This window comes from Flavobacterium sp. (genome assembly GCF_031381455.1).
Classification (GTDB): Bacteria; Bacteroidota; Bacteroidia; order Flavobacteriales; family Flavobacteriaceae; genus Flavobacterium.
Genome location: NZ_JANMXZ010000047.1, coordinates 1 through 44,334, shown reverse-complemented (window position 1 = coordinate 44,334; position 44,334 = coordinate 1). Strand labels below are relative to the sequence as shown.

Here is a 44,334-nt window from a genome sequence, read left to right as displayed (position 1 = left end):
CCCTGCGCTATCTTTCTTCTTTCCAGCCGAAACACTATCGGAACAAACCAAAACAGCAACATTTAAACTCGGATTTTGCTTGGTTGCATATTCTGATTTACCTCCTTTTTTATGGAGTAATTTTACGATTGAAATTTCGACATTTTTATCTATTGGTTTCAACATATCATACATCGTCAAAGCGACAATGGAGGCGCCATGCATAGCCTCAACCTCAACGCCTGTTTTGTAAATCGTCTTTACCGTAACTTCAATTTTGATACTTTCTTTCAAACATTCAAACTGAATTCCGGTATACTCAATCGGTATTGGATGACAATCCGGAATGGCACTTGACGTATTTTTAACAGCAAATAATCCCGCAGTTCTCGACACTTCCAGCACATCGCCTTTTGGGACTTTTTTATCCAATATAGCTTGAATTGTTTCAGCCGAACCAACAGTTACAATGGCTTGTGCCGTTGCCGTTCTCAGCGTTGTGATTTTATGTGTGATGTCGACCATTTTATGTGTTTTTTTTCCAGGTGTAGGTTTCGTCTTCAAACAATTCTTTGCCAAATACCGGAACTTTTTGTTTTATTTCTTCTACCAAAAATTCTATCGCTTCAAAAACCATTTTTCTTCGTGGGGCAGAAACAAATACAAACAAACAAATTTCGCCAGTCTTTACGATTCCTAAACTATGATAAATATGTAAACAGGTTAAGTCGTATTTGGCGAAAGCCGCTTCTCGAACCTCATGAAAACTCTGTTCAGCCATTTCTTCATAAGCCGAATACTCAATAGCCAAAACTGTTTTGCCATCAATTTCATCCGCACGAACTTGTCCAAGAAAAATATTATGCGCACCAATAGTCGTTTTACTTTGGTGCTTCGCGATAGAATTTCCAATGAATTCAGCGTGAATTGCACCTTGAATAAATGTTGTTTTTTTTGGTTTATCTGTTGTCATTAAGTATTCTCTCTAAAGATTCTATTCCGTTTTGCAAATGAAAAACATTGGTAAATCCATTTTTCACTAGATAATCAACAGCCAGTTCGCTTCTATTTCCGTGTTGGCAAACCAGAACTATTTTTTGACTTGAATCAATATCTTTCAGGAAATCATCCAACTGTGACAAAGGTACGCTTTTGATAGTTTCCAAATCCAATTTTGGTTCTTCATATTCTTCCCGAATGTCAATTATTAGAGAATCATCATTGGTAAAAAAATCGGCTTCTGAAATACTGCTGCTTTTGATCTTTACTTTATTTATAAAATTTATATCTTTTTGAATTTTAATAGTTTGAAAACTATTATCTAAACTATTATACAATAACAACTCACCACTTAAAACTTCTTCAATTCCCAGAATAATTTTTATTACTTCATTCGCCTGCATCGTTCCTAAGACATTTGGCAAAACTCCCAAAACTCCGGAATCATTACAATTTGGAATAGCTTCTAATCGATCATCTTCCGGAAACAAACAACGATAGGTTGGCCCGTTTTTATAATTGAAAACCGAAAGTTGCCCTTCGAACTTATGGATTGAAGCATACACCATAGGAATTCCTTTTGCCACTGCTACATCGTTGATTAAATAGCGCGTTGGAATATTATCAGAGCAATCGACAATGATTTGGTAATCGGAAACAATTTCAAGGCAATTTTCTTTGGAAAAATATTCTGAATGTTGAATTATGCTTACTTCTGGGTTTTGTTTTAAAACAACTTCAGCAGCAACTTCGACTTTGTTTCTACTGCAATCGTTCAAGGTATATAAATACTGACGATGCAAATTGGTTTCTTCCACTACATCACCATCAACAAGACCGATCGTTCCAACTCCGGCACCAACAAGATTTTGCAAAACAGGACAACCCAGACCTCCAATGCCAATAATTAAAACCTTGGCTTCGGCTAGTTTTTGTTGACCCGAAATTCCAATTTCAGGCAGCGCTATTTGTCGTTCGTATCGTTTCATTGTGTTTACTTTTTAACCTCCTGCAAATGGCGGTAAAAATGCTATTATATCTTGGTTTTTTAACAAAATATCATTTTGTAGGAATTTTTTATTTACAGCTATTGAATAATTAATAACCAGTATTTTAGGATATTTCATTTCAATTTTTAATTGTAACGATTTTAGTGTACTTGACTTATCATCAATAAAAAATGACTCTTCCTTTTTATGGGTAATATCGGCTATAATTCCGAAATATTTGACCGCAATTTCCATTAGGTTGTGTACAATTTAAAGATAGCAATGAGTAAAACCAAAGCCAAAACATTTCGCAACATTTGCGTATTCATTTTTTTGCTTCCGAAATAACCACCCAGAATTCCGCCAACCAAAACTACGGCTATCAAAGATACCGAAGAAATTGGCAAGGTTCCGCCTTTGGACACAAATCCGAAAAGTCCGGAAACAGAATTCACAAAAATAAACAAAGCCGAAACGGCTGCACTTTTTTTGATATCAGCCCAACCCAAAAGTAAAATCACCGGACTCAAAATGATGCCGCCGCCAATGCCTATCAATCCTGATAAAAATCCGATTACAGCACCAATAAATAAAGCTAATGGAATATTTATCGGTTTCAGCTCTCCTTTTTGCTTTCCGAATAAACCAACTAATCTGGCTACGGCAAATAGCAAAACAGTGGCTAAGATGATTTTATATATATGCGTTTCAATCGTGAGGCTTCCGCCTAAAAATGAGAATGGAACCGAGGTTATCGCAAACGGATAAAACAACTTCCATTCAAACTTTTTCTCGCGATAATAAAAATAAAACGAAATCGCTGAGACCAATATATTCAGCACCAAAGCGGTTGGTTTCATAAACGTTATCGGAAACGCAAATAAACTCATCAAAGCTAAGTAACCGCTGGCGCCGCCATGTCCGACGCTTGCGTACAAAAAAGCAACAATGAGCAACAAAACGAGTAATAATGGAGATTGAATGAGTTCGCTTTCCAACATATTTTTAAAAATTAACGAACCGTAAATATAAAGACAATTATGATTTTAGATAAGATAAACCGAAACTTTATCTCCTTTTAACAATTGATAGTTTCCATCAGGTACATAAACCAAAGCATTGGCAAGCGCAAAGGAATTCAACATTCCCGAATCCTGATGCGACAAAATAGTAACCGAATCATCAACAATTGATGCTTTCAAAAACTGAGAACGTGGATTATCGACAGCATAATCGTGAGCTAAATTCTTCTTCAAATCAGAACCATATTTGTGACTGATTCCAGAAAGTCTTTGCAATGTGGGCAAAACATACACATAAAAACACGTCAAACTCGCCGCAGGATTTCCTGGTAAAGCAAAAATTATTTTTTCGTTTTGCTTTCCAACCAATAAAGGCTTCCCAGGTTTTTGATTGACTTTATAAAACAGCGTTTCTACTTTTAAACTTTCCAAAGCTTTGCCAACAAAATCATAATCTCCAACGGAAATTCCGCCCGAAACCAATACAATATCGTTTTCATTTATGGATTTTTCAAGTGCATTTTTAGTGTTTTCAAAATCATCGTTGACTTTATAAAGCGAAACTTCATTATAATTTGCGTCGAATAAAGCCGTTTGCAACATGATTGCGTTGCTTTCGTATACTTTTCCGCTTGACAAATTTTCTCCAGCTGATACAAGCTCATTTCCTGTCACGACAATTCCGATGCTTGGTTTTTGAAATACTTTGACTTTAGTAAATCCCAATCCAGTTAAAAACCCAATTGCTGCTGGACTTAGGAATGTGCCTTCTTCCAAAGCAATAGCGCCTTTCATAATCTGTGCTCCTAATTGACGAACATTCGTTTCTGGCTTTATGATTTCCTCTAAAAGTAAATTTGAACCATCAACAGTTACTTTTTCAATTTGGATTACGGCTTGCGCCGAATCAGGAACCGCAGCTCCAGTAAATATTTTTACTGCCTGACCGGGCTTTAGTTCATTTGTATAGAAATCGCCCGCTTTAACTTCGCCAACAATTTCATACTGTAACGAATCGTGTAAACAAACCGCAAAACCATCCATAGTAGCTTGACAGAATGGTGGCATGTTGATTGGAGAAAAAACAGTTTCTGCCAACACATGACTACGTGCTTCTAATAACGGAAGTTCCATTACTCTTTTGGAATATTTCAAATTTTCAAGTATCGAAAAAGCTTCGGAAGTAGAAATCATCTGTTTTGATTTTTAACTCGAATTAATTGTGCAGCAACGCTGATGGCAATTTCCTGATTAGTTTCGCTTTTGATATCGATTCCAATTGGCGCATAGACTTTGGCAATTGTATCTTTATCGAAACCATCGACAATCATGTTTTGGAATAAAGTTGCAATCTTTTCCTTGCTTCCCAACATTCCGATATATTTGAAATTTTTATTGATTAATCGTCTGATTATAATATCGTCAGTTCGGTAACCAAAAGACATAATTACGACATATACATCATTTCCTTCTGGAATATAATTTCCAATTTCTTCAAAATCGATAATTTGTTTTGTGGTAACAAAATAGTTTGCTTCCATCGTATTGAGATTTTCCCGATGATCTAGAATATGAATTTCAAAATCCATACGCGAAAGCACTTCACTTAACGCTAAACCAACGTGTCCTCCACCAATGATATAGACTTTTTGTGGTAACGAATTGGTTTCGGTAAACGACCATTCAGGGTTTTCAGAAAGAATATTAATACCGTGATTGTTATAGGTAATCTGGAAATTCTCTTCTGTCAAAATTTGGTTAATCAAAGGAAGGAAATCAGCCTTAATATCATAAAAAGCAATTGTCTGCTGACCAGAGCATATCATTCCCGATTGGTCTTTGAGTGCTGATTTATCGTGAATCTGATGTTTTATAAAAGGTTCGAAAGATGGTTTGTTTATAAGCGATTGCGCGTATTCTACCAATTTGTGCTCCATGATTCCGCCACCTATCGTACCAAACATTCCGTTTTTGGCAACAGCCATTTTAAAGCCTTTACGTCCCGGACTGCTTCCTTCATTGGCAATAACAATCATAAGCACCAATCGTTTTTCGGATTGGAGGGTTTGGCAAACTCTTCTGTAGAAATCTAAAATCATTGTTTCGGATTATGAAACGGACTACTATGTTTGAAAAAAACGAAGTTAGGAAATATTATTTAACATAATTTGGAGAAACGCATGCTTTCCAATACTCGATTATAATTTTTAAAGTTTTTCTTAAATCATCATAGTTATTGGGCTTGACAAAAAAACCCTGAACCGATTTTGAATAAGCATCAATTATATGTTGCTGTTCATTACTTGTAGAAAAAAATAAATAGGGTGTGCATTTTAGATTTAAATCTTCATTGTTGTGGATTTTTTCCCTAAGTTCCATTCCGTTTAGTTTGGGCATGTTGATGTCAGAAAAAACGATAAAAGGTTCAACACGATTATTTATTAAGTGATCCAATGCTATTTCACCATCTCCAAAAAAGAGTATTTCATTTTTATAACCTAATTCCTCAAATACTTCCGACATTAACTCCTGATCATCTTTATCATCTTCAATAACTATTATTGGTCCATTCTTATTCATAAAAGTGCTTTTTATTGGATGGCTAAATTACACAATTAATATCGCATTTCGAATGCTTTCTTATAGTTCATTTTGAACTTTCAATTACACCTTATATGCAATAACAGTCATTATTATTTCTGATTCAAAAATTAACTTTTTATCTTTAACTTTGTACGTTTGCCTTTCTGGTAAATTCAAAAAACAACCATAGTGCACGAAAGAAAAATATATAGCAATAGAGTTTGGGTAGAAAATAAACTACAGCTAGCAACCATCGGTTTTAGCAACGGAAGTATTACCTCCATTGATTTCAAGAAGTTAAATGACGCCCAAGATTTTGGTAATGCAGTCATTATGCCTGGCGTTATTGATGTCCACGTTCATATCAACGAACCCGGAAGAACCGAATGGGAAGGTTTTGAAACAGCAACTCAAGCTGCGGCGGCTGGAGGTTCAACAACTATTATTGACATGCCGCTGAATGCAAGTCCGGTGACGACAACTTTGGATGCTTTTAATCAGAAACTCGAAGCCTCGAAAGGCAAAATGAATGTCAATGTTGGTTTTTATGGTGGACTGATTCCAGGAAATGCTGGTCATTTAGAAGAACTGATTCAAGCCGGTGTTGTAGGTGTAAAATGCTTTCTGACACATTCAGGTATTGATGAATTTCCGAATGTTACCGAAAAAGATTTAGACGAAGCGATGCCGATTATTGCTAAACACAATATGCCGTTATTGGCACACTGCGAATTATACGATACCGAAGTTGATTGTGATTTTGATAACAATCCAACAAGCTATGAGCATTATTTGGCAAGCCGTCCAAAGCAATGGGAAAACGATGCCATCGATTTGATGATTAGAATGTGTAGAAAACACAATTGCCCGGTTCATATCGTTCACGTTGCATCCGCGGAAGCGTTATCCAAAATTGAAGCTGCCAAAAAAGAAGGTTTACCCATTACAGCAGAAACCTGCGCCCAATATATTTTCTTTAATGCTGAGGATATTCCGGACGCCAACTGCATTTACAAATGCGCACCGCCAATTCGGGAACGTTCCAATAATGAACAACTGAAACATGCTTTTGTTTCTGGTGTTTTAGATTTTATAACGACTGACCACTCGCCTGCTCCGCCAAATATCAAGGAAATGGAAAGCGGCAATTTAAAGAAAGCCTGGGGCGGAATTGCAGGCATTCAATTTCTGCTGACAGCTTCATGGACAGCACTGAAAAGCACGATGACATTGGAACAATTTATCCCTTTAGTGACTTCAAAACCAGCGCATTTTATTAAAGCTTCTACCAAAGGTGAACTCAAAATTGGCAATGATGCCGACATCGTAATTTGGAATCCTGACGCAATCGATTTAGTAAAACCTAAAGACATTTTTTTCAGATATAAAATAAGTCCATATATTGCGCAAAACTTAAACGGTCAAGTGCTCGAAACGATAGTAAATGGGGCAACTGTTTATCACAATAAATCAATACAAAACAAAAATAAAGGACAATGGCTTTTGCAAAAGTAACCGAGATTATAAAAGAATCACCAGCATTTACTTCACTTACCGATTTAGCCGCAGAACGATTAGGCGGAAAGGTTTTATATAGTACCGATGATTTCTTTGCCGAAAAAGAAAACTTAATTCTGCCAACACGAGGCATTTTCATACACGATAAATATACCGACAGAGGCAAATGGATGGACGGTTGGGAAAGCCGAAGAAAGAGAACTCCCGGACACGATTGGGCAATCATCCAATTGGCAACTTCGGGAAAAATTACGGGTTTCGATATTGACACCAATTTCTTTTTGGGAAATCATCCACCACATGCTTCGATTGAAGCTATTAATTTGCCAAATGCTGAAGGTATTTCGGATTGGGAGAATTTAGCATGGAAAGAAATTCTACCTAAATCACATTTAGATGCGGGTTCACAAAACTTTTACAAATGTGAAAGTGATGAGACACACACACATTTACGTTTACATATTTATCCTGATGGTGGCGTTGCGCGATTACGAGTTTACGGAGAAGTTTTCAAGAATTGGAATGCGGTTTCAACAAATGATACTATTGATTTAGCGGCCGCCATTAACGGCGGACAAGCGATTGCTTGCAATGATATGTTCTTTAGCGCGATGAGTAATTTGATTATGCCAAACCGTGGTGCCAATATGGGCGACGGTTGGGAAACCAAACGTAACCGAACGCCAAACAATCGCGATTGGGTTATTCTGAAACTAGCCCACAAAGGAACCGTTGACCGAATTGTAGTTGATACGTGTCATTTCAAAGGAAATTATCCTGATAGCTGTTCGATTGAATACTGCGTAAGCGATAATGACGAAGCAGTCATCAATCGTGGTGATTGGCAAACTTTGTTACCTCAGCAAAAATTAAGCGCCGACAACGAACACGAATTTGTAAAAGAAATAAATAGTTATAACGGAATTACTCACGTCAGATTGAACATCTTCCCTGACGGTGGAATCGGTCGTTTACGATTGTTTGGTAAAATCAATAAGTAGTGTCAGTAGGAACCTTTATAATAATCGTTTTGTATGTAATTGAATTCAGCGTATTGATTACGTTGGCCTATATGTCATATAAAATGCCCAACTTCCTAAAAGGAAAATCTCAAAAAAATCCTGAAAGCGACGAAGACATTAGAAACACGAGCATGAATTACATCTATGCCGTAATGTTGTTGTTGATAGTCGGGATTTTGGTCAACACCTATATTTTAGTTGAAGGAACGCCATTAGAAAGTCATATGATGGAATGGCTGAATATTGTCATTCGCTTAATGCATATTACCTTCGGAATTGCATGGATTGGAGCTTCCTTCTATTTTGTTTTCCTTGAAAATGCCTTGAATAGAACTGAAAATGTACGTGATGAATTGGCCGGAAACCTTTGGGCTGTTCACGGTGGCGGATTTTATTATTTAGAGAAATATAAAGTCGCGCCAAAGACAATTCCGAAACACTTGCACTGGTTCAAATACGAAGCTTATTTTACCTGGCTTTCGGGGTTTTGTTTGCTGTTTGTGGTGTATTATTTCAATGCTTCTGCGTTTTTGATTGATAAGAATGTATTGGATATTACGGCTACTGAAGGAATCCTGATTGGAGTTGGTTCGTTTGTAGTTGGCTGGTTGATTTACGACAAGATGTGCAAATCTTCCTTAATCAAAAACCAATTGGCGTTTGCTTTGGTTGGTTTTGCATTTCTGATTTTATTTGCCTGGTTCTATTGTCATGTATTCAGTGCTCGTGCCGCTTATATCCATTTTGGAGCGATGATTGGCGGTATTATGGTTGCGAACGTTTTCTTCGTGATTATTCCGGGACAAAAAGAAATGGTGCTTTGTGCTAAATTGGGAATTCCTTTAGATCCGAGTTTGGGTAAAAAAGCTCTAGCACGTTCACTGCACAATAATTATTTTACGCTTCCTGTGTTGTTCGTGATGGTTAGTAATCACTTTCCGTCTACCTTTGGATACGAATATCCGTGGTTGATTTTGGCAATAATTTCACCTGGTGCGGCCGGAGTAAAACATTATCTTAATCTAAAAGAAAAAAGAGAACTCAATGTTTGGATTTTACCAGTTTCCGTGATTATTCTTTTAGCAGCCTGCTTTATTTCAGCACCAAGCACGAATCCTTATGAATGTAAAAAAGAAGTCAGTATTACTGAAGTTCAGGAGATTATCCAAAAGCGTTGTGCACAATGCCATTCTTCTGCTCCAACAGACGATGTCTATACTACCGCTCCAAATGGCGTAAAATATGATACACCTCAGGATATTTACAATAAAAGAGATTTGATTATGCAGCGTGTGGTGATTACCAAAACGATGCCTCAAAACAATAAAACCAACATCACCGAAGAAGAGCGAAACATGATTCGCTGTTGGATTGAACAAGGTGCGAGTTTGAAATAAAAAAAAACCGCAGATTCGCAGATTTACCATTTAATAAATTTAAATAATCTGCGAATCTGCGGTAAAACACTTTTAAACTAAATTTACATTTCAAAGAAATATATATGAACTTATTAGCATTTAACACCTTACCCGAAGAAACTGCAAAAAGAGAATTATTCGCTTGTTGTGGTTCGGAAAAATGGGCAGATTCTATGATGAAGCACTTCCCTTTTGTTTCCGAAAAGCAATTGGTGGATTTATCATCCAAAATTTGGTATGACGAATGTACTGAAGCAGATTGGAGAGAATCATTTACACATCATCCGAAAATTGGCAATGTAAAAAGCCTTACCGAAAAGTTCGCCGGTAAAGAACAAGCAGGAGTTGCAGTGGCGACGCAGGAAGTAATTCAACATTTGTCGAAAGCCAATACCGATTATGAAAACAAAAACGGATTCATTTTCATCGTTTGCGCTACAGGAAAATCAGCAACCGAAATGTTAGCTTTATTGAATGACCGTTTGCAAAACACAGCCGAAGAAGAACTGCATATTGCCAAGGGCGAACAGCAGAAAATCTCCATCATCCGTTTCAAAAAAATGCTACCTGATAGCGATTTCAGTTTCCTGAAAGTTAGCCAAATCACAACCCACGTTTTAGATACCTCGACAGGAATTCCCGGAAAAGACATTTCCATCAGATTACAAGCTTTTAGAAATAGCGTTTGGCAAACCATTGCGCAAGGTATTACCAACAGTGACGGTAGAATTCCGGATTTACTTCCGCAAGAGCGAAACCTAAAACCGGATACGTATAAAATGGTTTTCGATACCGGAAACTATTACTCAAATACCAAAACCTTTTACCCAAAAGTAGAAATCATTTTCAGCACTTTTGACGAAACGCATTATCACGTTCCTTTGTTGGTGAATCCATTTGGATATAGTACGTATAGAGGAAGTTAGCCCTTCGACAGGCTCAGGGTGACAAACTAAAAGAAGCAAGAGAAAAGAATATAGAGAATAGACAAAAACGTATAAAAATGACAATTCCTAATAACAAAAAAGAACAATTGTTCAACAGTTTAAGCAAAGCCAATTCGACTTTCAACGAAATATATCCTGGTGACCGAAGCGAGCGTCAGCCAGTGCATACCTTGTATGGTGGAGCTAACCTTTTTAAATCGGATGCGCCAATAGCACTTGGTCGTCGTGCTATAGAAATATTAGAAACCTATGCACCAAACCATGAAGTTTTTGGAAAAGCATTTGGCTTAACTGGTGGAACTGATTTCAGCAAGCGGATTTACGATAAGGTCGTGGCCAAATTAAAATCGGAGGCTATTGAAGATTTCCGTATTGACTTTGAAGATGGTTATGGCAACCGAAGCAATGAGGAAGAAGATGCAACAGCTATTTCTGCTGCCTTGGAAGTTGCTAAAGGAATGCAAGAAAAAACACTTTCTCCTTTTATAGGTATTCGAATCAAACCGTTTACCGAAGAAATGAAAGAAAGAGGATTGCGTACGTTAGATATTTTTGTGACTACTTTAGTAAAAGCTACTCACGGAAAATTACCGGATAATTTTGTAGTGATGTTACCAAAAGTGACTATTCCGGAGCAACCGGAAACTTTGGCTAATTTCTTTACCATTTTGGAAGAAGAATTAGGTTTGGCAAAAGGAACCTTGAAAATGGAAATGATGGTAGAAACCACGCAAGCCATTATGGATATTGACGGAACGAATCCGTTATACCGATTTATAAAAGCCGCTCAAGGTCGTTGCATTGCAATGCATTTTGGAACGTATGATTATACCGCAAGCTGCAGCATTACAGCAAAATATCAGGAAATGGATCATCCGGTTTGCGATTTTGCGCATCATGTGACGAAAGTAGCTTTGGCTCATACTGGAATCTGGTTGAGCGATGGTGCTACGAATACGATGCCTATTGGTCCGCACCGAGGCGATTTGAGTCCAGCTCAGGAAAAAGAAAACATGGAAGTCGTCCACAGAGCCTGGAAAAAAGGTTACGACCATATCCGACATTCGTTGTGGAATGGCTATTACCAAGGTTGGGATTTGAATCCTGCGCAGTTCCCGATGCGTTATGCGGCGGTATATGCATTCTTTTTGGAAAGTTATGACGATGCTGTAGAGCGTTTGAAAACTTTTGTAGAGAAAGCAGCGCGTGCCACCCTAATCGGAGACGTATTTGATGATGCGGCAACAGGACAAGGATTATTAAATTATTTCCTTCGTGCACTAAACAGCGGTGCGATTACTGAGGAAGAAGTTTTGGCAACAGGTCTGACTTTGGATGAAATTCGTGGGCGTTCGTTTAAGAAGATTTTGGAGAATAGAGCTGGGAAGTAGCCTGCCTGTCGGCAGACAGGCGTTCAGTCGCAGTCGCAGTTGACTTATAGATAAAAAGAAACCGCATCAGTAATGGAGCGGTTTCTTTTTAATAATATTTCTAACTGACTATAACTCCCGATACAAATCCAGCAACACTTTTTCCGGAGTATAAGGTGCATTTACTGCCAACTCTGCATTTGGGTTAAAGGCTTTTACAGCATTTCGAATAGCGAAATAAGCTCCAATTCCATACATTAATGGTGGTTCGCCTACTGCTTTTGATTTATTGATGGCGAGTTCGTGGCCTTCGGTTTCTAAATGTTGAATGTTAATTTGCTTTGGCACCGAATAAATATCGGGAACTTTATAAGTCGATAACGCATTTGAAACCAATCTTCCCTGATTATTATAAATAATTTCTTCCAATGTCATCCAACCGATTCCTTGCACCAATCCGCCTTCAATCTGACCGTTGTCGATGGCCTTATTCATGCTTTTTCCAAAATCGTGAACGATGTTGATGCTGTCAAACTCATAAGTTCCTTTTAGGCAATCAACCGTAACTTCATGAATGGAAGTTCCGTAAACGTGATACGCAAACGGATGTCCTTTCTCTTTGGTTTTGTCATAATGAATGGTTGGCGTAGCATAATGCGAATTCTCGGTAAGTGCTACTCTCATTACATGTGCTTTCATTACCAAATCTTTCCAGCTGATTTCTGTTGCCTTGTCATTAGCAAACAAAAATTCATCGTTAATCTGTAACTTGTCAGTATTCAATTCTGATTCCGCAACTTTCAGTAATCTTGATAATAAAGCTTTACAAGCCATTTGCAAAGCTTTTCCGTTAAGGTCAGCTCCAGCACTAGCAGCTGTTGGTGATGTATTAGCAACCCGTAACGTATTGGTAGATTCAATTCTAACGCGATTCGGACGTATTCCAAAAGTTTCCACCACAATCTGAAGCATTTTGGTATTCAAACCTTGTCCCATTTCAACGCCGCCGGTACTTACCACAACGCTACCATCGTGATAAATGTGCACCAAAGCGCGCGCGTGATTCATCATCGTATTGGTAAACGAAATTCCGAAACAAATGGGTTGTATCGCCAAACCTTTTTTGAAACGCGTATTGGTTTTATTAAAGGCTTCTACCCTATTTTTTTGTGCTTCATAATCGTAGCTTTTCATACAGGTTTCCCATGTATTGGTTGCTTCAACTTGTTGCAGAATTTGTCCATACGATAATTCGTCGCCGTCTTTTACCAAATTCGCTTTCTGAATCAATGCCGGACTTACGCCTAATGATTCTGCAGCTTTTACAATCGCGGCTTCAATTACAAATTTTCCTTGAGGTCCACCAAATCCTCGGAAAGCGGTGTTTGGCGGCAAATTGGTTTTACAACTGTACGCTTTCGCAATCACATTCGGAACAAAATAAGCATTGGTCGAATGGAATAAAGTTCTCTCCATAACTGCTGGCGACAAATCGGCTGCAGCTCCGGCGTTTTGATAATGCGTTACTTCGTAGGCGATAATTTTATAATTTTTATCTAAACCAATTTTGAAATCGGCTGAGTATGGATGTCGCTTTCCTGTCATGCGCATATCGTCCATTCGATGCATCGCCATTTTTACTGGTTTGTGCAGAATCTGGCAAGCCAGTGCTACCATAACGGCCCAAGGCGTTGCTTGGTCTTCTTTTCCTCCAAAACCGCCACCAAGTCGAACCGTATCGATTTCGATTTTGTGCATTGGAATTCCCAAAACCTGAGCCACCATTCGTTGCACGGCAGTTGGACCTTGAGTAGATGATGATATGACAATACTTCCGTCTTCTTTTGGTCGGGCGTAAGCACCTTGTGTTTCTATGTATAAATGTTCCTGTCCATTGACGTCGCTTCTGCCTTCGAAAATGTGTTCGCATTGCGCCCAGGCTGAAGCTGTATCACCCAATTTGAATTGTCTCGGAGGCATGATTAATTTGCCTTTCGCCTGCGCTTCTCTTGGATCAACAATTATTGGAAGTTCTTCGAATTCGACTTTAATCAATTTCGCTGCCATTCGGCAATGATGTTCTGATGTTCCGACAATCAAAGCAATTACTTGTCCACGAAAGTGAACTTCATCTTCTGCGAATAAAGGTTCATCTGGAATAATACCACCAATTTGATTTTCACCCGGAACATCTTTCGCAGTTAAAATCGAAACTATTCCGTGACAGTTCAAGGCATTTTTATAATCAATGCTCGTTATTTTAGCATGAGCCACAGTAGAATCAAACGGAAGCGCATACAATGTTCCATGTACTTCCTGAATATCATCAAGGTAAATGGATTTTCCTTTTACGTGATTATGTGCGTCTATATTAATCATATCAAGTCATCCATTTTAATGGTTTCGGGAAAAAGTGTAATGAAATGACTGAAGAACAATTGACGTCCCAACAATCTTTTGTAGGCTTCATTTCCTCGCGCATCGCTTATTGGCGATAATTCGGTTTGCAGAATTTGCTCCGCTTCTTTTATAACTGAAACTGTGATATCATTGCTTAACAAAAATTCGCTAGTCTTCTCCAGGTATTTCGGAATTGGTCCTACTCCACCGATTGAAACGTGGGCTTCGGTGATCGTAGTTCCATTAGTTGAAATTGAAATTGCTGTATTCACACTCGCAATATCTAAGTATTGTCTTTTGCAGACTTTTTCAAAATTGAATTGCGTTCCGTTGGTTGGTAATTCAAAAGCGATTTCGGTGATGATTTCGTCTGCTTTTTTATCTAAAGTTTTGTAGCCTAAATAGAAATCTTTCAGCATTACTTTTCGACTACTATTTTCTTTATTGGTCAATGTCAGTTGTGCTTTCATTGCCAAAAGAATAATCGTAAAATCCCCAATTGGTGAACCATTGGCAATATTTCCGGCTATAGTTGCTATGTTTCGGATTGGTGTTGACGAAAGTAATTTTAAGTGTTTGTACCAATTCGGAATAGTTTCCAATAAGCGTTCGTTTTCCATCAAATCGGTAACTGTTGCTGATGATTTCAGTATGCAACGATTTCCTTCAAAAGTAATTCCGTTTAATTCGCTTTTATCAAACAGATAATCCAAATCGAAATCGTTCAATTCGTCATGCTTCTGAACGTATAAATCGGTTCCGCCACCAATTGGAATTCCTACCTTTGCGGGCGTGACAAACGGTGTTTGAATTGCTTTTAGCTTCTCTTCAATACCTAAAAAATAATCGGGTACAAATTCATTGGCAACCAGCCACGACATTGAGTCACTTTTATCTTTCGCTTGCAGTTTTTCAGCCAATTGTGCCGACGCACGTTCTATAGTTTTATAACCTGTACATCGACAAATATTTCCGTCTATAGCACTAATCGCACTTTCTAATGTTGGTTTGGCACACGTTAGCGCATAACCGCACATCGAGTTTACAAAACCTGGCGTACAAAAACCACATTGCGTTCCCGAACAATCGACCATCGCTTGTTGCGCTTGGTTTAGTTTGTCCGGTAAGTTTAAACCTTCGACTGTAACGACATGTTTTCCTTGAATGTTAGGCAATGGTGTTAAGCAAGAAGTAGCGCTCATGTATTCGAGTTTTCCTTCTTTCATCGAGCCAATTAAAACAGTACAAGCACCGCAATCGCCTTCCCGGCAACCGATTTTTGTACCGCGTAAGTTTTCGTCATAACGAACAAAATCCAGCAGAGTGGTACTAGCTGGCTTGTTGGTTTTGATCAGTTGGTTATTTAATATAAATTGAATCATGCTGATTTAGAAATCTAGTATTCTATTTTGTTTATGTTTTCAGACCAAAGTTTAAATGCTTCCAAAGCTTCTTCATTCATCATTTGAATGGTTTCCAATTTTCTGTTTTGGTAAGGCAATTCTAATTCTTCGTAGATGAATTGGTCATCGAAGTTGATATCAGCAGCGTCTTTTTTTGTGTTGGCAAAATACATTCGGTCTGGTCGTGCCCAATAAATGGCTCCCAAACACATCGGGCAAGGCTCGCAACTCGTGTAGATTTCGCAACCATCCAATTGGAAAGTTCCTAAGGCGGAGCAGGCATTTCTGATTGCCACCACTTCGGCGTGTGCTGTTGGGTCATTCGTAGAAGTTACGCCATTGGCACCACGAGCAATAATTTTTCCGTCTTTCACAATGACAGCACCAAACGGTCCGCCTTTACCCGATTTTACATTTTCGATAGAAAGCTGAATTGCTTCCTGCATAAATTCACTTTGTTTTGTAGAGCACATATTTTTTTAAATAATTTTTAATCTTTCAAAATTTTGAAGCCAATAAAGATACGAATTGAAATGGTTTTCAAAAATGTTTTTTTTAGCCTTACTTTCTTAAAAACAAAAAACCATCACTTGAAAGTGATGGCAATTCAGTGATGGCAATTCATTCCATAAAAAAAAGGAAAACTTTCGTTTCCCTTTTTTGGAGCCGGCGGAGGGACTTCCCGTCTCGTTATAAAAAACGAGACGGGATAAACTTCTCGTCCCAATTTCATATAAAATAAAAAACCGCTTCGATTAAACGAAACGGTTTCTTTTGGAGCCGGCGGAGGGACTCGAACCCACGACCTGCTGATTACAAATCAGCTGCTCTAGCCAACTGAGCTACGCTGGCGGCGTAATAGTTCTGCAAATATAAAAGTGAATTTCAATCCACCAAAATATTTACAAACTTTTTTTTATTAAAGTGCGTTGATTTTTTCAACCAATTGATTTGCAGTTTGTTCTAAATCTGCATTGATTTGCTTGAAATGCGCTTTTTTATTTTCTACTTTCTTAGCATTAACTTTTTCAATCAAACCGTCAAAAGACGTGATAGCTTCATCAATGATAGCGTTTGTTTTATCAGATGGTTTTCCGGTAGTTGTCATTTCATAAATGTAAACTGCTTCAATAATATCACCCAATACGAAGTTAATATCTTTCTTTAAATTTTTAACACTTGGCATTTTCTTTATTTTTAAAATTCGGTGCAAAATTACACTAAATCTTTAGAAAACAAACTACGAAATATAAATTTCTAAGATTGATGCTTTTCCAGAAAGTTGAAAATCAGTTAAACTTGCCGGAATTAAAACGGTATCTCCCTTTTGATAAGTGTAGCTTTCTCCATCAACTGTTAGCTGAAAGTCACCATCCACACACATATAAACTGTAAATGAAGTTTGGTTTTTATTAATTTCAGTAGTTCCGTCAAGCGGAATAAAATTGGTTGTAAAGTAGTTGCAATTGACTACTTCATTCGAAACATTTTCGGTTTTGGAATACAATCGTTGTGCTTCAATCTTCTCATAATTTATAGCTTCTAAAGCCAAATCAAGGTGTAATTCTCTTTTATTTCCATTGGCATCTACTCTATCAAAATCATAGACACGATACGTAATATCGGAAGTTTGCTGGATTTCGGCAACAACAATTCCGGCACCAATGGCGTGAATAGTTCCTGTTTCCAACATAAAAACATCGCCTTGCTTTACTTTTTTGGTATCAAGAATGTGGAGTAATGTTTTGTTGTTCAGATTTTGAATAAATGCTGAAGGTGACGATTTTTCTTTGAAACCAACAATTAATCTAGCATCAGCATCGGCTTGCATCACGTACCACATTTCGGTTTTACCAAAAGAGTTGTGACGTTTTTTGGCTAATTCATCATTGGGATGCAATTGTATGGACAAGTCTTCGCGGGCATCGAGATATTTAAAAAGCAATGGAAATTGTTTACCAAATTGGGCATAAACTTTAGTCCCCAAAACCGCTTCTGGTAATTCATTAATTAATTCGTTCAATGATTTTCCTTTGAAAATACCATTGGCAACAATGCTAACATCATTTTCAACGGTAGATATTTCCCAGCTTTCACCAGTGATATTGGAAGTTATTGGTTTGTTGAGAAAAGTTTTTAACTTGGTTCCGCCCCAAATTCTTTCTTTTAGTATCGGTTCAAACTGTAACGGATATAATTTCATTTGGAATTATTTTCAGCAAACTTACATTCTTTTGAGAATTTCAAGCGCTTTTTCGATATGAATTTTACTGGAAGTGCTATCAAAAATCAATTGAATTATTCCGTTTTTATCCGCAACATAAGTAGCTCTGCCGGGAATTAATCCTAAAAAATCATTTGGCACACCAAATTGACTTCTAATCTTTTTATCAAAATCAGAAAGTAAAATAAAAGGAAGCTTGTATCGTGAAGCAAACTTTTGATGGGATTGCAAACTATCACTACTTATGCCAATCACTTCTGCACCAAGTGCTTTAAAATCTTCATACTTATCCCGAAAAGTGCAAGCTTGAATGGTGCAACCGGGCGTATCATCTTTTGGATAAAAATAAATTACTAATGGTTTTCCAATGTAACTTTTTATCTCAAAAGAATCTCCTTTGCTATCTATCGAAGTAAATGAAGGGATTTTGTCCCCAATTTTTAGTGCCATTAATTTCCGTTGTAGGTTACAAAATTTCGAGGGGTTTCGTATAGAACGATTTCTAAATCTTTATTACTATCAATATGTTTTCGGAGTTTTTGCCAAATTATTACCGCTATGTTTTCGGCAGTTGGATTTAAATTTGCAAACTCAGGAACATCTATGTTTAGGTTTTTATGATCGAAAGCATTTTCGATATGTTCTTTGATTAAATCAGATAATATTTTTACATCAACAACAAAACCAGTCTCTTGGTCAATTTCTCCAGTAACTGAAACGATTAACTCGTAATTATGTCCATGAAAATTGGGATTATTACACTTGCCAAAAATGGCGTCGTTTTTCTCCATTGACCAATCTTTACGATACAATCGATGGGCGGAATTGAAATGGGCTTTTCTTGAAACGGTTACTCGCATAGTTATGAGTTATGAATTATAAGTTATGAGTTATAGCTTGTGGTCTTCTAAATAATGATAGAATTCGTCAAATATGATTTTGAACCAAACGGTGTAGATATCTGGATTTTGAATCATATCGGTTTTCACGTCCTCAATTTTCATCCATTTCCAACTTTCTACTTCTTCTTCATTAATTTTTGGTTCCTCATTATAATAACCAATCATCACATGGTCTAATTCATGTTCGGTCAAACCATTGTCGAAAGGCGCTTTGTAAATAAAATGAAACAGTTCTTTTAGTTGGGTTTTGAAACCCATTTCTTCATGTAATCTTCGAATTCCTGCTTGGATATTGGTTTCACCATCTCGTTGATGGCTGCAACAGGTATTGGTCCATAATAAAGGTGAATGATACTTTTGATGCGCCCGCTGCTGCAGCATGATTTCATTGTTTTGATTCAACACAAAAACCGAAAAAGCACGGTGCAAAATTGCCTTTTCATGCGCTTCGAGTTTATTCATCAAACCGATAGGTTCATCTTGTTCGTTAACCAAGATTACTTGTTCTTCAATCATTACGTGTAATATTTGTCATCCTGAGCATTCCCGAGGCTTCGGGAGAAGGACAAAAATACGAAAAAAAATCAGCCTTCATAACTATACATTTCGAACAAGCGTTAAACTTTCCTTAAATAGCTGCAATTTGTAATCTACTTGACATTTTGCCTCGTATATGTAGCGTAAATTTGTATCAGATTTAAAAATCAACCGTCATGCGAAAATCCATTTTTAACTTTTTACTTTTGTCTCCACTATTCATGCTGAATGCTTGTGGGCAATCAAATAACAATCAAAACACAACTTCAAAACCCATTGCTATGGAAAACGTAATTTCAAAACCTGGAAATCCTTATTATTCTAATACCGATACTAAAAAATTAAATGTGACTGATGCCGAATGGAAAAAAGTATTGTCGCCTGATTTATATGCTGTTGCTAGAGAAGCTGATACTGAAAGAGCTTTCACCGGAACGATTTGGAATTCAGAAACCAAAGGAACTTATTATTGTGCGGCCTGCGGATTAAAACTTTTTAAATCAAACCAAAAGTTCACAAGCAGTTGTGGCTGGCCAAGTTTTTTTGAACAAGAGAATAAAGAAAGTGTTGTTTTTAAAGATGACAATTCATTCGGAATGCGCCGTACTGAAGCACTTTGCGGAAGATGTAATAGTCATTTGGGACATTTGTTTGATGATGGTCCGGAGCCGACAGGAAAACGGTATTGTATGAATGCTATTTCATTAGATTTTGTGCCGGATGCAACAGAAACCAAAGGAAATTTAGCGACTATTGTTCTTGGTGGTGGATGCTATTGGTGTGTTGAAGCCGTTTATGAAAAATTAGAAGGTGTAGACAAAGTGGTTTCTGGATTTGCTGGCGGAACAGTTGAAAATCCGAGTTACGAAGAAGTTTGTACCGGAATAACGGGTGCGGCTGAAGTAGTTGAAATTACGTATGACAAAACCAGAACGAATTTAGATGAAATCTTAGAGGTGTTTTTTACGGTTCATGACCCAACAACTTTGAACCGACAAGGTGGTGATGTTGGGACACAATATCGTTCGGTTATTTTTTATGCAACTGAAGAACAAAAGAAAGCGGCTGAAAGTATCATTGCTGAGTTGAATAGTGCTAGAGTTTACAGCAGTAAAATTGTAACCACTTTAGAACCGTTTAAAGCTTTTTATAAAGCGAAAGATTATCATCAAAATTATTATGAAAACAATAAGAACCAAACCTATTGTCAAATGGTAATTCAACCCAAGATTGAAAAATTCGAGAAAGTCTTTAAAGATAGATTGAAAAAGAAATAGTAATAAAAAACTCCTTGTTTACGCAAGGAGTTTTTTTATTGTAAATGGGAAATTATCTTTTATCCATTGTCTTAAAATCTCTTAAAGGATGACCAATATATATTTGTCTTGGTCTTCCGATTGGTTCTTTGTTGGTACGCATTTCTTTCCATTGCGCAATCCAACCTGGCAATCTACCAATAGCGAACATTACGGTAAACATATCTGTTGGAATTCCTAATGCTCTATATATAATTCCGGAGTAAAAATCAACATTTGGATATAATTTTCTGGAAACAAAATATTCATCAACCAAAGCTGCTTCTTCCAATTTCTTCGCGATATTTAAAATTGGATCGTCAACGCCAAGTGTGCTTAATACTTCATCGGCTGCTTTTTTAATAATTCTGGCTCTTGGGTCAAAGTTTTTATAAACTCGGTGTCCAAATCCCATCAAACGGAATGGATCGTCTTTATCTTTGGCTTTCGCCATATATTTATCAGCATCGCCACCATCTTTTTGAATGTCTTCCAACATCTCTAAAACAGCTTGGTTGGCTCCGCCGTGCAATGGTCCCCAAAGAGCTGAAACTCCGGCAGAAATGGATGCAAATAAACCAGCATGTGAGGAACCAACAATTCTTACTGTTGATGTTGAACAATTTTGTTCGTGGTCAGCATGAAGTATAAATAATTTATCTAATGCATCTACAATTACAGGATTTGAAGAATATGGTTCAGTAGGTAATTTAAACATTAACTGCATAAAATTCTCAACATATCCTTGTGTGTTATCGTAGTAATTTAAAGGATAACCCATCATTTTTCTATACGTCCAAGTTGCAATCACCAAGAATTTACCCATAGTTTTGCAAACGGCTTCATACATTTCTTTCTCGTTTTCTACATTAACCACTTTTGGATTAAATGCAGTTAGTGCGCTTGTAAGCGAAGACAGAACGCCCATTGGGTGAGCTGTTTTTGGAAACCCATCGATGATGTTTTTCATTTCTTCGTTTACCAAAGTATATTTTCTAATATCAGTTTCAAATTGAGCGAGCTGACTTTTAGTTGGTAATTCACCGAAAATAACCAAATAAGAAACTTCAAGAAAATCTGCTTTTTCGGCTAAATCTTCTATTGCATAACCACGATAACGGAGGATTCCTTCTTCTCCGTCAAGGAACGTGATTTCACTTTGACAAGAACCTGAATTTTTGTAACCTGGATCAAGAGTTATTGCACCTGTTAAAGCACGTAGTTTTTCAATATCAATGGCTGCCTCATTTTCGCTTCCTACAATTACCGGAAACTCATATTTGTTGCCATCAAATTCTAATATTGCTGTTTTGGACATGTTATAAATAAGGGAATTAAGTCATTTGTTTAACAATTCAACAAAATTAAGGAATTAGAAATGAAATAAAAAAGAATTATGGTAGCCTTTTCGTTAATTATTTGATAAATATTATAAGTTAATGGTATTAGGAACATAAATAAATATCTTATGCTAAAAATATTATATTTACAGCGATTAATAAATTATGCAGCATATATGGACATTAAAGAGATTCCCAGTGGTATTGACCAAGATACCCATTGGTATTATCAAAGCAAAAAAATACCTTTATTCAATTACTTTGAAAGTTTGCCAAATGACATTCAATATGATATCATTGATGTGGGCTCTGGTACAGGTTTTTTTGCCGAAGAACTTTTAAGAGCCTTTCCCTATAAAATTTATCGTTGCTATTTGATTGATACCGAATATACTGCAGACGAAATTAAAAGTTCGGCAAACACTCGATTAATTAAACAGAATAAGATTCCAAATGTGATTTCCAATTCCTTAGTGGTCATGATGGATGTTTTGGAACATTTGGAAGACGACAAAAAAATGCTTAATGAAATTATGGTAAATGCTGTAAATCAGAATTATTTCTTTATAACTGTTCCTGCGTTCAAATCCCTGTGGTCGGTACATGATGAATATCTATGCCACTTCAGACGATATACTATTTCTTCACTCAGAAAAGTTTTAACCGATAGCAACTATAAAACCAACTCTATTTATTACCTCTATGGAATTTTATTTCCATTGGTTTGGTTAGGGAGGAAAATATCGAATTTATTGCCAAATCCGGAAATAAAATCTGAGATGAAAGCGGCACACCCTCTTTTAAATAAAATTCTATTTTCGATATGCCGTTTCGACGCGAATCATCTGACTAAAAATAAACTCATGGGAGTAAGCTGTGTTGCTTATGGAAAATTTTAATGCATAATGGAGTGTAAATTTAAAGTCGGTATCATTGTTCCTTGCTATAATGAAGCAAAGAGAATTTCTCTTGGGAATTTCGACACACATGTTGTATCACACTCAGATCACTTTTTCTGCTTTGTAAATGATGGAAGTTCTGATGGTACTTTAGAATTATTGGAACAATTTGCAATAAGGTATCCAAAGCAAGTTTATGTTGTTAACAATGAAAACAATTTGGGTAAAGCAGAGTCTGTTCGTAAAGGTGTGAATTATATGTTCTTACTTGGAAAGTTTGATATAATTGGATTCATTGATGCTGACTTAGCAACACCTCTTTTCGAAATTGACGAAACCATAAAAATATTCGAAAATCCCAAAAAACTTATTGCATTTGGATCTAGGATAAAACATCTTGGTGGAAATATTGAGCGAAAATTTATTAGATATTTGTTGGGCAGAATCTTCGCAACTGTAGTAAGCAACTGGCTAATAAAAACACCTGTTTATGATACACAATGCGGTTTCAAATTTTTCAGATCAACAATAATTGACGACATTTTTTTCAAACCTTTTGTATCTAAATGGTTTTTTGATATTGAGCTGTTTTGCCGAACTATTCAAACCTACAAAAACATTGATATAAATGAGATCTCCCAGGAAAGATTCCTAAATACATGGCAAGATGTAAAAGGTTCCAAAATAAAACTGAGTGATTATTTTAAAGTTCCTTTAGAATTAATAAAGCTTAAACTCCACTACAGAATATAACTAATTAGGGAAAACAAACTTTGAAATAAAGTTCATTTTTCTTCGTACCCAACCTATACTGTATAATCCAGCCGCACTCATCAAATACAATGATACTCTTGCAGGAAACATATAGCGTGGCTCCATGTACATCATTCCGTGAAAAAGGAGGAGTCCTAATGTTATGGACCACAGCGGCCAATATTTTAATAAATCTTTTGTTTTGAATAAAAAAACTAGGCTTCCAATGACAATGAGGATATTAATAAGGTTGACAACAAACAAAAATGCCCAATACAAGAATGGCCCTTTAAGTGGCCCTAAATGGAAGTTTTGAGGCGATATACTGTTGACTATATATACCTGCCCGAACAGAGATTTTATGAAAAATTGTCTAGTAGTCGTAAACGGATGTTCAAGAATATCATTAATCAAATATTCCCGATAAACTTCCGAATTCGTTTTGCCTGTTTTTATTCTGTAAATATCTAAATCTTTTGCCTTTAATTTCCAGTTTTTATAATCCTTGCTATCGGGGCGGATATCGTCATCCCAAAATCTAAAATCAAATGGCTCTTCCCGAAACTGGTATCTACCCTGATGTGCTACGAAATAAAACAAGCCTTCCTGGTCATATACTTTTTTATTTTCATTTACTCTACTAGCCAGCTTTAAGGTTGCAAAGCAAGACAATCCACAAAGAATCAAAGTATAAAATGTCCTCTTGCCAAATGTAACCAGAAAGTCTTTCCTTTTGAAAAATGAATACCCTAAAACCAAAAATCCCAATACAAGGATTAAGAGTGCATTTGGCCTGCACATAATCAACAACCACAACCCAAATCCAAATAGCAACCAATTAGAAAACCTTAAGGGATCGGAATAAACATTAGACCAAGCAAAAGCAATAACTGAAGCTGCAAAAAAAACTGGTATTTCTGCAGTTATTCCCAAAACATAATAAAAATGAATCGGGAATAAAAACAGCAATAAGATAGAAACCAAAGCTGTTTTTTCATCAAATAAATTACGGGCCGCCCTGTAAATCAGCATCAAGCTTATTGTTATTAAAATAAAATTTATGGCAACACCTCTATACCATAAGTCCATGTCTATTGGATTAGCAGAAGTAAACATAAATGATGGGGCATAAATAAAGACAGGCGCCGGTGCTTTGGTGAGTTTTACTTGCTCATAACCCACTTCTCCTTTTAAAAATAAAGCCATCGATTTAGCCTCATCAAAGAAAGAATCCTTATCACCAAAAGGTTTTGCTTTGAAAGGAAGATTAATAACAACAAGCATCATCAAAGATGAAATCAAAATGATACCGATGTTTATTCTTTTGGTTAAAAAATTAATTGCACTCATTTGTGTGAAGTATGAAATAATGTCGAAAAATAATAAAAAATCCCGAGCTTTAACTCAGGATTTTAATTCAAACTATATTTTATGCTTAGGATAAAGCAGCTTTAACTTGGTCAGCAGCTTCTTGGAATTGCACTGCTGATAAAATTGGCATTCCTGAATTATCTATTAATTCTTTTGCGATTTCAGCATTGGTTCCCTGAAGACGCACAATGATTGGCACTTTTATAGCATCGCCCATGTTTTTATAGGCATCAACAACACCTTGAGCTACTCGGTCGCAACGAACAATTCCACCAAAAATATTAATCAAAATTGCTTTTACGTTTGGATCTTTTAAGATAATTCTAAACGCAGTTTCGACACGTTTTGCATCAGCAGTTCCACCAACGTCAAGGAAATTTGCCGGCTCAAAACCTGCATATTTAATCAAATCCATTGTTGCCATTGCTAATCCGGCACCATTAACCATACAGCCAACAGTTCCGTCAAGGTCAACATAGTTTAGACCGACTTCTTTGGCTTCCACTTCAATTGGATTTTCTTCACGAATGTCACGCATATCAGCATATTTTGCTTGACGATACAAGGAATTGTCATCAATATTTACTTTGGCATCAACAGCCATAATTTTATTATCCGACGTTTTTAAAACTGGATTAATTTCAAACATGGAAGCATCAGAACCTACATAAGCGTTGTATAATGAGTCAACAAACTTTACCATTTCTTTGAAAGCGTTTCCTGAAAGTCCAAGATTGAAAGCAATTCTACGTGCTTGAAAACCTTGTAATCCAACCGATGGATCGATTTCTTCTGTAAAGATTAAATGTGGTGTATGTTCCGCAACTTCTTCGATATCCATTCCACCTTCAGTAGAATACATAATCATGTTTCTTGCTTTTGCTCTGTTCAAAAGAACAGACACATAAAACTCTTTGGTTTCACTTTCTCCTGGATAATAAACATCTTCAGCAATCAAAACTTTGTGCACTCGCTTTCCTTCCGGTGGAGTCTGAGGTGTTTTTAACATCATTCCAATAATTTGTTCTGCTATTTCTTCAACCTGTTGCAAGTTTTTTGCCAATTTTACGCCACCGCCTTTACCTCTTCCACCAGCGTGAATTTGTGCTTTGATAACGTGCCAGCCAGTTCCTGTTTCAGCCGTCAATTGTTTTGCAGCAGCCACGGCTTCAATCGGACTATTAGCAACAATACCGCGCTGAACGCGAACGCCATAGCTGGCTAAAATTTCTTTACCTTGATATTCGTGTATGTTCATTATTATATGTTTGTTTAGATGAAAAGCTGATAGTAATTGAGCAAATTGTGGCACAAAAATAATTAAAATCAAATTATCAATGCTAATCTATTTCTGCTAATTTTCAATATTTAATAAAAAGATTTTAAAAAAAGGGAGTAACCCATATCAATAGAGCATTTTCACCTCTTTAACTTCAAAATGGGTTAGGCTGTCATCATTTAGCAAAACCTCAAGTTTTCCATCGCGGGTAACTTTTTTGATTATGCCCATAAATCGATTACCATTTTTATCTTCAAAAGGCGATGGATAATCCTTTTTGTATAAATTTTCATGATATGCTGACCAAAGCAAATCAGCATCTTGATTTAAAGTTAGTCTATTTGCTTCCAAAGAATCTTTTAAAAGTAGGGCAATTTCTTCAAGTTCATAAGTCTTACCTGTAATGCACTTTAAAGAACTGGCTTGAGGAAGGTTTTCAAAATTGGTTTGGTTTAAATTTAATCCAATACCAACAATTGCGGTAAAACAGCCTTCCGTTTTTACGATGTTTTCAATGAGAATTCCTGCCACTTTTTTAGAATCTGCCATAATGTCGTTGGGCCACTTTATGGCAACATTTGGTATTTGAATATTCTTTAAAACCTTTATTACTGACAGTGCGACTGTAATATTAAAATCGTATATGTTTTGATTTTTGAAATGGACATGTTTAACCAAAATACTCATAGTAAGGTTTTTACCTGGTTCAGAAATCCATTTTGCTCCCATTTGCCCTTTGCCTTTGGTTTGTTCGTTGGCCAGTACAATAGTATAATCTTCGACTGCAGATTCTTTAAACAATTGCTTTAAAAAGTCATTCGTCGAATCTATGGCATCGAGTTTGATTAAAGGCATATCAGAAAGGTAAATATTAATGAATTTATAACTTTTGTTCAGCAAAAATAAAGACAAAAAGTAATACATTTGCAAAACATATATAATATAAATGACGAAGAAAACGGTTAACACAGATGTTCTTTTGGCGAACATCATAAAAGGCATAGAAGAAGTAAAAGGAAATGATATTGACATCCTCGATTTGAGAGCCATTGATACAGCAGTTTGTGATTATTTCATAATCTGTAATGGAAGTTCGAATACACAAGTTAACGCGATTGTTAACTCCATCCAAAAATTAGTTTCTAAAGAATTAAAAGATAAACCTTGGCACGTTGAAGGAACGGATAATGCCGAATGGGTTTTAATGGATTATGTAAACATTGTAGTTCATGTTTTCCAAAATCAAATTCGCTAATTCTATAACATAGAAGGGCTTTGGGGCGATGCCAAAATAACTACTATTCAAAATAAATATTAAAAATTGTTCATACCATAAAAAATGGCTAACGAAAAAAAACCTAATAATTTTAAAATAAGTCCGTGGTTAATTTACGTAGTAGTAATTATCGGATTCATTGCACTTAATTACTTCGGTGGTTCTGGTTTTCAAGACACTACTAAAATATCGTACTCTAAATTCAATGAGTATTTAAACAAAGGGCAAATTGAAAAAGTAATCATCTACAACAAAACGGAAGGTGAAGCTTACTTAACCAAAGAAGCTTTGAAAGACAAGGCAAATGTCAAAGTAGCAAAAGACATGATGGGCAGTGTAAACAAAGGGCCACACTACTCTTTCGATATAGGAAACGATGAAGTTTTTCAAAACAATATTGAAAAGGCAAAGGCAGATGGAAAAATTAAAGATTTCGATTTCAAAGGCAAAAGCAATTGGGGTGAACTTTTAATGACCTTATTACCTTTTGTTATCATCATTGGTTTATGGGTATTGATTATGCGCAGAATGTCTGGCGGTGCTGGTGGTGGTGGCGGACAAATCTTCAATATTGGAAAATCGAGAGCTAAGCTTTTTGATGAAAAAACAGAAGTTAAAACCACTTTTAAAGACGTTGCCGGATTAGAAGGAGCTAAAGAAGAGATACAGGAAATTGTAGAATTTCTTAAGACTCCTGAAAAGTATACCATTTTGGGTGGTAAAATTCCAAAAGGCGCACTCTTAGTTGGTCCTCCTGGAACCGGAAAAACATTATTAGCAAAAGCCGTTGCCGGTGAAGCTAAAGTTCCTTTTTTCTCTTTATCGGGTTCCGATTTTGTTGAAATGTTTGTTGGAGTTGGTGCTTCCCGTGTTAGAGATTTATTCAAACAAGCCAAAGATAAAGCGCCATCCATAATCTTTATTGATGAAATTGATGCTGTTGGTAGAGCAAGAGGAAAAAACAATATGTCGGGCGGTAATGATGAACGCGAAAATACATTGAATCAATTGCTTACAGAAATGGATGGTTTTGGGACCAATACACACGTAATTGTGATCGCAGCAACCAACAGAGCCGATGTTTTAGACAAAGCTTTGATGCGTGCAGGACGTTTTGACAGACAAATTTATGTTGACTTACCGGACATCAGAGAAAGAAAAGAAATCTTTGAAGTACACTTGGCTCCGCTTAAAAAAGTAGAAGGTTTGGATACCGAATTTTTAGCCAAACAAACTCCAGGTTTTTCGGGTGCAGATATTGCTAACGTATGTAACGAAGCAGCCTTAATTGCAGCTAGAAATAATAAAACTGCGGTTGATAAACAAGACTTTTTAGATGCCGTTGACCGAATTGTTGGTGGATTAGAAAAGAAAAATAAAATCGTAACCACCGAAGAAAAACACGCTATTGCCGTTCACGAAGCGGGTCACGCAACCGTAAGTTGGATGCTCGAACATGCTGCTCCTTTAATAAAAGTGACTATTGTTCCAAGGGGACAAAGTTTAGGTGCTGCTTGGTATTTACCAGAAGAAAGATTAATTGTTCGTCCGGAGCAAATGCTTGATGAAATGTGTGCTACTATGGGAGGAAGAGCCGCAGAAAAAGTTATCTTCAATAAAATTTCAACCGGTGCTTTAAGCGATTTAGAAAAAGTAACCAAACAAGCACGAGCTATGGTTACCATTTATGGTCTGAACGAAAAATTAGGTAACATTACTTATTACGATTCAACTGGACAAAGCGAATATAGTTTTTCAAAACCCTACTCAGAAGATACCGCTATGACAATTGATAAAGAGATTTCATTGCTGATTGAAAATGAATATCAAAGAGCCATAAAAATCTTGGAGGATAACAAAGATAAATTGGAGCAGCTTGCTGCCATCTTAATAGAGAAAGAAGTGATTTTCAAAGACGATTTGGAAACTATTTTTGGAAAAAGACTTTTCAATATTCCGGCAGAGGAAACCGATATAGTATAATCAGTACCGTTTTTAACATTTTTTTAAAATCTTAATTCAAAACTTACTTTTGAATTAAGATTTTTTTATCTTTGGAGGATTTCAATTTTAAACCTAGATTATACCAAAACAAGCATGAGTCTTTTCAGAAAAATTTTTGGCACCGGTAATGATGCCTCTGACGAAGAAAGTCAAAGCGAATTCAACAATACTCCTTCTAGCTTTTCATTACTTCCCGTAGATGAAAAGTTTACCTATAACTTTAAAAAAAATGGCGGTAAGTTTTTATATTGTGAAAACTTAAACGAAGTAAAAGATCAGTTTCTGAATATTTTAGAAGAAAATGATTGGTTCGAGTGTGAAGCCCTATGCTATGAGCCTAAACTTTATAGCATGTTGGACGAAAACAAACTGCAATACGATAAACCAGCTAGTCCAAAGTTTTTGTTTGCCAGTTGTGAGAATTTGATTGCCGATGAAGGTTCAGTGCTTTTTTCATCCAATCAAATTAAGCAAAACAAACCAAATGATTTGCCAAGCAACATCATAATTTTAGCTACAACCAGTCAAATTTTAGAAGCAAAAAGCGATGGTCTTCGAGTGATTAAAAAGAAATATGAAAAAGACTATCCAACAAATATTACCACTATAAAATATTTCGAGAAAGCAAAAGACGAAGACTTTCTTCAATATGGAAGCAGTGCAAAAAACTTGTATCTGCTGCTTCTAGAAGATTTATAAGATGAACGAATCGCTAAAGAGATTATTATCCGGTGTAGTTTATGTTGCGCTGCTTTTAATCGCTACTTCCTATTCTGTCAATAGTTTTTATCTGCTATTCGGAATTTTTATGATAATTGCTGTTTATGAATTTTGCCAGTTAATTCACTTAAACAAAATAGCACCAATTCTTTTAGGTACTGCAGCCTATTGTTTAGCCACCCGATTTAGGACCAATCAGACAAATGATGTTTTACTTTTAATCGCAACACTGTTTGTTTCTATAAAATGCTTACTGCTCCTTTTTAATTCAAAAAAAGAAAAATTCGATACGCTTTCAAAATACATATACTTGATTGGCTACGTTATTCTTCCGTTCATCATAATTACAAAAATTCCGTTTTCCTATAACATTTACAGACCCAAAATAATTATCAGTATTTTTATTCTGATTTGGACGAATGATACTTTTGCGTATATCGTTGGAAAATCAATCGGGAAACACAAACTAATCGAAAGAATATCTCCAAAAAAAACCATTGAAGGATTTATTGGTGGAATCGTATTTTCTATAATTGCTGGGATTTTAATTTCGAAATTTTATTTTCAACCCAAGCCAAATTATCTAAATACTTCAATAGTTATTTGGACAATAAGTGCTGTAATCATTGGTATATTCAGTACTTTAGGCGACTTAATAGAATCAAAATTTAAAAGAATTGCAGGTGTAAAAGACAGCGGAAACATAATGCCTGGTCACGGTGGTATTCTAGATCGGTTGGATAGTATTATATTTGTAGCACCATTTGTTTATTTGTTTTATCAAATCTTATATTATGTTTCATAAAGAAGGCGGAAAAATTATTTTAATAGCAACTACAGTAACTGTAATCATTACACTGTTTGCACCAAAGTTGACCTCTATATTATGGTTAGAAAAAACCATTCAAATTGCAGCTTTGGCTTTTCTAATACTGATTTTACAATTTTTCAGAAACCCAAACAGAAAAATAGAAGCAAACGATAAAGTCGTTCTTGCTCCAGTTGATGGAAAAGTTGTCGTTATTGAAGAAGTATTTGAAGAAGAATATTTCAAAGACAAACGTTTACAGGTTTCCATTTTTATGTCGCCTATAAATGTGCATGTTACGCGTTATGCCGTTAGTGGAAAAGTAAAATACAGTAAATACCATCCTGGAAAATATTTGGTTGCCTGGCATCCAAAAGCAAGTACCGAAAATGAAAGAACTACCGTTGTTATTGAAAACAGCGTTTTTGGTGAAATACTTTATCGTCAAATTGCTGGTGCTTTGGCTCGCAGAATAGTTAATTACGCCGAAGAAGGAATGCAGGTTCGTCAAGGCGATGATGCAGGATTTATCAAATTTGGTTCAAGAGTCGATATGTATTTCCCGTTAGGAACAAAAGTAGAAGTGAAACTTCAGCAAAATGCTATCGGAAACCAAACGGTTATTGCAATAAAAGAATAAACTGAAATGGCTGAAAAAGAATTAGATATTCGATTTCAAGAAGCAGTAGAAATTGCTTCAAAAATGTCACAATCTGAGCTTCCGCAAGATGTGCAATTGCGATTGTATGCTTATTATAAGCAATCAACTTTTGGTACCATAAGTTATAATTATTCTTCCGATTTTGACTTGCGAAATGCTTTTAAAACTAATGCCTGGATGCAAATTAGCCATTTGTCAATTGACGAAGCCAAAGAATTATATATAGAAGCAATTCATGCAATTGCCAATGATAAAAAATAGATTATGAGAAGGATTCTTTCAATTGTTTTATGCTTTTCTTTTATTCTATTGCTCCCATCATGCAAAAGAAAAAAACTTACCGAAGTTGTTGAAGTTCCATTACCATCAGCCAAAGAAAAAATCACTATTGGACAACCTGATGACGTAAGTGCTATTGATGGACAATTCTCATTAGTAAAATTACCATACGAATACAATGCGCTTTCACCAAGTATTGATATACTTACGATGGAAATGCATTATTCCAAACATTATTTGACCTATACAAATAACCTAAATAAATTAGTAGCTGAAGATCCAACATTAACCGACTTAAGCATTGAAGACATCTTAAAAAAATGTGATGGTAGCAATGCGGATTTAAAAAACAATGCTGGTGGTTATTACAATCACAGCTTGTTTTGGGAAGATATGGCACCTAAATCTGGTGGACAACCTAAAGACACCTTAGCGACACTTATAACTAGAGATTTTGGTTCATTTGAAGTCTTTAAAACACAATTTTCAGATGCTGCTGACAAACAGTTCGGTTCTGGTTGGGCTTGGTTGGTAGTTGATAAAACAGGTAAATTGGTAGTTACTAGCACACCAAATCAAGACAATCCTTTGATGCCAAAACAAATTGTTTCGGGCACACCAATTTTAAATCTTGATGTTTGGGAACACGCCTACTATTTAGATTATCAATATAAACGAAAAAGATATATTGACAACTTCTTCAAAATAATCAATTGGAAAAAAGTTTCCGAACGCTATGAGGAAGCGGTTTCAAAGAAATAAGTTACATAAAAAATCCCGATTCCTCGGGATTTTTTGGTTATAAAATATAATCTGTATTGATAAAATTAGATTCCTTACTGTTCAGTAACGCTTGCAAGATTTCGTTGTTATACGCATTGTCTTTAGACGCCACAAAGGTTCGAATAGAGAACGAACGCAAGGCATCATGAATACTCAACGTACCCACAGCCGAATCTTTTCTTCCCGTAAACGGATAAACATCCGGACCACGTTGACAAGAACTGTTTAAATTCACCCGACAAACCAAATTCACCAAAGTGTCAATAAGCGGCGCAATGGTTTTAATATCTTTTCCAAACAAACTCACTTGCTGTCCATAATTAGATTCGGCCATGTCGTTCAACGGTTCCTGAATGTCCTTAAAAGTTATAATCGGAATCACAGGTCCAAATTGTTCTTCATGATACACACGCATATTTTTATTTATCGGAAACAAAACAGCTGGAAAAATAAAGTTTTCGGTGTGTTCTCCACCTTTTGCATTAATAACTTTAGCGCCTTTACTTTTAGCGTCATCAATTAATTCCTGAATATAATCAGGTTTATCTTTTTCGGGTAACGGCGTTAATGAAACGCCTTTCTCCCATGGATTTCCAAAAGGAAGTGCATCTACTTTTTCAGTAAATCTTCGGTTAAATTCAACCACAATTGATTCATGAACATAGAGAATTTTCAGCGCAGTACAACGTTGTCCATTGAAAGACAAAGTTCCCGTAATACATTCTTGAATGGCCAAATCTAAATCGGCATCCGGAAGAATAATTGCTGGGTTTTTCGCTTCCAATCCTAAAATCAGACGCAAACGGTTTTTATTGGGATGTAAATCCTGCAAAGCAATTGCCGATTTACTATTTCCGATTAATGCCAGAATATCAACTTTTCCCGATTTCATAATTGGTGAAGCCACTTCTCTTCCTCTTCCGTAAACAATATTGATAACGCCTTTAGGAAAACTGCTTCTAAATGCTTCAAGCAATGGTGAAATCAATAAAACACCATGTTTTGCCGGTTTAAAAATCACCGTATTCCCCATTATGATAGCGGGAATTAACAATGAAAAAGTTTCATTCAACGGATAATTATAAGGACCAAGACACAACACAACTCCTAATGGTCCACGACGAACCATGGCATTAACGCCTTGGCTTTTGGTAAATCGCGCATTGTTTCTGTCTAATTCTTTATAGTCTTCGATCGTGTCATAAATGTATTCGACGGTTCTATCAAATTCCTTTTCCGAATCGCCTAACGATTTTCCGATTTCCCACATCAAATATTTGACTACTTCGCTTCGGGTAACTTTCATTTGAGTAACAAAATTTTCCATGCATTTGATGCGGTCACTAACTTTCATCGTTGGCCACAATCCTTGTCCGTTGTCATAAGCAGCAACAGCCGATTTTACAACTTCATCAGCGGCAGCTTCACTCATGGTTGGAATAGAACCTAATAATGTTGGTGCGTAGTTTTCGGTTGCCGAAATAGTAGAATAAACTTCAGAGGTTTCTCCTGTCCATTTTTTTAGTTTACCGTCAACGAGATAAGTATCTTGGTGAAGTAAATTCGTAATCTGAAATTCTGTTGGAATAGTATTCATAAAAGTTTATTTTTTATAAAAATAACATTTCTATAAAAACCACCGACAGGCTTTTATAAAAAGAAATTAACTAAAACGTTGTAATTGAAATTAATGAAATAAAATGCTTATAAACTTCGGACTTTATTCCGAAACTAAGCTTTCTAAATAAGCTAATAGTCGAGATATTATTCCTCTCTTTTTTGTCAAAGTATCATTATCAATAGAACTCTTTTCAAAGGCTTTAAAAGTAGATACAAAAAAACTTATAAAACAAATTAGCACAATGCCAGTAAATAGTAGTATATCTAAATTTTTCATCTATTTTTTTAATTTTAAATTAAAGAAAATTAATAACCCAACAATTGTAGGTGGCCATAGACCAATAAATACAGCTTTTTTAAAATTTTCTTCTACCAAATAAATATATTCTGATATAAAAATTAAAGCAATTACAACAACTAAAATAAAAAGTTCAGATTTTTTAAATTTGTTAAACATAGTTAAGGATTTTGATTATTGAAGTTAAGTATTAACAGTTGTTAATGTTCTCATTAACAATATTAAAGTAAATTTACGAAATAAAGTTTAAATAAACTGTTTAATTTATTTATAATTTTGTTAAACAAATAAATATGTCTAAATCAAACAAAGTGTTATCCTATTTTTATAACTTTTTTTTATCAGAAAAAGTCAAAGAAAAGAGTGAAACAGTTACTGTTTACATAGCAATTATTAGTTTCCTTCTACACTTATTGCTAATTTGCCTAGTAAATTTAGATATAATAAAAATTACTAGTCATTCTGAACTATTACGCAATCCAATCTCAGCCATTTATACTCCTTTTTCATTTGTACTTATTTATGAAGTCTATTTATTATTGTATTATTTACCTAAATCAACCTCGATTTATATTGGTAAACAATATGAAATAATTTCGTTAATTGTGATAAGAAGAATTTTTAAAGATTTATCACATTTAGAATTTTCGACAAATTGGTTTTCTATCAAAAATGATGTTTTATTTACAAGTGACTTAGTAGCCATACTCATTTTATTCTTTCTAATTTTTGTTTTTTATCGACTTGTTAAAGAAGGTAGTTCAAATGAGACTGAAATAGTAAATCCTGAAATAATAAAATTTATTACCTTAAAAAAAACAATCGCTACGTGTTTAGTTCCAATTCTACTAGTATTATCTATTTATAGTCTTGGCCACTGGTTGTATGAGAGTTTATTTTCTATGAGTAAGATTGTAACAGAGATTAAAGATATTAATAAAATATTTTTTGATGATTTTTTTACAATTTTGATATTAGTTGATGTGTTATTATTATTATTTTCCTTTTTACATTCTGATAAATTTAATAGAGTAATCAGAAATTCTGGCTTTATAATTTCAACTATTTTAATCAAACTGTCATTTAGCACCGAAGGAATAATGAATATTTTACTGATAGTAATGGCAATAGTATTTGGTGTTGTACTTTTGAAAATTCATAATTTATATGATACTATCAATAAATAATGCTATTTAAAGTGAACTTATTTTCAAACTTTCAGCAATCTTCAACGCACATTTTTCTCCATCGATAGCTGCCGAAATAATGCCTCCTGCAAATCCAGCGCCTTCTCCACAAGGATATAATCCTTTAATTTGTGGATGGTCTAAGGTTTCATTATCACGTGGAATCCTAACTGGTGAAGAAGTTCTGCTTTCAGGAGCATGAAGGATCGCATCATTGGTCATATAACCCCGAATTGCTTTTCCGAATTCGATAAAACCTTCTCGCATTATTTGGGTTAAAAAATCAGGAAACACCTGTCCCATTTCAACCGAAGTCGTTCCCGGAACATACGATGTTTTTGGTATGGATGCTGAAACTTTATTTTGAGTAAAATCAATCATTCGCTGTGCGGGGACTTTTTGAGTCTCTCCAGCCAAATGCCATGCTTTTTGTTCAATGCTTTTTTGAAATTCCATTCCGGAAAGTGCTCCGAATTTGGCAAAGGGTTTGAAATCTTCCAGTTTTAATTCGACAACAATACCAGAATTAGCGGTTGCTTGATCACGTTTAGAAGGTGACCAACCATTAGTCACGACTTCGCCCGGACTTGTAGCACAAGGTGCAATTACGCCACCGGGACACATGCAAAACGAATACATTCCACGACCATTAACCTGCTTTACAATGGAATAAGGCGCTGGCGGTAAATAGTCGCCACGAAAATCACAACTGTATTGAATTCTATCAATCAACTCCTGTGGATGTTCTGCACGAACGCCTAGCGCAAATGGTTTGGCTTCAATAAAAATCTTTTTCCTGTCTAACAACTCAAAGATATCACGAGCGGAATGTCCAGTGGCTAAAATTAGTTTACTGGCAGAAATAGTATCGCCATTTTGAGTAACCACGCCTTGCATTTCATTATTTTTTATAACGAAATCGGTGACACGGGTTTCGAACAAAACTTTTCCACCACATTCAATTATTTTCTCTCGAATGTCCTGAATGATTTGTGGTAATTTATTGGTTCCGATATGCGGATGCGCTTCGACTAAAATATCGGGCGTAGCACCAAAACCAACTAGCAACTGCAGAATTCTATCTACATCGCCTCGTTTTTTGGAACGCGTATATAATTTTCCGTCAGAATACGTTCCGGCACCGCCTTCGCCAAAACAATAATTCGAATCTTCATTAACAACATGGTCAACATTGATGGCTTTCAAATCGCGACGACGACCACGAACATCTTTTCCGCGTTCGATAACTATTGGTTTTAAACCCAATTCTATTAATTGCAACGCTGCAAAAAGTCCGGCCGGACCAGCACCAACAATGATTACTTCTTGCTTATTGGAAACATTTTCATAATTAGGAAGTTCAATTTTTTGTGCTGTATATTTTTCATCTATTAAATAAACCGAAACTTTAAGATTGACTTTAACAGCTTTTTGACGTGCGTCTATAGAACGTTTTAGAATCACAACTTTATGAACCAATTTTGTTGAAACACGAACTAATTGGGCCACATGTTCATTGAGCAAACTTTCGTTAGCTGCTATTTCTGGAGAAACTTGAAGTTGGAGTTCTTGTGGCATAGTTTGAATTGAATGGCAAAAATAGGAAATTGAAGTGGATTTGGTTATCTGGTTATTCGATTTAAAGTTACTAAAGTTCGTAACTTTACCGTTTTAAAAAGTATGCGACAAATAAAATTAATTTGGGATTTTCGGGGAGAAGCTTCAGCTAAAACTGCTGAACATCATGAAATTCATTTGAAGGAATACATTGCTATTGAAAAGTTTCCGATAAATAGTACTGGTTTTGAAATCAAAAATGAATTACATGCCATTGCCTATATGGTTGTTACAGACGAGAATATGATTTCCGTTAGAGATGCGTTAAAACCGCATCGTGGGGAGATTTATAGTGTTCAGTAATCAGTGTTCAGTTGGCAGTTCAATTACTGAACACTAAAAACTGAACACTGAACACTTTTTTAATTCGCCACTTCGCTTATAAATTTTATTCGCATCAAACGTAATTCTTCGATATCGTAATCGCCATCAAACTCTTTTAAAGCATCTTCTATTTTATCAGATTCAGAATCCATAAAATAGTCGTGAATTTCTTCTTGTTGGTCTTCGTCAAGGATTTCATTTACCCAATAACTGATGTTTAATTTGGTTCCGGAATAGACGATTTGTTCCATTTCTTTCAACAAATTATCCATTGTAAATCCTTTGGCTTTGGCTATATCTTCAAGCGATAATTTTCGGTCAATATTCTGAATAATGTACAATTTATTAGCCGAATTTGCTCCTGTTGATTTTACAACTAAATCATCTGGGCGAATGATTTCGTTATCTTCAACATATCTAGCAATTAAATCAACAAAATCTTTTCCGTATTTTTTTGCTTTTCCCTCACCAACTCCGTGAGTGTTTGTCAATTCATCAATGGTAATTGGATATTTCAATGCCATATCTTCTAACGATGGATCCTGAAAAACTACGAATGGAGGAACACCTAACTTCTTAGCTACTTTTTTACGCAACTCACGTAACATCGCCATCAAAGCTTCATCAGCAGTGCCTCCGACTTTTGATGCTGTTACAATGGCATCATCTTCTGCTTCATTGTATTCATGGTCTTCCGACATCATAAACGATGTTGGTTTTTGTATAAACTCATGCCCTTTGTCTGATACTTTTAAAATACCATAGGTTTCAATATCTTTAGTCAAAAGACCAGCAACCAGAACTTGTCGAATCAATGCCATCCAATAGCGTTCTTCAAATTTGCCGCCTTTCCCAAAAAAAGATTGTGTATCGGTTCTGTGTGCCTTAATCATCGCGTTAACTCTTCCGATAAGTGTAAAACAAATTTCCTTTGATTTGTATAAATACTTAGTGTCTCTAACAATTTCTAAAAGCAACTTCACTTGATCTTGTGCTTCAATTTTTGTTTTCGGATTGCGGACATTGTCATCCATATCGGCACCTTCTCCCGTTTCGCTATCAAATTCTTCACCGAAATAATGCAATAAGAATTTACGCCTCGACATCGAAGTTTCTGCGTAAGCTACAACTTCCTGCAACAAGGCAAATCCAATTTCCTGTTCAGCAACCGGTTTACCCGACATGAATTTTTCCAATTTTTCGACATCTTTATAAGAATAGTAAGCTAAGCAATGACCTTCACCTCCATCCCGACCGCCACGACCTGTTTCCTGATAATAACTTTCCAGTGATTTTGGAATATCATGGTGAATTACAAAACGAACGTCCGGTTTATCGATTCCCATTCCGAATGCGATGGTGGCAACAACCACATCAACATCTTCCATCAGAAACATGTCTTGATGTTTGGCTCTTGTTTTAGCATCCAAACCTGCGTGGTATGGCACAGCAGAAATTCCGTTAACTTGTAAAACTCCGGCTATTTCTTCTACTTTCTTCCGACTCAAACAATATATAATCCCTGATTTTCCTTTATGCTGTTTTATAAAACGAATAATATCAGACTCTATATTTTTTGTTTTGGTACGTACTTCATAAAATAAATTTGGACGATTGAATGATGCTTTAAAAGTGGTAGCATCAGACATATCCAAATTCTTAAGAATATCTTCCTGCACTTTTGGGGTAGCCGTTGCGGTCAAACCAATAACCGGAACATCGCCAATTAGTTTGATAATGGCTTTTAAATTTCGATATTCTGGTCTAAAATCGTGTCCCCATTCTGAAATACAATGCGCTTCATCTATGGCTACAAAAGAGATGGTTACATTTTGAAGAAACTCAACGTATTCTTCTTTGGTTAATGATTCAGGTGCTACGTATAATAATTTGGTAATTCCGGAGGTAATATCTTTTTTAACTTGATTTATTTCTGTTTTGGTAAGTGAGGAATTCAACACATGAGCAATACCATTTTCCGAAGACAAACTTCGAATAGCATCTACTTGATTTTTCATTAAAGCAATAAGCGGCGAAACCACAATAGCGGTTCCTTCTTGAATCAAAGCGGGCAACTGGTAACATAATGACTTTCCGCCACCTGTGGGCATTATAACAAAAGTATTATTTTGAGTAATAATGCTTTTTATAACTTGTTCTTGTAATCCTTTAAATTGGTTAAAACCAAAATATTTTTTTAATTCTTTATGAATGTCAATTTCGTTTAAATTCATTCTTTGTTAAAGGTATTTTACATAAATTTGCAAACATAAAGATACGACTTTCTTTATTACATACAAATTTTATATTGTTACAATTTTGATAAAAAAAGAAAACATTCTTGCTTCTGCCAAAAAGACAATTTTATCTGAAAGTGAATCTATTGCCAAGTTAACCGATTTTTTAGATGACAATTTTGTAAATGCACTTGAAATCATTTACAACTCAAAAGGTCGTTTAGTTGTAACCGGAATTGGTAAAAGTGCCATCATAGCCCAAAAGATTGTGGCGACATTAAACTCAACTGGAACTCCTTCCCTTTTTCTTCATGCTTCAGAAGCCATTCACGGCGATTTAGGTATGGTACAACCTGGCGACGTGGTGATTTGTATTTCAAAAAGCGGCAACAGTCCTGAGATTAAGGTTTTGGTTCCGTTGCTAAAACGATTCGGAAACAAACTGATTGCCATCACAGGAAATACAACCTCCTTTTTAGGAAAAGAAGCCGATTTTGTTTTGAATACTTATGTCGAAACAGAAGCTTGTCCTATTAATCTAGCCCCAACAAATAGCACCACAGCGCAGTTGGTTATGGGTGATGCCATTGCCGTTTGTTTGATGGAAATGAAAAACTTTACTGCAGAAGATTTTGCCAAATACCATCCTGGTGGTGCTTTAGGCAAAAAACTATTACTACGTGTTGGCGATATGCTAGATAACACTCATAAACCAATGGTTGCTCCAAACTCAACCATTAAAAATGTCATCGTTGAAATATCTGAAAAACGATTAGGAGTTACCGCTGTTATTGAAAATAATAACGTTATTGGAATTATAACGGATGGTGACATCAGAAGAATGCTGAATAAAACTGAAAATATTTCAGGATTAACAGCACAAGAGATAATGACCAAAAATCCAAAAACAATAAAATCAAATGATATGGTTAGTGATGCCTTGAATATTCTTGAAGATTTTTCGATTACGCAATTAGTCGTTGTTGATAATGGTGATTATAAAGGTGTAATTCATTTACATGACATTTTAAAAGAAGGAATCGTATAATGGCAAAGAAACAACTCAATGAAATGTCATTCTTAGATCATCTTGAAGAATTAAGATGGTTGTTAGTAAGAAGCTCCGCAGCCGTTGTCATCATGGCAACTGTGTCCTATTTTTTTGCAGATTATATTTTTTCCGAGTTAATTTTTGGCCCAACAGACCCAAGTTTTATAACCTATCGTTTTTTTTGTGACGCTTCGCATTACCTTGGTTTTGCTGATAGCATTTGTATTACCGAACTAAATTTCATTATTCAGAATACTCAAATGGAAGGTCAGGTAAATATTTTTGTTTGGATTTGTATAACCGCTGGTTTTATTTTGGCTTTCCCTTATATTCTATGGGAATTCTGGAAATTTATTAGTCCGGCCTTATATGAAAAAGAAAGAAAGAGCGCCAAACTTTTCATTTTTGTGGCTTCCATACTATTCTTTTTGGGTGTGCTTTTTGGTTATTTCGTAATCGTTCCAATGTCGGTAAATTTCCTAGCAACATTCTCCATAAGCAGCGTTGTGAAAAATCAATTTAGTATTGATTCTTATGTTAGCATGGTTAAGACGGCTGTCATTGCCAGTGGTTTATATTTTGAATTACCAATCATCATTTATTTCTTGACCAAATTAGGATTAGTAGGTCCGAGTTTCTTAAGAAAGTACAGAAAATGGTCTATTGTAATCATATTGATTATTGCAGCAATCGTTACCCCACCAGATGTTGTTAGTCAAATAACCGTTGCTGTACCCATGTTTATAATTTATGAAGGCTGTATCTGGATTTCAGCAATTGTAGAAAAAAATAAAAAGAAAGATGAGCAAACTAGTTGAAGAATTTAATGACTATCGTTCTAAAATGAACGAGAAATTATTGGCTGACAATAACAAAATTGTAAAACGAATTTTCAATCTGGACACCAATGCTTATGCAGAAGGTGCATTGGATGTAAAGACAAAAGAACTTCTCGGATTGGTGGCTTCAACAGTTTTGCGTTGTGACGATTGTATCAAATACCATTTGGAGACAAGTTATAAAGAAGGCATCACCAAAGAAGAAATGATGGAAGCCATGGGAATTGCTACTTTAGTTGGAGGAACAATTGTAATTCCACACTTGAGAAGAGCTTATGAGTTTTGGGAAGCGTTGGAAGCGGGAAGTTAGAAGATGGAAGTTTTCCAAAATTAGAGTTAAAACCATAAATCAAGCAAATGGATTTTGTTTATTTGCATTTAATAAAACTTAGCACCTTAGTTACTTAGAACCTTAGAACCTCAAACATGAAGTTAAGAGCTGAAAATTTAGTCAAAACCTACAAAGGCAGAAGTGTCGTAAAAGGCATTTCTGTTGAAGTAAATCAAGGTGAAATCGTGGGGCTTTTAGGTCCGAATGGTGCCGGAAAAACAACTTCGTTCTATATGATTGTTGGATTGGTTAAACCAAATTCAGGTAATATCTATTTGGATGACATGAATATCACGGACTTTCCAATGTACAAACGTGCCCAACACGGAATTGGTTATTTGGCACAAGAAGCTTCCGTTTTCAGAAAATTGAGTATTGAGGATAATATTTTGAGTGTTTTACAATTAACCAAACATACCAAAGAAGAGCAAATTGCCAAAATGGAAAGCCTTATAGCCGAGTTTGGATTAGAGCATATCAGAACCAATCGTGGCGATTTACTTTCTGGTGGTGAAAGAAGAAGAACCGAAATCGCGAGAGCTTTGGCAACCGACCCAAAATTTATTCTTCTTGACGAGCCTTTTGCAGGCGTTGACCCAGTGGCAGTTGAGGATATTCAGCGAATTGTTGCGCAATTAAAAAACAAAAACATCGGAATCTTAATTACCGACCACAACGTTCAGGAAACTTTGGCTATTACAGATAAAACATACTTAATGTTTGAAGGTGGAATTCTAAAAGCTGGAATTCCGGAAGAGTTGGTAGAAGACGAAATGGTGAGAAGAGTATATCTCGGACAAAACTTCGAACTTCGTAAAAAGAAGTTAGATTTTAAATAAACTATTTTCAGCAAATTTTTACCGCAGATTCGCAGATTATTTAAAAAAATCTGCGAATCTGCGGTAATTCTTTTATAGTTGAAAGTTAAGTGAGGATTAGATTTCTATACAGAAGCTTTTTTTGCAATTATATTATTGAATACCGATAGTAAAACATAGACTATAATTATCAGCGGCACCGCCAGTATTTGAAGGAAAATCAGCAACACAACTGAAAATAACAAAAAGAATATCTGCAATTTATATTTAGCAAAACTGAAATTTTTAATTTTTAATGAGAATAAAGGAATTTCGGCGTTCATTATATAAGCGCTCAAAAGTGTTAATCCAATTAAAATCCATTTATTATAAATTACTCGCGAAAAATTATCATCATAAAACGCCATGTTAATCAATGGCAAACTCGTAAAAAACAAAGCGTTAGCTGGAGTTGGCAAACCTATAAAAGAATCTGATTGTCTTTCATCAATATTAAATTTAGCTAAACGATAGCAAGCTCCGAGTGTGATAATAAAACCTATAAAAGGCAAGTAACTTTCAGTCCCAAAAGCATCAGAATCCTGCATCAATTTATACATAACAAATCCAGGCACAACTCCACTGGTAACCATATCTGCCAAAGAATCCAATTGGACCCCAAGCGGTCCGGAAACGCCAAATTTTCTAGCAAAGAAACCATCAAAAAAATCAAAGAAAATTCCAAAGCATACAAAGTAAAATGCCCAATCAAATTTATATTCTGCTACCATTACCACAGCCAAACAACCGCAAAACAGATTAAGCATTGTAAATAAGTTAGGAATCTGTGCTTTAATATTCATCTTAAATCGTTTAATATTTTAAAAGAATTACAAATTTAATACAATAAGTTAACCCTTTCTACGTTTTATATTAGAGTTTTTTATTTGATATTTGTAAAAAGAAAAATTGCCTTGAAAAAAACGATTGCTATTGCACTGCTTTTAGTTAGCCTAATTACTCATGCTCAAGCCGTTAGAAAATACTCTAACGAGTTTATGAATATTGGCGTGGATGCTGCGGCTTTGGGAATGTCAAATGCAGTAACCGCTTTTACAAGCAATGTCAATTCGGGCTATTGGAATCCGGCTGGAATTTTAAAAATTGAAGATAGTGAGGCGTCACTGATGCACGCGAGTTATTTTGCTAATATTGCCCAATACGATTATGCCGCTTATGCCAAAAAAATAGA

45 protein-coding genes, 1 tRNA gene and 2 pseudogenes are annotated in these 44,334 nt (G+C 35.7%); 22 read left to right on the top strand and 26 right to left on the bottom strand.

The annotated features are described in order from the left end of the window. The 8 genes from moaC to RMN97_RS11885 all read right to left on the bottom strand — a co-directional run. Positions 1–504: cyclic pyranopterin monophosphate synthase MoaC (moaC, locus tag RMN97_RS11920; RefSeq protein ID WP_309614744.1), on the bottom strand; the 504-nt coding region annotated here is incomplete at its 3' end. A 1-nt stretch (position 505) separates the two neighbouring features. After that, positions 506–952, bottom strand: coding sequence for a molybdenum cofactor biosynthesis protein MoaE (locus RMN97_RS11915; protein WP_309614743.1), 447 nt, complete (start codon positions 950–952; stop codon positions 506–508). Continuing rightward, a complete protein-coding gene (locus tag RMN97_RS11910; protein ID WP_309614742.1) occupies positions 939–1,967 on the bottom strand; it encodes a HesA/MoeB/ThiF family protein in 1,029 nt (342 codons plus the stop codon). Before RMN97_RS11910 ends, RMN97_RS11915 begins: the two co-directional genes overlap by 14 nt. Positions 1,968–1,979: 12 nt before the next feature. Continuing rightward, entirely contained in the window at positions 1,980–2,222 is a 243-nt protein-coding gene (locus tag RMN97_RS11905; RefSeq protein WP_309614741.1) for a MoaD/ThiS family protein, read from the bottom strand. Continuing rightward, on the bottom strand, positions 2,222–2,968 hold the full coding sequence (locus RMN97_RS11900; RefSeq protein WP_309614740.1) for a sulfite exporter TauE/SafE family protein: 747 nt from the start codon (positions 2,966–2,968) through the stop codon (positions 2,222–2,224). The genes RMN97_RS11905 and RMN97_RS11900 overlap by 1 nt, the downstream gene beginning before the upstream one ends. 45 nt (positions 2,969–3,013) lie before the next feature. After that, positions 3,014–4,183 (bottom strand): molybdopterin molybdotransferase MoeA, encoded by a 1,170-nt coding sequence (locus RMN97_RS11895; RefSeq protein ID WP_309614739.1) that lies wholly within the window; start codon positions 4,181–4,183, stop codon positions 3,014–3,016. Further along, positions 4,180–5,088, bottom strand: a complete 909-nt coding sequence (locus RMN97_RS11890) for an XdhC family protein (protein ID WP_309614738.1) — start codon at positions 5,086–5,088, stop codon at positions 4,180–4,182. Before RMN97_RS11890 ends, RMN97_RS11895 begins: the two co-directional genes overlap by 4 nt. Positions 5,089–5,143: 55 nt before the next feature. Next, positions 5,144–5,569, bottom strand: coding sequence for a response regulator (locus RMN97_RS11885; protein ID WP_309614737.1), 426 nt, complete (start codon positions 5,567–5,569; stop codon positions 5,144–5,146). A gap of 192 nt (positions 5,570–5,761) precedes the next feature. Between RMN97_RS11885 and allB the strand changes: the two genes are divergently transcribed. The 5 genes from allB (at position 5,762) to RMN97_RS11860 (ending at position 11,868) form a co-directional block, all read left to right on the top strand. Next, complete coding sequence (gene allB / locus RMN97_RS11880) at positions 5,762–7,087, top strand: allantoinase AllB (RefSeq protein ID WP_309614736.1); 1,326 nt, start codon at positions 5,762–5,764, stop codon at positions 7,085–7,087. After that, positions 7,069–8,091 carry an allantoicase gene (gene alc / locus RMN97_RS11875; protein ID WP_309614735.1) on the top strand — a complete coding sequence of 341 codons (1,023 nt, stop codon included), beginning with the start codon at positions 7,069–7,071 and terminating at the stop codon, positions 8,089–8,091. The genes allB and alc overlap by 19 nt, the downstream gene beginning before the upstream one ends. Beyond that, complete coding sequence (locus RMN97_RS11870; RefSeq protein ID WP_309614734.1) at positions 8,091–9,509, top strand: urate hydroxylase PuuD; 1,419 nt, start codon at positions 8,091–8,093, stop codon at positions 9,507–9,509. The genes alc and RMN97_RS11870 overlap by 1 nt, the downstream gene beginning before the upstream one ends. Positions 9,510–9,613: 104 nt before the next feature. Beyond that, positions 9,614–10,456, top strand: coding sequence for a 2-oxo-4-hydroxy-4-carboxy-5-ureidoimidazoline decarboxylase (uraD, locus tag RMN97_RS11865; protein ID WP_309614733.1), 843 nt, complete (start codon positions 9,614–9,616; stop codon positions 10,454–10,456). 77 nt (positions 10,457–10,533) lie between these two features. Next, the gene (locus RMN97_RS11860) at positions 10,534–11,868 is read left to right on the top strand and encodes a DUF6986 family protein (RefSeq protein WP_309614732.1); all 1,335 of its coding nucleotides are present in this window, start codon (positions 10,534–10,536) and stop codon (positions 11,866–11,868) included. A 108-nt stretch (positions 11,869–11,976) separates the two neighbouring features. Here the strand turns inward: RMN97_RS11860 and RMN97_RS11855 are convergent, their stop codons facing one another. The 9 genes from RMN97_RS11855 to idi all read right to left on the bottom strand — a co-directional run bounded on the left by RMN97_RS11855 (position 11,977) and on the right by idi (position 19,292). After that, positions 11,977–14,226, bottom strand: a complete 2,250-nt coding sequence (locus RMN97_RS11855; protein ID WP_309614731.1) for a molybdopterin cofactor-binding domain-containing protein — start codon at positions 14,224–14,226, stop codon at positions 11,977–11,979. Beyond that, complete coding sequence (locus RMN97_RS11850) at positions 14,223–15,629, bottom strand: FAD binding domain-containing protein (protein ID WP_309614730.1); 1,407 nt, start codon at positions 15,627–15,629, stop codon at positions 14,223–14,225. Before RMN97_RS11850 ends, RMN97_RS11855 begins: the two co-directional genes overlap by 4 nt. 14 nt (positions 15,630–15,643) lie before the next feature. Continuing rightward, complete coding sequence (locus RMN97_RS11845) at positions 15,644–16,123, bottom strand: nucleoside deaminase (protein WP_309614729.1); 480 nt, start codon at positions 16,121–16,123, stop codon at positions 15,644–15,646. A 302-nt stretch (positions 16,124–16,425) separates the two neighbouring features. Further along, positions 16,426–16,502: transfer RNA gene (locus tag RMN97_RS11840), tRNA-Thr, on the bottom strand. 67 nt (positions 16,503–16,569) lie between these two features. Further along, positions 16,570–16,836, bottom strand: a complete 267-nt coding sequence (locus tag RMN97_RS11835; protein ID WP_290283881.1) for a hypothetical protein — start codon at positions 16,834–16,836, stop codon at positions 16,570–16,572. 54 nt (positions 16,837–16,890) lie between these two features. Next, the gene (locus tag RMN97_RS11830) at positions 16,891–17,853 is read right to left on the bottom strand and encodes a type I phosphomannose isomerase catalytic subunit (RefSeq protein WP_309614728.1); all 963 of its coding nucleotides are present in this window, start codon (positions 17,851–17,853) and stop codon (positions 16,891–16,893) included. Positions 17,854–17,874: 21 nt separating this feature from the next. Beyond that, positions 17,875–18,324: a peroxiredoxin gene (locus RMN97_RS11825; protein WP_309614727.1), complete on the bottom strand. Its 450-nt coding sequence runs from the start codon at positions 18,322–18,324 to the stop codon at positions 17,875–17,877. Continuing rightward, complete coding sequence (locus RMN97_RS11820; RefSeq protein WP_309614726.1) at positions 18,324–18,734, bottom strand: 6-carboxytetrahydropterin synthase; 411 nt, start codon at positions 18,732–18,734, stop codon at positions 18,324–18,326. The genes RMN97_RS11825 and RMN97_RS11820 overlap by 1 nt, the downstream gene beginning before the upstream one ends. A gap of 30 nt (positions 18,735–18,764) precedes the next feature. Further along, entirely contained in the window at positions 18,765–19,292 is a 528-nt protein-coding gene (gene idi / locus RMN97_RS11815) for an isopentenyl-diphosphate Delta-isomerase (protein WP_309614725.1), read from the bottom strand. Between the two features lie 197 nt (positions 19,293–19,489). On the opposite strand from idi, the gene RMN97_RS11810 reads away from it, so the two are divergent. Then, positions 19,490–20,590 (top strand): bifunctional methionine sulfoxide reductase B/A protein, encoded by a 1,101-nt coding sequence (locus RMN97_RS11810; RefSeq protein WP_409024894.1) that lies wholly within the window; start codon positions 19,490–19,492, stop codon positions 20,588–20,590. A 52-nt stretch (positions 20,591–20,642) separates the two neighbouring features. Here the strand turns inward: RMN97_RS11810 and RMN97_RS11805 are convergent, their stop codons facing one another. Further along, positions 20,643–21,926: a citrate synthase gene (locus RMN97_RS11805; protein WP_309614724.1), complete on the bottom strand. Its 1,284-nt coding sequence runs from the start codon at positions 21,924–21,926 to the stop codon at positions 20,643–20,645. 150 nt (positions 21,927–22,076) lie between these two features. On the opposite strand from RMN97_RS11805, the gene RMN97_RS11800 reads away from it, so the two are divergent. Then, the gene (locus RMN97_RS11800; RefSeq protein WP_309614723.1) at positions 22,077–22,847 is read left to right on the top strand and encodes a hypothetical protein; all 771 of its coding nucleotides are present in this window, start codon (positions 22,077–22,079) and stop codon (positions 22,845–22,847) included. Between the two features lie 6 nt (positions 22,848–22,853). Next, on the top strand, positions 22,854–23,600 hold the full coding sequence (locus RMN97_RS11795) for a glycosyltransferase (protein WP_309614722.1): 747 nt from the start codon (positions 22,854–22,856) through the stop codon (positions 23,598–23,600). Here RMN97_RS11795 and RMN97_RS11790 read toward each other — a convergent pair whose 3' ends face one another. The 3 genes from RMN97_RS11790 to RMN97_RS11780 form a co-directional block, all read right to left on the bottom strand. Next, positions 23,601–24,950, bottom strand: coding sequence for a glycosyltransferase family 39 protein (locus tag RMN97_RS11790; protein ID WP_309614721.1), 1,350 nt, complete (start codon positions 24,948–24,950; stop codon positions 23,601–23,603). It abuts the gene before it with no gap. A gap of 85 nt (positions 24,951–25,035) precedes the next feature. Continuing rightward, positions 25,036–26,229, bottom strand: a complete 1,194-nt coding sequence (sucC, locus tag RMN97_RS11785; RefSeq protein ID WP_309614720.1) for an ADP-forming succinate--CoA ligase subunit beta — start codon at positions 26,227–26,229, stop codon at positions 25,036–25,038. Between the two features lie 147 nt (positions 26,230–26,376). Further along, on the bottom strand, positions 26,377–27,105 hold the full coding sequence (locus RMN97_RS11780) for a biotin--[acetyl-CoA-carboxylase] ligase (RefSeq protein WP_309614719.1): 729 nt from the start codon (positions 27,103–27,105) through the stop codon (positions 26,377–26,379). Positions 27,106–27,196: 91 nt separating this feature from the next. Between RMN97_RS11780 and rsfS the strand changes: the two are divergent. The 7 genes and pseudogenes from rsfS (at position 27,197) to RMN97_RS11745 (ending at position 32,760) form a co-directional block, all read left to right on the top strand. After that, positions 27,197–27,568 (top strand): annotated as a pseudogene (rsfS, locus tag RMN97_RS11775) (ribosome silencing factor). A gap of 21 nt (positions 27,569–27,589) precedes the next feature. Further along, entirely contained in the window at positions 27,590–29,509 is a 1,920-nt protein-coding gene (gene ftsH, locus RMN97_RS11770) for an ATP-dependent zinc metalloprotease FtsH (RefSeq protein WP_309614718.1), read from the top strand. A gap of 114 nt (positions 29,510–29,623) precedes the next feature. After that, positions 29,624–30,229, top strand: coding sequence for an LUD domain-containing protein (locus RMN97_RS11765; RefSeq protein ID WP_309614717.1), 606 nt, complete (start codon positions 29,624–29,626; stop codon positions 30,227–30,229). Position 30,230: 1 nt separating this feature from the next. Then, a complete protein-coding gene (locus RMN97_RS11760) occupies positions 30,231–31,055 on the top strand; it encodes a phosphatidate cytidylyltransferase (RefSeq protein WP_309614716.1) in 825 nt (274 codons plus the stop codon). Then, a complete protein-coding gene (locus tag RMN97_RS11755) occupies positions 31,045–31,698 on the top strand; it encodes a phosphatidylserine decarboxylase family protein (protein ID WP_309614715.1) in 654 nt (217 codons plus the stop codon). Before RMN97_RS11760 ends, RMN97_RS11755 begins: the two co-directional genes overlap by 11 nt. Positions 31,699–31,704: 6 nt before the next feature. Further along, complete coding sequence (locus RMN97_RS11750; protein ID WP_309614714.1) at positions 31,705–31,980, top strand: acyl-CoA-binding protein; 276 nt, start codon at positions 31,705–31,707, stop codon at positions 31,978–31,980. A 3-nt stretch (positions 31,981–31,983) separates the two neighbouring features. Then, on the top strand, positions 31,984–32,760 hold the full coding sequence (locus RMN97_RS11745) for a superoxide dismutase (protein ID WP_309614713.1): 777 nt from the start codon (positions 31,984–31,986) through the stop codon (positions 32,758–32,760). A 37-nt stretch (positions 32,761–32,797) separates the two neighbouring features. Here RMN97_RS11745 and RMN97_RS11740 read toward each other — a convergent pair whose 3' ends face one another. Then, entirely contained in the window at positions 32,798–34,378 is a 1,581-nt protein-coding gene (locus RMN97_RS11740; RefSeq protein ID WP_309614712.1) for an NADP-dependent glyceraldehyde-3-phosphate dehydrogenase, read from the bottom strand. Between the two features lie 300 nt (positions 34,379–34,678). Next, positions 34,679–34,858: a hypothetical protein gene (locus RMN97_RS11735; RefSeq protein WP_309614711.1), complete on the bottom strand. Its 180-nt coding sequence runs from the start codon at positions 34,856–34,858 to the stop codon at positions 34,679–34,681. 134 nt (positions 34,859–34,992) lie between these two features. On the opposite strand from RMN97_RS11735, the gene RMN97_RS11730 reads away from it, so the two are divergent. Then, positions 34,993–35,886 carry a hypothetical protein gene (locus RMN97_RS11730; RefSeq protein ID WP_309614710.1) on the top strand — a complete coding sequence of 298 codons (894 nt, stop codon included), beginning with the start codon at positions 34,993–34,995 and terminating at the stop codon, positions 35,884–35,886. 6 nt (positions 35,887–35,892) lie between these two features. Here the strand turns inward: RMN97_RS11730 and RMN97_RS11725 are convergent, their stop codons facing one another. Next, positions 35,893–37,464: an FAD-dependent protein gene (locus tag RMN97_RS11725; RefSeq protein WP_309614709.1), complete on the bottom strand. Its 1,572-nt coding sequence runs from the start codon at positions 37,462–37,464 to the stop codon at positions 35,893–35,895. 102 nt (positions 37,465–37,566) lie between these two features. Here RMN97_RS11725 and RMN97_RS11720 point away from each other — a divergent pair, with 102 nt between their 5' ends. Further along, positions 37,567–37,806: a hypothetical protein gene (locus RMN97_RS11720; protein WP_309614708.1), complete on the top strand. Its 240-nt coding sequence runs from the start codon at positions 37,567–37,569 to the stop codon at positions 37,804–37,806. A gap of 59 nt (positions 37,807–37,865) precedes the next feature. Here RMN97_RS11720 and RMN97_RS11715 read toward each other — a convergent pair whose 3' ends face one another. Continuing rightward, positions 37,866–40,061 carry a RecQ family ATP-dependent DNA helicase gene (locus RMN97_RS11715; protein WP_309614707.1) on the bottom strand — a complete coding sequence of 732 codons (2,196 nt, stop codon included), beginning with the start codon at positions 40,059–40,061 and terminating at the stop codon, positions 37,866–37,868. 85 nt (positions 40,062–40,146) lie between these two features. Between RMN97_RS11715 and RMN97_RS11710 the strand changes: the two genes are divergently transcribed. From RMN97_RS11710 to lptB, 4 genes are all read left to right on the top strand, one after another. Continuing rightward, positions 40,147–41,112: a KpsF/GutQ family sugar-phosphate isomerase gene (locus RMN97_RS11710; protein WP_309614706.1), complete on the top strand. Its 966-nt coding sequence runs from the start codon at positions 40,147–40,149 to the stop codon at positions 41,110–41,112. Then, positions 41,112–41,933, top strand: coding sequence for a twin-arginine translocase subunit TatC (gene tatC, locus RMN97_RS11705; protein ID WP_309614705.1), 822 nt, complete (start codon positions 41,112–41,114; stop codon positions 41,931–41,933). Before RMN97_RS11710 ends, tatC begins: the two co-directional genes overlap by 1 nt. Continuing rightward, positions 41,917–42,264 carry a carboxymuconolactone decarboxylase family protein gene (locus RMN97_RS11700; RefSeq protein WP_236400026.1) on the top strand — a complete coding sequence of 116 codons (348 nt, stop codon included), beginning with the start codon at positions 41,917–41,919 and terminating at the stop codon, positions 42,262–42,264. Before tatC ends, RMN97_RS11700 begins: the two co-directional genes overlap by 17 nt. Before the next feature lie 116 nt (positions 42,265–42,380). Further along, positions 42,381–43,124, top strand: coding sequence for an LPS export ABC transporter ATP-binding protein (gene lptB / locus RMN97_RS11695; RefSeq protein ID WP_309614704.1), 744 nt, complete (start codon positions 42,381–42,383; stop codon positions 43,122–43,124). Positions 43,125–43,228: 104 nt separating this feature from the next. On the opposite strand, the gene pssA is transcribed toward lptB, so the two are convergent. Then, positions 43,229–43,945, bottom strand: a complete 717-nt coding sequence (gene pssA / locus RMN97_RS11690; RefSeq protein ID WP_309614703.1) for a CDP-diacylglycerol--serine O-phosphatidyltransferase — start codon at positions 43,943–43,945, stop codon at positions 43,229–43,231. Positions 43,946–44,056: 111 nt separating this feature from the next. On the opposite strand from pssA, the pseudogene RMN97_RS11685 reads away from it, so the two are divergent. After that, positions 44,057–44,334 (top strand): annotated as a pseudogene (locus RMN97_RS11685) (hypothetical protein); the annotation flags it as partial.

What these genes read in the sequence shown, in the direction of transcription:
- RMN97_RS11915 (WP_309614743.1), bottom strand. Translation starts at nt 952, where the DNA reads ATGACAACAGATAAACCAAAAAAAACAACATTTATTCAAGGTGCAATT.
- RMN97_RS11910 (WP_309614742.1), bottom strand. Translation starts at nt 1,967, where the DNA reads ATGAAACGATACGAACGACAAATAGCGCTGCCTGAAATTGGAATTTCG.
- RMN97_RS11905 (WP_309614741.1), bottom strand. Translation starts at nt 2,222, where the DNA reads ATGGAAATTGCGGTCAAATATTTCGGAATTATAGCCGATATTACCCAT.
- RMN97_RS11900 (WP_309614740.1), bottom strand. Translation starts at nt 2,968, where the DNA reads ATGTTGGAAAGCGAACTCATTCAATCTCCATTATTACTCGTTTTGTTG.
- RMN97_RS11895 (WP_309614739.1), bottom strand. Translation starts at nt 4,183, where the DNA reads ATGATTTCTACTTCCGAAGCTTTTTCGATACTTGAAAATTTGAAATAT.
- RMN97_RS11890 (WP_309614738.1), bottom strand. Translation starts at nt 5,088, where the DNA reads ATGATTTTAGATTTCTACAGAAGAGTTTGCCAAACCCTCCAATCCGAA.
- RMN97_RS11885 (WP_309614737.1), bottom strand. Translation starts at nt 5,569, where the DNA reads ATGAATAAGAATGGACCAATAATAGTTATTGAAGATGATAAAGATGAT.
- alc (WP_309614735.1), top strand. Translation starts at nt 7,069, where the DNA reads ATGGCTTTTGCAAAAGTAACCGAGATTATAAAAGAATCACCAGCATTT.
- uraD (WP_309614733.1), top strand. Translation starts at nt 9,614, where the DNA reads ATGAACTTATTAGCATTTAACACCTTACCCGAAGAAACTGCAAAAAGA.
- RMN97_RS11860 (WP_309614732.1), top strand. Translation starts at nt 10,534, where the DNA reads ATGACAATTCCTAATAACAAAAAAGAACAATTGTTCAACAGTTTAAGC.
- RMN97_RS11855 (WP_309614731.1), bottom strand. Translation starts at nt 14,226, where the DNA reads ATGATTAATATAGACGCACATAATCACGTAAAAGGAAAATCCATTTAC.
- RMN97_RS11850 (WP_309614730.1), bottom strand. Translation starts at nt 15,629, where the DNA reads ATGATTCAATTTATATTAAATAACCAACTGATCAAAACCAACAAGCCA.
- RMN97_RS11845 (WP_309614729.1), bottom strand. Translation starts at nt 16,123, where the DNA reads ATGTGCTCTACAAAACAAAGTGAATTTATGCAGGAAGCAATTCAGCTT.
- RMN97_RS11835 (WP_290283881.1), bottom strand. Translation starts at nt 16,836, where the DNA reads ATGCCAAGTGTTAAAAATTTAAAGAAAGATATTAACTTCGTATTGGGT.
- RMN97_RS11830 (WP_309614728.1), bottom strand. Translation starts at nt 17,853, where the DNA reads ATGAAATTATATCCGTTACAGTTTGAACCGATACTAAAAGAAAGAATT.
- RMN97_RS11825 (WP_309614727.1), bottom strand. Translation starts at nt 18,324, where the DNA reads ATGGCACTAAAAATTGGGGACAAAATCCCTTCATTTACTTCGATAGAT.
- RMN97_RS11820 (WP_309614726.1), bottom strand. Translation starts at nt 18,734, where the DNA reads ATGCGAGTAACCGTTTCAAGAAAAGCCCATTTCAATTCCGCCCATCGA.
- idi (WP_309614725.1), bottom strand. Translation starts at nt 19,292, where the DNA reads ATGATTGAAGAACAAGTAATCTTGGTTAACGAACAAGATGAACCTATC.
- RMN97_RS11810 (WP_409024894.1), top strand. Translation starts at nt 19,490, where the DNA reads ATGCGAAAATCCATTTTTAACTTTTTACTTTTGTCTCCACTATTCATG.
- RMN97_RS11805 (WP_309614724.1), bottom strand. Translation starts at nt 21,926, where the DNA reads ATGTCCAAAACAGCAATATTAGAATTTGATGGCAACAAATATGAGTTT.
- RMN97_RS11800 (WP_309614723.1), top strand. Translation starts at nt 22,077, where the DNA reads ATGCTAAAAATATTATATTTACAGCGATTAATAAATTATGCAGCATAT.
- RMN97_RS11795 (WP_309614722.1), top strand. Translation starts at nt 22,854, where the DNA reads ATGGAGTGTAAATTTAAAGTCGGTATCATTGTTCCTTGCTATAATGAA.
- RMN97_RS11790 (WP_309614721.1), bottom strand. Translation starts at nt 24,950, where the DNA reads ATGAGTGCAATTAATTTTTTAACCAAAAGAATAAACATCGGTATCATT.
- sucC (WP_309614720.1), bottom strand. Translation starts at nt 26,229, where the DNA reads ATGAACATACACGAATATCAAGGTAAAGAAATTTTAGCCAGCTATGGC.
- RMN97_RS11780 (WP_309614719.1), bottom strand. Translation starts at nt 27,105, where the DNA reads ATGCCTTTAATCAAACTCGATGCCATAGATTCGACGAATGACTTTTTA.
- ftsH (WP_309614718.1), top strand. Translation starts at nt 27,590, where the DNA reads ATGGCTAACGAAAAAAAACCTAATAATTTTAAAATAAGTCCGTGGTTA.
- RMN97_RS11765 (WP_309614717.1), top strand. Translation starts at nt 29,624, where the DNA reads ATGAGTCTTTTCAGAAAAATTTTTGGCACCGGTAATGATGCCTCTGAC.
- RMN97_RS11760 (WP_309614716.1), top strand. Translation starts at nt 30,231, where the DNA reads ATGAACGAATCGCTAAAGAGATTATTATCCGGTGTAGTTTATGTTGCG.
- RMN97_RS11755 (WP_309614715.1), top strand. Translation starts at nt 31,045, where the DNA reads ATGTTTCATAAAGAAGGCGGAAAAATTATTTTAATAGCAACTACAGTA.
- RMN97_RS11750 (WP_309614714.1), top strand. Translation starts at nt 31,705, where the DNA reads ATGGCTGAAAAAGAATTAGATATTCGATTTCAAGAAGCAGTAGAAATT.
- RMN97_RS11745 (WP_309614713.1), top strand. Translation starts at nt 31,984, where the DNA reads ATGAGAAGGATTCTTTCAATTGTTTTATGCTTTTCTTTTATTCTATTG.
- RMN97_RS11740 (WP_309614712.1), bottom strand. Translation starts at nt 34,378, where the DNA reads ATGAATACTATTCCAACAGAATTTCAGATTACGAATTTACTTCACCAA.
- RMN97_RS11735 (WP_309614711.1), bottom strand. Translation starts at nt 34,858, where the DNA reads ATGTTTAACAAATTTAAAAAATCTGAACTTTTTATTTTAGTTGTTGTA.
- RMN97_RS11730 (WP_309614710.1), top strand. Translation starts at nt 34,993, where the DNA reads ATGTCTAAATCAAACAAAGTGTTATCCTATTTTTATAACTTTTTTTTA.
- RMN97_RS11725 (WP_309614709.1), bottom strand. Translation starts at nt 37,464, where the DNA reads ATGCCACAAGAACTCCAACTTCAAGTTTCTCCAGAAATAGCAGCTAAC.
- RMN97_RS11720 (WP_309614708.1), top strand. Translation starts at nt 37,567, where the DNA reads ATGCGACAAATAAAATTAATTTGGGATTTTCGGGGAGAAGCTTCAGCT.
- RMN97_RS11715 (WP_309614707.1), bottom strand. Translation starts at nt 40,061, where the DNA reads ATGAATTTAAACGAAATTGACATTCATAAAGAATTAAAAAAATATTTT.
- tatC (WP_309614705.1), top strand. Translation starts at nt 41,112, where the DNA reads ATGGCAAAGAAACAACTCAATGAAATGTCATTCTTAGATCATCTTGAA.
- RMN97_RS11700 (WP_236400026.1), top strand. Translation starts at nt 41,917, where the DNA reads ATGAGCAAACTAGTTGAAGAATTTAATGACTATCGTTCTAAAATGAAC.
- lptB (WP_309614704.1), top strand. Translation starts at nt 42,381, where the DNA reads ATGAAGTTAAGAGCTGAAAATTTAGTCAAAACCTACAAAGGCAGAAGT.
- pssA (WP_309614703.1), bottom strand. Translation starts at nt 43,945, where the DNA reads ATGAATATTAAAGCACAGATTCCTAACTTATTTACAATGCTTAATCTG.